At 60.5% G+C, this 55,820-nt stretch carries 57 protein-coding genes and 1 tRNA gene (2 of these 58 cut by a window edge); 35 read left to right on the forward strand and 23 right to left on the reverse strand.

What is annotated here, in order from left to right; translation table 11 throughout:
- The 3 genes in view from gatA to J2046_RS13255 are tightly spaced (at most 25 nt apart) and all read left to right on the forward strand, a layout consistent with a single transcriptional unit that may run on beyond the window.
- Positions 1–332 carry the 3' end of an Asp-tRNA(Asn)/Glu-tRNA(Gln) amidotransferase subunit GatA gene (gene gatA, locus J2046_RS13245; protein WP_210052467.1) on the forward strand. 1,150 nt of this gene lie to the left of the window's left edge, so only the last 332 of its 1,482 coding nucleotides appear in the window; the start codon falls outside the window, past its left edge; it ends in the stop codon at positions 330–332.
- A gap of 20 nt (positions 333–352) precedes the next feature.
- On the forward strand, positions 353–823 hold the full coding sequence (locus J2046_RS13250) for a GNAT family N-acetyltransferase (protein ID WP_210052469.1): 471 nt from the start codon (positions 353–355) through the stop codon (positions 821–823).
- A gap of 25 nt (positions 824–848) precedes the next feature.
- Positions 849–1,124: a hypothetical protein gene (locus tag J2046_RS13255; protein ID WP_210052471.1), complete on the forward strand. Its 276-nt coding sequence runs from the start codon at positions 849–851 to the stop codon at positions 1,122–1,124.
- Between the two features lie 48 nt (positions 1,125–1,172).
- Here J2046_RS13255 and J2046_RS13260 read toward each other — a convergent pair whose 3' ends face one another.
- Positions 1,173–1,430 (reverse strand): YjhX family toxin, encoded by a 258-nt coding sequence (locus J2046_RS13260; protein ID WP_210052473.1) that lies wholly within the window; start codon positions 1,428–1,430, stop codon positions 1,173–1,175.
- Here J2046_RS13260 and J2046_RS13265 point away from each other — a divergent pair.
- The 7 genes from J2046_RS13265 (at position 1,429) to J2046_RS13295 (ending at position 5,878) form a co-directional block, all read left to right on the forward strand.
- A complete protein-coding gene (locus J2046_RS13265; protein ID WP_210052475.1) occupies positions 1,429–1,587 on the forward strand; it encodes a hypothetical protein in 159 nt (52 codons plus the stop codon). The two genes, J2046_RS13260 and J2046_RS13265, sit on opposite strands and share 2 nt — an antisense overlap.
- Before the next feature lie 152 nt (positions 1,588–1,739).
- A complete protein-coding gene (locus tag J2046_RS13270) occupies positions 1,740–2,249 on the forward strand; it encodes a GNAT family N-acetyltransferase (RefSeq protein ID WP_210052477.1) in 510 nt (169 codons plus the stop codon).
- 77 nt (positions 2,250–2,326) lie between these two features.
- On the forward strand, positions 2,327–3,829 hold the full coding sequence (gene gatB / locus J2046_RS13275; RefSeq protein ID WP_210052479.1) for an Asp-tRNA(Asn)/Glu-tRNA(Gln) amidotransferase subunit GatB: 1,503 nt from the start codon (positions 2,327–2,329) through the stop codon (positions 3,827–3,829).
- A 60-nt stretch (positions 3,830–3,889) separates the two neighbouring features.
- The gene (locus J2046_RS13280; RefSeq protein ID WP_210052481.1) at positions 3,890–4,396 is read left to right on the forward strand and encodes a GNAT family N-acetyltransferase; all 507 of its coding nucleotides are present in this window, start codon (positions 3,890–3,892) and stop codon (positions 4,394–4,396) included.
- A 25-nt stretch (positions 4,397–4,421) separates the two neighbouring features.
- The gene (locus tag J2046_RS13285) at positions 4,422–4,883 is read left to right on the forward strand and encodes a GNAT family N-acetyltransferase (RefSeq protein WP_210052482.1); all 462 of its coding nucleotides are present in this window, start codon (positions 4,422–4,424) and stop codon (positions 4,881–4,883) included.
- Between the two features lie 102 nt (positions 4,884–4,985).
- Positions 4,986–5,384, forward strand: a complete 399-nt coding sequence (locus tag J2046_RS13290) for an NADH:ubiquinone oxidoreductase subunit NDUFA12 (protein WP_210052484.1) — start codon at positions 4,986–4,988, stop codon at positions 5,382–5,384.
- Between the two features lie 74 nt (positions 5,385–5,458).
- Positions 5,459–5,878, forward strand: coding sequence for a DUF2155 domain-containing protein (locus J2046_RS13295; protein WP_210052486.1), 420 nt, complete (start codon positions 5,459–5,461; stop codon positions 5,876–5,878).
- Between the two features lie 4 nt (positions 5,879–5,882).
- Here J2046_RS13295 and aat read toward each other — a convergent pair whose 3' ends face one another.
- From aat to J2046_RS13325, 6 genes are all read right to left on the reverse strand, one after another.
- Positions 5,883–6,500, reverse strand: coding sequence for a leucyl/phenylalanyl-tRNA--protein transferase (gene aat, locus J2046_RS13300; protein WP_210052487.1), 618 nt, complete (start codon positions 6,498–6,500; stop codon positions 5,883–5,885).
- A 244-nt stretch (positions 6,501–6,744) separates the two neighbouring features.
- The gene (gene accC / locus J2046_RS13305) at positions 6,745–8,091 is read right to left on the reverse strand and encodes an acetyl-CoA carboxylase biotin carboxylase subunit (protein WP_210052489.1); all 1,347 of its coding nucleotides are present in this window, start codon (positions 8,089–8,091) and stop codon (positions 6,745–6,747) included.
- Positions 8,092–8,096: 5 nt separating this feature from the next.
- A complete protein-coding gene (accB, locus tag J2046_RS13310; RefSeq protein WP_210052491.1) occupies positions 8,097–8,564 on the reverse strand; it encodes an acetyl-CoA carboxylase biotin carboxyl carrier protein in 468 nt (155 codons plus the stop codon).
- A 28-nt stretch (positions 8,565–8,592) separates the two neighbouring features.
- On the reverse strand, positions 8,593–9,033 hold the full coding sequence (aroQ, locus tag J2046_RS13315; RefSeq protein WP_210052493.1) for a type II 3-dehydroquinate dehydratase: 441 nt from the start codon (positions 9,031–9,033) through the stop codon (positions 8,593–8,595).
- A 130-nt stretch (positions 9,034–9,163) separates the two neighbouring features.
- Positions 9,164–9,925: a DsbA family protein gene (locus J2046_RS13320; RefSeq protein ID WP_210052495.1), complete on the reverse strand. Its 762-nt coding sequence runs from the start codon at positions 9,923–9,925 to the stop codon at positions 9,164–9,166.
- Positions 9,926–10,246: 321 nt separating this feature from the next.
- Positions 10,247–13,132 (reverse strand): Rne/Rng family ribonuclease, encoded by a 2,886-nt coding sequence (locus J2046_RS13325; RefSeq protein WP_210052497.1) that lies wholly within the window; start codon positions 13,130–13,132, stop codon positions 10,247–10,249.
- 731 nt (positions 13,133–13,863) lie between these two features.
- On the opposite strand from J2046_RS13325, the gene J2046_RS13330 reads away from it, so the two are divergent.
- The 4 genes from J2046_RS13330 to J2046_RS13345 all read left to right on the forward strand — a co-directional run bounded on the left by J2046_RS13330 (position 13,864) and on the right by J2046_RS13345 (position 19,686).
- Entirely contained in the window at positions 13,864–15,009 is a 1,146-nt protein-coding gene (locus tag J2046_RS13330; RefSeq protein ID WP_210052814.1) for an N-acetylmuramoyl-L-alanine amidase, read from the forward strand.
- 252 nt (positions 15,010–15,261) lie between these two features.
- On the forward strand, positions 15,262–17,718 hold the full coding sequence (locus J2046_RS13335) for a penicillin-binding protein 1A (RefSeq protein WP_210052499.1): 2,457 nt from the start codon (positions 15,262–15,264) through the stop codon (positions 17,716–17,718).
- 109 nt (positions 17,719–17,827) lie between these two features.
- A protein-coding gene (gene prfB / locus J2046_RS13340) for a peptide chain release factor 2 (protein WP_161784755.1) occupies positions 17,828–18,959 on the forward strand; the annotation gives its coding sequence in 2 pieces (ribosomal slippage) (positions 17,828–17,896 and positions 17,898–18,959; 1,131 coding nt in all).
- 133 nt (positions 18,960–19,092) lie between these two features.
- Entirely contained in the window at positions 19,093–19,686 is a 594-nt protein-coding gene (locus J2046_RS13345) for a LysE family translocator (protein ID WP_210052501.1), read from the forward strand.
- A 180-nt stretch (positions 19,687–19,866) separates the two neighbouring features.
- On the opposite strand, the gene J2046_RS13350 is transcribed toward J2046_RS13345, so the two are convergent.
- A complete protein-coding gene (locus J2046_RS13350; protein ID WP_210052503.1) occupies positions 19,867–21,069 on the reverse strand; it encodes a multidrug effflux MFS transporter in 1,203 nt (400 codons plus the stop codon).
- 171 nt (positions 21,070–21,240) lie between these two features.
- On the opposite strand from J2046_RS13350, the gene J2046_RS13355 reads away from it, so the two are divergent.
- Entirely contained in the window at positions 21,241–21,897 is a 657-nt protein-coding gene (locus J2046_RS13355) for a TetR/AcrR family transcriptional regulator (protein ID WP_210052506.1), read from the forward strand.
- Positions 21,898–21,901: 4 nt separating this feature from the next.
- Here J2046_RS13355 and J2046_RS13360 read toward each other — a convergent pair whose 3' ends face one another.
- Entirely contained in the window at positions 21,902–22,675 is a 774-nt protein-coding gene (locus J2046_RS13360) for an NAD kinase (protein WP_210052507.1), read from the reverse strand.
- Positions 22,676–22,928: 253 nt separating this feature from the next.
- Between J2046_RS13360 and J2046_RS13365 the strand changes: the two genes are divergently transcribed.
- Positions 22,929–23,004: transfer RNA gene (locus J2046_RS13365), tRNA-Thr, on the forward strand.
- A gap of 108 nt (positions 23,005–23,112) precedes the next feature.
- Positions 23,113–23,904 (forward strand): hypothetical protein, encoded by a 792-nt coding sequence (locus tag J2046_RS13370; RefSeq protein WP_210052509.1) that lies wholly within the window; start codon positions 23,113–23,115, stop codon positions 23,902–23,904.
- Between the two features lie 95 nt (positions 23,905–23,999).
- Here the strand turns inward: J2046_RS13370 and J2046_RS13375 are convergent, their stop codons facing one another.
- From J2046_RS13375 to J2046_RS13425, 11 genes are all read right to left on the reverse strand, one after another.
- Complete coding sequence (locus J2046_RS13375) at positions 24,000–24,509, reverse strand: hypothetical protein (RefSeq protein ID WP_210052511.1); 510 nt, start codon at positions 24,507–24,509, stop codon at positions 24,000–24,002.
- Positions 24,510–24,519: 10 nt separating this feature from the next.
- On the reverse strand, positions 24,520–25,239 hold the full coding sequence (locus J2046_RS13380) for a hypothetical protein (RefSeq protein ID WP_210052513.1): 720 nt from the start codon (positions 25,237–25,239) through the stop codon (positions 24,520–24,522).
- Positions 25,240–25,250: 11 nt separating this feature from the next.
- On the reverse strand, positions 25,251–25,964 hold the full coding sequence (locus J2046_RS13385) for a hypothetical protein (RefSeq protein WP_210052515.1): 714 nt from the start codon (positions 25,962–25,964) through the stop codon (positions 25,251–25,253).
- Positions 25,955–26,701, reverse strand: coding sequence for a terminase large subunit domain-containing protein (locus tag J2046_RS13390; RefSeq protein ID WP_210052517.1), 747 nt, complete (start codon positions 26,699–26,701; stop codon positions 25,955–25,957). The genes J2046_RS13385 and J2046_RS13390 overlap by 10 nt, the downstream gene beginning before the upstream one ends.
- Positions 26,698–26,886 (reverse strand): hypothetical protein, encoded by a 189-nt coding sequence (locus J2046_RS13395; protein WP_210052519.1) that lies wholly within the window; start codon positions 26,884–26,886, stop codon positions 26,698–26,700. Before J2046_RS13395 ends, J2046_RS13390 begins: the two co-directional genes overlap by 4 nt.
- Positions 26,883–27,404 (reverse strand): hypothetical protein, encoded by a 522-nt coding sequence (locus tag J2046_RS13400; RefSeq protein ID WP_210052521.1) that lies wholly within the window; start codon positions 27,402–27,404, stop codon positions 26,883–26,885. The genes J2046_RS13395 and J2046_RS13400 overlap by 4 nt, the downstream gene beginning before the upstream one ends.
- 764 nt (positions 27,405–28,168) lie before the next feature.
- Entirely contained in the window at positions 28,169–29,740 is a 1,572-nt protein-coding gene (locus tag J2046_RS13405) for a TOTE conflict system archaeo-eukaryotic primase domain-containing protein (protein ID WP_210052523.1), read from the reverse strand.
- Positions 29,737–30,345 carry a hypothetical protein gene (locus J2046_RS13410; protein ID WP_210052524.1) on the reverse strand — a complete coding sequence of 203 codons (609 nt, stop codon included), beginning with the start codon at positions 30,343–30,345 and terminating at the stop codon, positions 29,737–29,739. Before J2046_RS13410 ends, J2046_RS13405 begins: the two co-directional genes overlap by 4 nt.
- Positions 30,335–30,559: a helix-turn-helix transcriptional regulator gene (locus J2046_RS13415; protein WP_210052526.1), complete on the reverse strand. Its 225-nt coding sequence runs from the start codon at positions 30,557–30,559 to the stop codon at positions 30,335–30,337. Before J2046_RS13415 ends, J2046_RS13410 begins: the two co-directional genes overlap by 11 nt.
- Before the next feature lie 97 nt (positions 30,560–30,656).
- Positions 30,657–31,343: a hypothetical protein gene (locus J2046_RS13420; protein WP_210052528.1), complete on the reverse strand. Its 687-nt coding sequence runs from the start codon at positions 31,341–31,343 to the stop codon at positions 30,657–30,659.
- Positions 31,340–32,662 (reverse strand): site-specific integrase, encoded by a 1,323-nt coding sequence (locus J2046_RS13425; RefSeq protein WP_210052530.1) that lies wholly within the window; start codon positions 32,660–32,662, stop codon positions 31,340–31,342. The genes J2046_RS13420 and J2046_RS13425 overlap by 4 nt, the downstream gene beginning before the upstream one ends.
- Before the next feature lie 587 nt (positions 32,663–33,249).
- Here J2046_RS13425 and J2046_RS13430 point away from each other — a divergent pair.
- The 7 genes from J2046_RS13430 to J2046_RS13460 all read left to right on the forward strand — a co-directional run bounded on the left by J2046_RS13430 (position 33,250) and on the right by J2046_RS13460 (position 40,184).
- Entirely contained in the window at positions 33,250–34,290 is a 1,041-nt protein-coding gene (locus J2046_RS13430; RefSeq protein WP_210052532.1) for a substrate-binding domain-containing protein, read from the forward strand.
- A gap of 67 nt (positions 34,291–34,357) precedes the next feature.
- A complete protein-coding gene (pstC, locus tag J2046_RS13435; protein WP_210052534.1) occupies positions 34,358–35,818 on the forward strand; it encodes a phosphate ABC transporter permease subunit PstC in 1,461 nt (486 codons plus the stop codon).
- Entirely contained in the window at positions 35,815–37,170 is a 1,356-nt protein-coding gene (pstA, locus tag J2046_RS13440; protein WP_210052536.1) for a phosphate ABC transporter permease PstA, read from the forward strand. Before pstC ends, pstA begins: the two co-directional genes overlap by 4 nt.
- A gap of 35 nt (positions 37,171–37,205) precedes the next feature.
- Complete coding sequence (gene pstB / locus J2046_RS13445) at positions 37,206–37,997, forward strand: phosphate ABC transporter ATP-binding protein PstB (protein WP_233469771.1); 792 nt, start codon at positions 37,206–37,208, stop codon at positions 37,995–37,997.
- A gap of 41 nt (positions 37,998–38,038) precedes the next feature.
- Positions 38,039–38,752, forward strand: a complete 714-nt coding sequence (phoU, locus tag J2046_RS13450) for a phosphate signaling complex protein PhoU (RefSeq protein ID WP_037150036.1) — start codon at positions 38,039–38,041, stop codon at positions 38,750–38,752.
- A 42-nt stretch (positions 38,753–38,794) separates the two neighbouring features.
- Positions 38,795–39,481, forward strand: coding sequence for a phosphate regulon transcriptional regulator PhoB (phoB, locus tag J2046_RS13455; protein WP_037150033.1), 687 nt, complete (start codon positions 38,795–38,797; stop codon positions 39,479–39,481).
- A gap of 13 nt (positions 39,482–39,494) precedes the next feature.
- A complete protein-coding gene (locus J2046_RS13460; RefSeq protein ID WP_210052540.1) occupies positions 39,495–40,184 on the forward strand; it encodes a winged helix-turn-helix domain-containing protein in 690 nt (229 codons plus the stop codon).
- 86 nt (positions 40,185–40,270) lie between these two features.
- On the opposite strand, the gene arsK is transcribed toward J2046_RS13460, so the two are convergent.
- From arsK to J2046_RS13475, 3 genes are read right to left on the reverse strand one after another with little or no spacing between them, the layout of a single operon-like run.
- Positions 40,271–41,506 (reverse strand): arsenite efflux MFS transporter ArsK, encoded by a 1,236-nt coding sequence (arsK, locus tag J2046_RS13465; RefSeq protein WP_210052542.1) that lies wholly within the window; start codon positions 41,504–41,506, stop codon positions 40,271–40,273.
- Positions 41,503–42,921: an FAD-dependent oxidoreductase gene (locus tag J2046_RS13470; protein ID WP_210052544.1), complete on the reverse strand. Its 1,419-nt coding sequence runs from the start codon at positions 42,919–42,921 to the stop codon at positions 41,503–41,505. Before J2046_RS13470 ends, arsK begins: the two co-directional genes overlap by 4 nt.
- 53 nt (positions 42,922–42,974) lie before the next feature.
- On the reverse strand, positions 42,975–43,295 hold the full coding sequence (locus J2046_RS13475; protein ID WP_210052546.1) for an ArsR/SmtB family transcription factor: 321 nt from the start codon (positions 43,293–43,295) through the stop codon (positions 42,975–42,977).
- Between the two features lie 249 nt (positions 43,296–43,544).
- On the opposite strand from J2046_RS13475, the gene J2046_RS13480 reads away from it, so the two are divergent.
- The 11 genes from J2046_RS13480 to J2046_RS13530 all read left to right on the forward strand — a co-directional run.
- Complete coding sequence (locus J2046_RS13480) at positions 43,545–45,011, forward strand: SidA/IucD/PvdA family monooxygenase (RefSeq protein ID WP_233469746.1); 1,467 nt, start codon at positions 43,545–43,547, stop codon at positions 45,009–45,011.
- Positions 45,004–45,639, forward strand: a complete 636-nt coding sequence (locus J2046_RS13485) for a 2-hydroxychromene-2-carboxylate isomerase (protein ID WP_210052549.1) — start codon at positions 45,004–45,006, stop codon at positions 45,637–45,639. Before J2046_RS13480 ends, J2046_RS13485 begins: the two co-directional genes overlap by 8 nt.
- Entirely contained in the window at positions 45,639–46,640 is a 1,002-nt protein-coding gene (locus J2046_RS13490; protein WP_210052552.1) for a dipeptidase, read from the forward strand. The genes J2046_RS13485 and J2046_RS13490 overlap by 1 nt, the downstream gene beginning before the upstream one ends.
- A gap of 131 nt (positions 46,641–46,771) precedes the next feature.
- Positions 46,772–47,854: an ABC transporter substrate-binding protein gene (locus J2046_RS13495; RefSeq protein ID WP_152601106.1), complete on the forward strand. Its 1,083-nt coding sequence runs from the start codon at positions 46,772–46,774 to the stop codon at positions 47,852–47,854.
- A gap of 24 nt (positions 47,855–47,878) precedes the next feature.
- Entirely contained in the window at positions 47,879–48,946 is a 1,068-nt protein-coding gene (locus J2046_RS13500; RefSeq protein ID WP_210052554.1) for an ABC transporter ATP-binding protein, read from the forward strand.
- Positions 48,943–49,824, forward strand: coding sequence for an ABC transporter permease (locus J2046_RS13505; RefSeq protein WP_052182820.1), 882 nt, complete (start codon positions 48,943–48,945; stop codon positions 49,822–49,824). Before J2046_RS13500 ends, J2046_RS13505 begins: the two co-directional genes overlap by 4 nt.
- Before the next feature lie 8 nt (positions 49,825–49,832).
- Positions 49,833–50,627: an ABC transporter permease gene (locus tag J2046_RS13510; RefSeq protein WP_210052556.1), complete on the forward strand. Its 795-nt coding sequence runs from the start codon at positions 49,833–49,835 to the stop codon at positions 50,625–50,627.
- A gap of 7 nt (positions 50,628–50,634) precedes the next feature.
- Positions 50,635–52,128, forward strand: coding sequence for a carboxylesterase/lipase family protein (locus J2046_RS13515; protein WP_210052558.1), 1,494 nt, complete (start codon positions 50,635–50,637; stop codon positions 52,126–52,128).
- Between the two features lie 185 nt (positions 52,129–52,313).
- A complete protein-coding gene (locus tag J2046_RS13520; protein ID WP_233469772.1) occupies positions 52,314–53,198 on the forward strand; it encodes a LysR substrate-binding domain-containing protein in 885 nt (294 codons plus the stop codon).
- 262 nt (positions 53,199–53,460) lie between these two features.
- A complete protein-coding gene (locus J2046_RS13525) occupies positions 53,461–54,432 on the forward strand; it encodes a LysR family transcriptional regulator (protein ID WP_210052561.1) in 972 nt (323 codons plus the stop codon).
- A protein-coding gene (locus tag J2046_RS13530) for an NAD(P)-binding domain-containing protein (protein WP_411828501.1) crosses the window boundary here: on the forward strand, positions 54,432–55,820 show its 5' portion. Its footprint extends 99 nt past the window's final position; only the first 1,389 of its 1,488 coding nucleotides appear in the window; it begins with the start codon at positions 54,432–54,434; the stop codon falls past the right edge of the window. Before J2046_RS13525 ends, J2046_RS13530 begins: the two co-directional genes overlap by 1 nt.

A 55,820-nucleotide genomic window follows, 5' to 3' on the forward strand; every position in this document is an offset into this window, starting at 1 on the left:
AGGTCCGCACGCTGATCAAGCGCGATTTCGAGCAGGTCTTCGAAGCTGGTGTCGATGCGATCCTGACGCCTGCCACCCCGTCTTCGGCCTTCGGTGTCGCCGACGAGAACCTCGCCTCAGATCCGGTGAAGATGTACCTGAACGACATCTTCACGGTGACGGTCAACATGGCCGGCCTGCCGGGCATCGCCGTCCCCGCCGGTCTCGACCACAAGGGCCTGCCGCTCGGTCTGCAGTTGATCGGCAGGCCGTTCGAGGAAGAGACGCTCTTCCGTACCGCCCATGTCATCGAGCAGGCCGCCGGAAAATACACGCCGGCCAAGTGGTGGTGACGGGTTTCACGATCCGAAAGATGGCCGCCGCCGACCATAAAATGGTTGGCGAAGTCGGCTTTGCAGCCTGGTCCGCGAGCGATGCATTCGAGGATAGCTATCTCGATCCCGCGGTGACCGCCCGCGTACAGCATGAATTTGCGATCTTTCCCTCTCAGGTCGAGGGGAGCATCTTTGTCGCGGAAACGCGCGGCGAGATTGTCGGTTGGACGGCGCGTGAAAATGCACCGGATTATGTCTCCGATCTTTGGGTACATCCGGACCATCAGGGCAGGGGCATCGGCAGGGCATTGCTCCTCCACCTGTGCGATTTGATGGTGACCGAAAGCGTGGTGACGGCGCGGCTCGATACACATGCCCGGAATACCGGAGCTATCCGGCTTTACGAGCGTTGCGGCTTCGTCATTATCTGGCGTGGTCGCGAATATTCCAAGAGCATGGGCGTCGAGCTCGAAAAGGTGCATCTGGAAAAGACGCTGATCAGCGGATAGGCAGGAGCCGAGGAGGAGGCGTTTCATGGCAAATGACGATCTCGCACGATTGGTCCAGGCGTTCGGCAGCCTCGCCGCCAATGGTTTCGTTATGGGTGCGGAATGGCAGGCCGTCCACGAAATCTGCCAAGCCCACGAAGGTGAACCGTTGTTTGATTGGGGCCATGCCCTTTGTCACCGCATCGAAGGCGACGACCGGAATGCCGACTATTGGTACCGCCGTGCCGGCAAAAGGCACGCCGCAGGCACAGTGGCCGAAGAATGGTCGGCGATGAAGGCAGAGCTTTCGGCTCTCATCTGATGAATATCGGGCCGCGCGCCGATCACGACGCGCGGCCGGCCTCCTCTATCATCGATTGTCCTGCTCGGCTCTCACCAGCACCAACCCCCGTTCGGTGATGCGATAGGGCTTGCCGCCAACCGATCTGATTGCCTTCTTCTGCTTGAGCTTGCGGAAGGTGGTGAGGTTGATACCGGAGAACACCCAGCCTTCGCGGGTGAAGAGCTGAAGCTTCTCGATCTTGCGGTTCTCGTCGCGGCTGATTTCGATCCTGCCGCCCTGGGCGAGCAGGTGGAGAATGCGCTGTTCGGCGCGGGAAATATCCATGAGTTCTGATGTCCGGATAAGTGCCCGTAAAGGCACACAAAAACATGCCGGCGCCGGAAAGGCGTCGGAACTCTTGTTTTTGTCTGGGCCGGTGCGCCTGTTCGGGCGGCCGGCCCCTTACCGGGGCTCTCTTGAAGAGAACATCAAAACTCCATGAAGCATATCGTCCAAATGCGGAGGCGGCTTCGTTACGGAATCGCAGCTAAGCCCGTTTTCCCCAGGCGTCAAGCGCCCCAAGGCGATGGATGGCAGGTTGTGCTGGTAAAAGCGCAGACTCAGTGCTCTACTTGCAGTGCAACAGGGGAAAACATGGCCACTATTCGCAATGCGCGTGAAGACGAGGTGGATATCCTGGCGGAAATCGGCTTCCGCGCTTGGGAAAAGGCGATGAATTCCATCGGCGAGATGACCGACATGCGTTTGAACGCACGGGCCGCCTTCCAGAATTTCACGCGCTCCTCATGGCTCACCATTACCGTCATCGAACAGGGCAGCACCGTGGCCGGCTGGGCGGCGCGGGAGAACCTCGATGAACTGATCTCCGATTTCTGGATCGACCCGGTCTTCCAGGGCCACGGGCTGGGCAAGGCTCTGCTGGAGGAGGTCGAGGGCGAGATCGTCCATCAGGGATTCGAGATCGCCCGCGTCGAAACCCATGCCCAGAACGCGGAGGCCGTCGGCTTTTTCGAGAAGCAGGGCTATTCGATCAACTGGCTCTCGGTCGTCTATTCCCCGAAGATCGATCGCGACGTCCAGTCGGTCGGACTGTCGAAGCGGCTCGTGGCGGAAGCGCCGGATACCTACGGCCCGGGCTTCTGACCCCCCTTTAAGCTTGCACCGCACCGCCATTTGCTCTACCTCCAGAAAACTCAATCAAGACCATTCACGAGCATCCGATGACCATTGTCGACGTCCGCACGCCTGATCCGAAACGCTTGATTCCCGGCGCCACCGGCGATTGGGAAGTCATCATCGGCATGGAAGTGCACGCCCAGGTTCTCTCCAATTCCAAGCTCTTTTCCGGCGCGTCGACCGAATTCGGCAAACCGGCGAACTCCAATGTCTCGCTCGTCGATGCGGCGATGCCGGGCATGCTGCCGGTCATCAACGAGGAATGTATCAAGCAGGCGGTCCGCACCGGCCTCGGCCTGAAGGCTGATATCAACAAGCGCTCGGTTTTCGACCGCAAGAACTATTTCTATCCGGACCTGCCGCAAGGCTACCAGATTTCCCAGTACAAGGATCCGATCATCGGCGAGGGCAAGATCGTCATCTCGCTCGGTCCGGATCGTCAGGGCCAGTTCGAGGATATCGAGATCGGTATCGAGCGCCTGCACCTGGAACAGGATGCCGGCAAGTCGATGCACGACCAGCATCCGACCATGTCCTATGTGGACCTGAACCGTTCGGGTGTGGCGCTGATGGAGATCGTCTCCAAGCCCGATATGCGCTCGTCCGACGAGGCCAAAGCCTACATGACCAAGTTGCGCTCGATCGTGCGCTATCTCGGTACCTGCGACGGCAATATGGACGAGGGCTCCATGCGGGCCGACGTGAACGTCTCCGTGCGCCGTCCGGGCGGCCCCTTCGGAACGCGCTGCGAGATCAAGAACGTCAACTCTATCCGCTTCATCGGCCAGGCGATCGAATACGAGGCACGCCGCCAGATCGGCATTCTGGAGGAGGGCGGTACGATCGATCAGGAAACTCGCCTGTTCGATCCGGGCAAGGGCGAAACCCGCTCCATGCGTTCCAAGGAGGAAGCGCACGACTATCGTTATTTCCCCGATCCGGATCTCCTGCCGCTCGAATTCGACGATGCCTTTGTCGAAGAGCTGAAGAAGGACCTGCCGGAGCTGCCTGACGACAAGAAGGCTCGTTTTGTGCGCGAACTCGGCCTTTCCGTTTACGACGCGTCGGTTCTGGTATCGGAAAAAGCGATTGCCGATTATTTCGAGGCCGTCGCCGAAGGCCGCGACGGCAAAACGGCCGCCAACTGGGTTATCAACGACCTGCTGGGTGCCTTGAACAGAACCGGCAAAGATATTGAAGAGACTCCGGTTTCTCCCGTTCAGCTCGGCGGCATCATCGACCTGATCAAGGCCGAGACGATTTCCGGCAAGATTGCCAAGGACCTTTTCGAGATCGTCTGGAACGAGGGCGGAGATCCGGCTGAAATCGTCGAGAAGCGTGGCATGAAGCAGGTGACAGACACCGGCGCGATCGAAAAGGCCGTCGACGAGATCATTGCCGCCAATCCGGATCAGGTCGCCAAGGTGAAGGCGAAGCCGACGCTTGCCGGCTGGTTCGTCGGCCAGGTGATGAAGGCGACCGGCGGCAAGGCCAATCCGCAGGCTGTCCAGGCACTCGTCAAGGCGAAGCTGGGGATCGAGGAGTAAAATTTCTCGATCAAGCTGCAGAGAACGGTTCCGATGAGTCGGGACTGCAGGGAAAATGCCATGGTCTATTTCGTCCGCACTGCGAGCGAGAGGGATGTCGAGCAGGTCCACGCTTTGCTCGGAGAGACGTTTCACGCCACCTACGATCCATTTTATGGAGCGGTTCAGGTGCAGCGAATGGTCGATGCTTGGAATTCTCCAGCAGCGGTCCGCTCGCGTATCCTGAAGAGGGGCGGCGAATTCCTGGTGGCTGACAACGGCAAGGATATCGGCGGCATGGGTTATGCCGCCATGTATCCGAAGATGGCGAAGACCGCGATGCTGCACCAACTCTACGTCAGGCCGTCCTGCCAGAACGAAGGCATCGGGCGAGACATCTTCGCCGAACTTGAGACCTGCTTTCCGGACGCAGAAATCATGCGGGTCGAAGTGGCGTTAAAAAATACTCGCGCGCTTTCCTTTTACGAAAGGCTCGGCTTTTCCGAAGTCGACCGCATGGAGGAATGGGGCGCGCCTAATTCCGGTCTGCCGGCAATCATCATGGAGAAGAGATTGCTGCCGCATTGAAGGCGGCATCAGGAAGAGGGGGTACATGGCTGACGTTACGATCCGCAGGGCAAGGGACTCGGATCTTCATCAACTCATCGCGATCTTTGCGGCAGACGATGTCGGCGGCCATGGCGATACGACGGAGGAGGTTGCCTTCGAGGACTATCTTCGAGCCTTCTACGCGATCGACGCCTCTCAGAACGAGCAGCTTTTCGTGGCGGAGTTCGGCGGCGAGGTGGTCGGCACCTTCCAGATTATCTTCAACCGCACGCTGACGGCGCGCGGCTCGTTGTCAATGATCATCGAAGCGGTCCAGACACGCGCCGACATGCGCGGCAGAGGTATTGGCGCCCGGATGGTCGCCTATGCGGTCGAGGAGGCGAAGCGTCGCGACTGCCGGCTTGTCCAGCTCACCTCCAACATGGCCCGCACGGATGCGCACCGCTTCTACGAGCGACTCGGGTTTGCCAAAAGCCATTTTGGCTTCAAGATGAAGCTCAAATGACGGGTGCGGCATCGGGAATCACTGGACATCAGGCACGGCAGATTGCATAAGCGGTCATATAGCGAATTCCGCTATCCTGTTTGCCAAGTCGACGGAAAGCTCATGAAAAACCTCCTGTTGCAGATCTTCACCTGGTGGAATGGACAGACCATGGGCACGCGGTTCTTCACCTGGCGCCATGGCAAGAAAGTCGGTGAAGACGAATTGGGTAACGTTTATTACGAAGGCCCGATGACCTCTTGGGGCAAGCCGAAGCGCTGGGTGATCTACAACGGTTATGCCGAAGCCTCAGCTATACCGGTAAGTTGGCACGGCTGGATGCACTACCGCACCGACGTTCCACCGACGAAGGAAGACTACAAGCCGCGCGAATGGCAGAAGCCGCACAAGCTGAACCTGACCGGTACACCCTTCGCCTATCGTCCGAAGGGCTCTCTGGCTGCAACCGGCGAGCGCCCTCGCGTGACCGGCGACTACGACGCCTGGACGCCCGGCAACTGACACCTGTTTTGGCCATAATCGCACTCTAGGTCTCGATTCTCACGGGTTGTCGAGGCGGAAGCATGATGGGATTGATGACGGTTTTTCCACGCAAGCAGATTGTCGGCGGCCTGATCGTGCTGGCGGCTGTGCTTGTGGCGGATGGCGTGTCGGCCGCGCGGATTTCCAATCCCGTCGCCGTCTTCAAGGGTATCGACAAGATCACCGGCCGGATTACGACATTCGACGTCTATGTCGATGAAACCGTGCAATATGGCGCTCTGCAGGTGACGCCGAAGGTCTGCTACTCGCGCGACGAGACGGAAGCCCAGAAAGTCGATGGCTTTGTCGAGGTGGACGAGATCACGCTCGACCGCAAGATCCGTCGCATATTCACCGGCTGGATGTTTGCCGACAGCCCCGGCCTCAATGCCGTGGAGCATCCGATCTATGACGTCTGGCTGACGGGATGCAAAGAGAACTCCGACGTTCCGCCGCCGAAAGCGACGAACTGAGTTTTCAGAATTCCTTGTGCGGCAGATCCACCGCGGTCCTGAGCAGCTTGAGATAATCATCCTTGGGAATGTCGATGGCTCCGAATGTCTTCAGGTGCTCGGTGGTGAACTGCGTATCGAGAAGGATGAAGCCTTTGGCCTTCAGACGCTCGACGAGATGAACGAGGCAGATCTTCGAGGCGTTCGTGCGTCTTGAAAACATGCTCTCGCCGAAGAAGGCCGCGCCGAGCGACACGCCATAGAGCCCGCCGACGAGATGATCGCCTTCCCATGCCTCGACGCTGTGGGCGTGGCCCATGCGGTGAAGGTCGCTGTACAGTTTGCGGATGGTATCGTTGATCCAGGTACTCGGCCGGTCCTCGGCCGGTTCCGCACAAAGTGCAATCACCTGCTCGAAGGCCGTGTCGAAGCGGATGTCGAAAGGTTGTCTGCGGATAGTCTTGGCGAGGCTTTTCGAGACATGGAAACCGTCGAGTGGCAGAATGCCGCGCATCTCCGGCTCAACCCAGAAGATTTCTGGATCCTCAGCGGATTCAGCCATCGGGAAAAGGCCGATGGAATAGGCACGCAACAGGGTTTGGGGAGTAATCGCCGGATAATATCTGCCGCGCCGCCCTGCCATTCAGACCCTTCTCTAGCATTCCTCGGCAAAATTGGTGGCCGATCTTGCGCCTGAAAATGCGATTAAACAACAACCATCTGTTCCGCCGTAAAAACAGATGGTCAGGTCTTGTGGACAATCAGGATTTGGGCCGCGCGGTATGGATATTCAGTCAGTTCCCGTGCGCAGCCCCGAAAATGCTTCGGCATTTTCGGGGAGTATTGCGCGTCCGGACGGCCTGAAACCCGGGACTGTCCAGACGGCCCTAGTGCGTGGGGTCACCGGCCAGATAATGTTCCAGCCAATGAATATCGTAGTCGCCGTTGGCGATATCCGGATTTGACACGAGGTCCTGGAAGAGAGGCAACGTCGTCTTGATGCCGTCCACGACAAATTCGTCGAGCACGCGGCGAAGCCGCATCATGCACTCGACGCGGGTGCGGCCGTGCACGATCAACTTGCCGATCAGGCTGTCGTAATAGGGAGGGATGCGATAACCTGCATAGGCGCCGGAATCGACGCGCACACCAAGACCGCCGGGCGCATGGAAGAGCGTGATCGTGCCGGGAGAGGGCACGAAGGTGCGCGGGTCTTCCGCGTTGATTCGGCATTCGATGGCGTGACCCTGGAAGGTCACGTCTTCCTGCTTGACAGAAAGTCCGCCGCCGGATGCGACGCGAATCTGCTCATGCACGAGGTCGATGCCGGTAATCGCTTCGGTGACCGGATGTTCCACCTGCAGGCGGGTATTCATTTCGATGAAATAGAACTCGCCATTCTCGTAGAGGAATTCGATCGTGCCGGCGCCGCGATATTTCAGCTTCTTCATGGCATCGGCGCAAGTCTGGCCGATCTTCATGCGTTGCTCGACATTGAGGGCGGGGGAGGTTGCCTCTTCCCAGACTTTCTGGTGGCGGCGCTGCAGCGAGCAATCGCGCTCGCCGAGATGGATGGCGTTGCCTTCGCCATCGCCGACCACCTGGATTTCGATATGGCGCGGCTTTTCGAGATATTTCTCCATGTAGACGGCCGGGTTGCCGAAGGCCGCCGCCGCTTCCGAACGGGCGGTACTCACCGCTTCATCGAGGTCGTCCTCGGTCTTCGCGACCTTCATGCCGCGCCCCCCACCGCCGGCCGTCGCCTTGATGAGAACGGGAAAGCCGATCAGCCTGGCGGTCTCCAGGGCGTCTTCAGGCTTGACTTCGCCGTCCGAGCCGGGAACCACGGGAATACCAAGCTCCATTGCCGTCTGCTTGGCCGTGATCTTGTCGCCCATCAGCCGGATATGCTCGGCGGTCGGCCCGATGAAGGTAATGCCATGCGCTTCAAGGATTTCGGCGAACTTGGCATTTTCCGACAGGAAGCCGTAACCCGGATGAACCGCGTCGGCGCCGGTGATCTCGCAGGCTGCGACGATCTGATGGATATTCAGATAGCTTTCGCGCGACGGCGGCGGGCCGATGCAGACGCTCTCGTCGGCAAGCCGCACATGCATGGCATCGGCATCTGCGGTGGAATGGACCGCGACGGTCGCAATCCCGAGTTCCTTGCAGGCACGCAGCACGCGAAGTGCGATTTCACCGCGGTTGGCTATGAGGATCTTGGAAATCATGGGGCTTACTCGATGACGACGAGTGACTGGCCATACTCGACCGGCTGAGCGTCGTTGACCAGGATCTCCGTGACCTTGCCGGATCGCGGCGACGGAATCTGGTTCATCGTCTTCATTGCCTCGATAATGAGGAGAGTTTGGCCTTCCTTCACCGTTGCGCCCACCTCTACAAACGGCCGGGCACCGGGCGCCGGGGCAAGGTAGATCGTGCCGACCATCGGCGCCGTGACGGCGTTCTTGTTGTCCTGAGGAGCGGCGACAGCCGGCGCAGCAACCGCGGCCGGAGCGGGGGCAGGAGCAAAGGCTTGCCCCGCTGCAACCGGCGCCTGAACGTATTGCATCGCACCGGCGCGGGACACCCGGATGCGCAGATCGTCCTGTTCGACTTCGATCTCGGTGAGGTCGGTATCGTTGAGGATGTTCGCGAGGTCGCGGATCAGTCCCTTGTCGATCCCGTTCTTCTTCTCAGACATGGCAAACCCTATTGTTCTGTTTATCTTGTCACGCGGTTATGGATTTCAAGGCGTGCAGCGCGAGTACGTAGCTCGCGGTGCCAAAACCGCAGATCACGCCCTTCACGGCCGGTGCGATCATCGAATGGTGGCGGAACTCCTCCCGCGCATGGACATTCGAGATATGGAGTTCGACCACCGGCACGGAAATCGCGCGGATGGCATCATGCAGTGCGATGGAGGTGTGGGTATAGGCGCCGGCATTGATGGCGATGCCGACGACAGCCTTGTCGCCGGCTTCATGGATCCAATCGACCAGGACACCCTCGTGATTGCTCTGGCGGAAATCGATCTCGAAGCCCAGTTCCCTCCCGGCTGCGATGCAATCGTTCTCTATGTCCTTCAGCGTGCCTCCGCCATAGATGCCGGGTTCGCGCTTTCCCAGCATGTTGAGGTTGGGGCCGTTGAGGACGAAGATCGTTTTGCTCATCAGTAATCTATTGTTCCATCCAGAAATTCAGCGGCCACCTATAGACCGGTGAGACGGCAAGGAAAAGCCCCCGACTTGCCGAAAGCCGGTGCGTCCACTGCAACGAAAGACCGGAGGGAGGAAACCCGCCTCAGCAGGTCGCCTTGCCGCAGGCGCGGACATTGGCGACCTTCGCCTCTATCGCATCGAGACCGACGGCGCCGAAGATCGCCTCATTGCCGACGATATAGGTAGGCGTTCCGGTGATGCCGATGCTGTTCGCAAGCTGGTAGGCCTGCCGCACCAGGTCATCATTCGGGTTTTCCACCATCGACTTTCGGATCGCCGCCTCATCGATGCCGAGGGAGGTTGCTACAGCGATAGCTGTCTCTTCAGAGGCGTGGGCCTGCTCGCCGAGGAGCGCTCGATGGAATTCGGCATATTTCTGCGGTGCAAGCAGGCGAATGGCGTTTGCAACCCGGTGTGCGGCCAGAGAGTCCGGCCCGAGAATTGGGAATTCTTTCAGAATGAAACGGATGTTCTTGTCCTTGCCCAGGATCTCGTCCATGTCGGAGAGCGCCCGCTTGCAATAGCCGCAATTGTAGTCGAAGAACTCGACGATCGTGACGTCGCCCTTCGGATTGCCGAGGGTAATATCGGCCGGCGAGGAGAATATTTCCTTCTTGTTTCCCTCGATGGCCTGGGTGGACTGTGCGACGCGCTGGGCCTGCTGCTTGGCCTCCAGTGCGTTCTGTGCTTCGATCAGGACCTCGGGATTCTGGGTCAGATATTCCCGGATGAATTCACCCATCTCTTTCTTTTGCTGGTCATCCAGCGCGAGGGCCGGCACGGCGGCGGAAAATGCCAGGGCCGCCATCGAACCGGCAGCAAGCGTCTTGAACAGGCGGGTCATCCATATCCTCATCAGTCGGGGCACACGAATCCGGCGCACCATTGTTTCGGTTTGTGCTGAAAGTAAGCCAGTCAGGCCTTTCAAGAAACTGCAAAATCGTTGCCAAGCGGTTTCAGGCGCTTCACAACTGCGTATGCAGGTTCGATCTGCAGCCGCTGGATGCCCCTGAATTGGATTCATATTCAAGCAGTTGGGGGCGTTTCCGGAATCTCTCTGACAGGTCGTTGAATCGATTTCTCACCTCGAGGAGAGGTGGAAGGCCAAATGAAAAACGGCCGCTCACGAGCGACCGTTTTGTTCTATCCGGCCCGATGGCGCGGCTTAGAAGAAGCCGCGGCGCTGCCACCAGCCGGCTTTCTTCGGCTTTGTCGGCTCGCCGCTCGAGGTTGCCACCTCGGAACTCTTCACGACGGCCTCGGCCGATGAAGAGATGTTCGAGGCGCGGTTGGCGCGGCTCGGCTTCGCATCGCCAGCATCGGCCTGTTCTACTTCCGGCAGAGGGGATTCCTCGGCCGTCACTTCAGCGGCAGCTTCAGGCTCCACGCCCAATGCAGCCTCGACCTGCTCGATGACAACCTCCACCGGAGCAGTTGCCTCCTCCATGGGGGATGCCTCCGTCTCTGCCGTGGCTGCGGCCTTGCCGCGACGGGAGCGACGTGGCTTGGCGGCAGCTTTGCTGGCCGGAGCTTCTTCCGTCTCGGGGGATGTCTGCACGGCTTCCACAGCGACTTCCCCGGAGGCTTCCGTTGCCTCCACGGTTTCACCTTCCCCGGATCCATCGGCTTCCGCACCTTCTTCGGAACCGTTCAGTTCAGGGATTTCATCGCCGTTACGATTGCGGCGGCCGCCGCGCTTGCCGCGGCGGCGGCGCTTGCGCTGGGAGCCTTCGTCCCCCTGGTCGTCGGAAGTTGCGGTGGTTTCGGGCGAATCGTCCTCGCCGTCGTCGCCTTCGTCTTCTTCGGTCATGGCGTCGTCTTCGGAGCCGGTCGGCGCGGCCTGGGCCTCGCCTCCACGGTCACCGTTACGGCCGCGGCGCCGGCGCCGGCGCTTGCGCTTGCGTCCACCCTGTTCCTCACCCGGCTGGGCACGGTCCTGAGGAGAAGCTGCCTGTGCTTCAACGACCTCTTCATCCTCTTCCTCGTCCGACTCGATGACGTAGTCATCCTCTTCGTCGACGGGAAGTGCAGCGAGTTGCATCAGGCTTTCGATCTTGACCGGGTTTTCCACCGGTTCGCCGCGGTCGATGGCGAAATGGCTCGAGCCGATGCTGATGTCCGATTCGATGAAGATCGAGACGCCGAAACGCTTTTCGTAATCGGTGACTGTCGCGCGCTTCTGGTTCAGCAGATAGAGCGCGATATCCGGCGTGGTGCGGACGTTGATGTCATGCGTGGTATTTTTGAGCAGATATTCCTCGACACCGCGAAGCACATGCAGCGCGACGGACGACTGTGAGCGCACATGGCCGGTGCCGCCGCAATGCGTGCAAATCTGGGTCGTCGATTCGAGCACGGAAGCGCGAATGCGCTGGCGGGACATTTCAAGCAGGCCGAAATGCGAGATACGGCCGACCTGGATGCGGGCGCGATCGTTCTTCAGGCAGTCCTTGAGCTTCTTTTCGACGGCGCGATTGTTGCGCTTCTCCTCCATATCGATGAAGTCGATGACAATGAGGCCGGCAAGATCGCGCAGGCGAAGCTGGCGTGCCACTTCTTCCGCCGCTTCCAGGTTTGTCTGGAGCGCGGTCTCCTCGATCGAATGTTCGCGGGTCGAACGGCCGGAGTTGACGTCGATGGCGACGAGCGCTTCGGTCTGGTTCATGATGAGATAGCCGCCGGACTTCAGCGTCACCTGCGGCTGCAGCATTCGGTCGAGTTGCGCCTCGATGCCGGAGCGCGAGAAGATCGGATGCAGATCGCGATAGGGCTGGACCACCTTGGCATGGCTCGGCATCAGCATCTTCATGAAGTCTTTCGCTTCACGATAGCCTTCCTCGCCGGAAACGATGATCTCGGAAATATCCTTGTTGTAGAGATCTCGGATTGACCGCTTGATCAGCGAACCTTCCTCGTAGACGAGGCATGGAGCGGTCGAATTGAGCGTCAGCGTACGGACGTTTTCCCAAAGACGCATCAGGTATTCGAAGTCGCGCTTGATTTCGACGCGGGTGCGGTTGGCGCCGGCGGTACGCAGGATGACGCCCATGCCCTGCGGTACGTCGAGCTCGCGGGCGATTTCCTTCAGGCGCTTGCGATCCTGCGGGTTGGTGATCTTGCGGGAAATGCCGCCGCCGCGTGCCGTGTTCGGCATCAGTACGGAATATCGGCCGGCAAGCGAGAGGTAGGTGGTGAGCGCAGCGCCCTTGTTGCCGCGTTCCTCCTTGGCAACCTGGACGAGCAGGATCTGACGGCGCTTGATGACTTCTTGAATGCGGTATTGCTTGCGTGGCTTGCGGACAACGCGGTCCGGAACCTCTTCCATCGCATCTTCGGCGCCGACCGATTCGATCACTTCCTTCTCATGGCCGTCGTCATCGTCGTCATCGTCGTCATCACGACGATGACGGGTATCGACATCTTCCGAGATCGTATCGGTATCGACCATGGCGGCCATTTCACCGGGCGTGGAGTCTTCGTCGTCGCTATTGGAAACGGTGGCCGTTTCGCCCTTGGACGCTGTGTCTTCGGCGACAGCCTCCACCACCTTCTTTCGGGAGCGGCTGCGCTTCGGCTTGGCCTTCGGCCTTTCCGCCTCTTCGCCGGTAGCGGCCTCTGCCTGAACCGGCTCGGCTGCTTCCGCGACCGTCTCGGTCGGCTGTTCACTCTCGCCCGGCCCGGCGGCGATGCCGATGTCTGGCTGTTCCTCGTTGGCGAGATCGATCGCCGGATCGGCAGATTCGGCCTCGGCGATCTTGCGCTGGTCCTCCGCCTCCTGCTGCATCAGGGCCTGACGGTCGGCCAGCGGTATCTGATAGTAGTCGGGATGGATCTCGGCGAAAGCCAGAAAACCGTGGCGATTGCCGCCGTAGTCAACGAAAGCGGCCTGCAGGGAGGGTTCGACCCTCGTCACCTTCGCCAGATAGATATTGCCGCGTATCTGCTTCTTATGTTGTGATTCGAAATCGAATTCTTCGATGCGGTTGCCGCGAACGACGACTACGCGCGTCTCCTCTTCGTGAGACGCGTCGATAAGCATTTTGTCTGCCATTGAAATTCTGCTCCTCGGCGCTGCCGAGGGCGTGCAGGAAAGTCCATGGTGAGGACTGACCCGTCATGCAAAACGGTCGTTGCGCCGGATAAAGATGTTCCCGTCGGGCGCGGTTGTGGCGGCAACCGGAAAGATGACGGGGCTCCTTGCTCCCTTGATCTTCCCAGGTACTGAAAATTGTGCCGCGACATCAAAAACCAAACGAGAATGACGATACCAAAGGCCCTCGGGCCCGATGAATGTGCTCGGTTATGAGCGATGGGTGGCACGCCACCCCGGATTGTTCCGGCCACCGCCGGATAGATCGAGTATCAGGAATAAAGTGTAGCGACGGCGGATGACTGTCGGTCTTCGGCGCCGGGTCCTCGTTGCGGCTGGCAGCCAATCGGCAGACTATCCCGTCAACACTTTAACCTTCATGCGCGTTGTATGGTTTATCTGTCACAATAGCAAGGGAAAAGCCAAGTTCGCCATATTCTGGATGGAATTAGGTTTCCTATGGATGGCAAGGAGCAGGCGGTTGATTCGCATCTTTCGACGTGCAAATGCCTTCCGGATCGGACAGTTTGATGCGGGTTAACCGAGGGGCGCCGGGGGCTTTGGATGCAGGTTTCTGTTTGAGGGCGGGAGTGAAGGCAAGTGCACAGGAAGCCTGCGGCGCGGACCCGAAAGACATCTGGGCGCGAATCGCGGTCGTGTTGCCGATTCTGATCGGCTTTGTCGCGGCATTCATGCCCGCCTTTGCGCACGCAGCGGCGACGCAACCGCTTCTTGCTTTCAGTGCGCGGGTCGCCGGCGACGATGCGCGCACACGCATTGTCATTGACTTTGAAAAGAAGCCGGAGTTTTCGGTCCATTACCTCGCTGCGCCGGAGAGGGTGATCGTCGATCTGCCGGCGACCGCCTTCGGGTTTCCCGCCGAAGAACTCGCGGCCCGTGGCCTCTTCAAGGACATTCGCTACGGCACGATGGACGAATCGAGCGCCCGTATTGTGCTGACGGCCAAGAAGCCAGTGAAGCTTGTGCTTGCCGAAGCGCAGCCGAACGACAACGGTAGCTATCGCCTGGTACTCGACGCCGAAATGACATCGAAAGATACCTTCGCCAATCTCGTCAAGACACAAAGCTGGGAAATGCCGACCGAAGCGGCCCCGGATGCGCTCGGGCTTGCCGAGCATGACAATGTCTTCACCGTGGCCGTCGATGCCGGCCATGGGGGGATCGATGCCGGTGCTGCAGGGGCGGGGACCAATACACCGGAAAAGACGATCACGCTTGCCTTTGCCAAGATGCTGGCCGAGCGGTTGAACGAGATCAACGGTATCAAGGCCTTCCTGACGCGCGATGACGATACCTTTCTGTCGCTTTCTGAACGCGTCACGCTCGCTCGCCAAGGGCGTGCGGATCTCTTCGTCTCCCTGCATGCCGACACGCTGGCGCAGAAGGATATCCGTGGTGCGACCGTCTACACGCTTTCCGACAAGGCTTCCGACCGGATGGCGGAAAATCTCGCCGCCCGCGAAAACCTGTCCGACGAGCTTGCCGGCTACAGTATCAAGAGCGGCCCTCCGGAGGTTGCCGACATTCTGCTCGACCTGACGCGCCGAGAAACGCAGGCGTTCTCGATTGCACTCGCCAACAATGTCGTCGAGTCCTTCGAAGGCCAAGTCGGACTTATCAACAACCCGCATCGTTACGCCGGTTTTCAGGTGCTGCGCGCGCCTGATATTCCGTCCGTACTTTTGGAGCTCGGGTTCCTGTCCAACCTTGAGGATGAGAAGCTGCTGCTGGACGAAGGCTGGCGGGAAAAGGTGACCGGTCGACTTGCAGATGCCGTCCGACGCTATCGGGATCGTGCCCTGGCAAACGGAGGCTGATGCGCCGCTCGCGTGGCCGCCCTGCCACAAGCGGCGGCAATGTCGGGCCGTTGGTTGCAGAGGGATGGGATTTGGTGGCTCAAGCCCTATTTTACTCACATTCGGGCGGTTACTCGGTGAATATCAAATGCAATGGATGACGGACGATTGATCCGCTTTTGCCTTGCGCTCATGTAATCACCGTGCAAAACGCCTCAATCCGTGCGATGGTGTGTTTCACGCGCCGAAGGAAAGCCGAACGGTAGCTGCGATATGGTCAGATTGATTGGTTATCTCTTTGGATTGGCTTGCGTCCTGTTTTTGGTCGTGGCTGCCGGCGTGGGTATTTATCTCAGCGGGATGACCAAGGATCTGCCGAATTACGAGGTGTTGGCTTCCTACGAGCCGCCGGTCGCCACCCGCGTTCATGCCGGCAACGGCGCACTCATGGCCGAATACGCCCGGGAGCGGCGGCTCTTTTTGCCGATCCAGGCGGTTCCGGACCGTGTCAAGGCTGCCTTCCTGTCTGCGGAAGACAAGAATTTCTACAATCACCCCGGCATCGACATCACCGGCCTTGGTCGCGCAATCATCACCAACCTGCAGAACCTCGGCTCCGGTCGCCGTCCGGAGGGAGCATCGACCATCACCCAGCAGGTCGCGAAGAACTTTCTGCTCACCTCCGACCAGACGATCGACCGCAAGGTCAAGGAGGCTATCCTCTCCTTCCGCATCGAACAGACCTATTCGAAGGACAAGATCCTCGAACTCTACCTGAACGAGATCTTCTTCGGCCTGAATTCCTACGGCATTGCGGGTGCTGCGCTCACCTATTTCGACAAGTCGGTGACGGAGTTGACGACGGCGGAGGCCGCCTATCTGGCAGCCCTTCCGAAGGGGCCGGCGAATTACCATCCCTTCCGCCGGGAAAAGCAGGCGATCGAGCGCCGCAACTGGGTTATCGATCGCATGGCGGAGAACGGTTACATCACTCAGGCCGATGCGGACGATGCCAAGAAGCAGCCGCTCGGCGTCAAGCCGCGCCGCAGCGGCACTCATCTTTTCGCCTCTGACTTTTTTTCAGAAGAGGTCCGCCGCCAGATCATCGAGCGTTATGGCGACAAGGCACTCTACGAAGGCGGGCTTTCGGTCCGCACCTCGCTCGATCCCGATCTGCAGATCATCGCGCGCCATGCCCTTCAGAATGGTCTTCTCGATTATGACGAGCGTCGCGGCTTCCACGGCCCGATTTCCCAGATCGGCATGATGGGCGATTGGGGACCGGAACTTGCCAAGCTGCCGTCGCTCCGCGACGTGCCGGAATGGAAGCTTGCGGTCGTTACCGACGTTTCGGCGCAATCCGTTTCGGTCGGCCTGCAGCCGTCTATCGATTCGAACGGTAAGGTTGATCCCGCTCGTGAAACGGGGACGATTGCCGCTGACGACATGAAATGGGCCTTCCGTGACGCGACAGGCGCACGCAAGACGGCGAAGTCGCCGGAGGGCGTGTTGAAGCCAGGTGATGTCGTCTATGTCGAGCCGATTGATGAAGCGGCAAAGACCTACCGGCTGCGCCAGCCGCCGAAAGTGCAGGGCGGTTTCGTGGCGATGGATCCCAATACGGGGCGTGTGCTCGCGATGGTCGGCGGCTTTTCTTATGCGCAGTCGGAATTCAACCGCGCCACGCAGGCGATGCGCCAGCCCGGTTCGTCGTTCAAACCTTTCGTTTATGCGGCAGCGCTTGACAACGGCTACACGCCGGCCTCTGTTATTCTCGACGCACCGATCGAGGTCGTTTCGGGCGGCCAGGTATGGAGGCCGGAAAACTATGGCGGCCAGTCGGCCGGCCCATCCACGCTCAGAACAGGCATCGAAAAGTCCCGAAATCAGATGACCGTGCGCCTGGCCCAGGACATGGGGATGGAATTGGTCGCCGAATATGCCGAGCGTTTCGGCATTTACGACAAGATGCTGCCCGTGCTTGCCATGTCGCTCGGCTCCGGCGAGACCACGGTCATGCGCCTGGTCTCAGCCTATGCCGTGATCGCCAATGGCGGCAAGCAGATCAAGCCGACGGTCATCGACCGCATTCAGGATCGCTACGGCAAGACGGTCTTCCGTCATGAGGAGCGCACCTGTGAGGGCTGCAACGCCAACGACTGGGCGAACCAGGAAGAGCCTACCGTGATCGATAATCGCGAGCAGGTTCTCGACCCGATGACCGCTTACCAGATCACGTCGATGATGGAAGGTGTTGTTGCTCGCGGTACGGCCGCAGGCAAGATTCCGGTGAAGGACCGTCCCGTCGCCGGCAAGACCGGGACCACCAACGACGAAAAGGACGCATGGTTCGTTGGCTTCACGCCGAACCTGGTCGCAGGCCTCTATCTCGGCTTCGATACGCCGGCGCCCCTCGGTCGCGGCGGTACGGGTGGTTCGCTCTCCGCGCCGATCTTCGGTCAATTCCTGGCGGAGGCCGCGAAGCTGATGCCGGCGGAAAAGTTCCATGTGCCGGAAGGCATGCAGTTCATCGCCGTGAACCGCAAGACCGGCATGGCGGCCATGGAAGGCGAGCCGGATACGATCGTCGAGGCCTTCAAGCCCGGCACGGGACCGGCCGATGTCTTCCAGGTCATCGGTGAGGGCGAATATATGACCCAGGACCAGATTTTCAACAATTCGCCCCAGGCCCAGCAGGCCGTGACTTCGGGCATGCCGGGTCTCTTCTGACCGTATTACCGGTAGGTCGTATATCGGACGCGGGCTTTACATCCGGGTCCGGTGCAACTATGTCCACGGCACCTTTAAATTCCAAACATAGCGAGTAAGAGCAAGCGCAATGCGTGCGGAAATCATCAATGTAGTCGACGAAATCAAGCAGGCCATAAGCCTGCTGAGGAGGCATCTTTGACTGGGACCAGGCGGTAAGACGACTGGACTGGTTGAACAACAAGGCAGAGGACCCAAACCTCTGGAACGATGCGGCTGAAGCGCAGAAGCTTATGCGCGAACGCCAGCAGCTCGAGGACGGCATCAGCGGTGTGAAAGTCCTCGAACAGCAGCTCAAGGACAATATCGAGCTCATCGAACTCGGCGAGGAAGAGGGCGATGAATCGGTTGTCCGCGAAGCCGAGGATGCCTTGAAGGCATTGAAGGCCGAGGCGGGCCGGCTCCAGGTTGAGGCGATGCTTTCAGGCGAGGCCGATGGCAACGACACCTACCTGGAAGTCCATTCCGGAGCAGGCGGTACCGAGAGTCAGGACTGGGCCAACATGCTGCTTCGCATGTACATCCGTTGGGCCGAGCAGAACGGCTTCAAGGTCGAGGTGCTGGAAGTCCACGAGGGCGAAGAGGCAGGCATCAAGTCCGCGACGATCCTTGTGAAGGGACACAACGCCTATGGCTGGCTGAAGACCGAATCGGGCGTTCACCGCCTGGTGCGCATCTCGCCTTATGACAGCAACGCGCGCCGGCATACGTCCTTTTCGTCCACCTGGGTCTATCCGGTCGTCGACGACTCGATCAACATCGAGATCAACGAGAGCGATTGCCGCATCGATACCTACCGTTCGTCGGGCGCCGGTGGCCAGCATGTCAATACGACCGACTCGGCGGTGCGCATCACGCACATACCGACCGGTATCGTGGTCGCCTGCCAGCAGGAGCGCTCGCAGCACAAGAACCGCGCCAAGGCGTGGGAAATGTTGCGCGCCCGCATGTACGAAGCGGAACTGAAAAAGCGTGAGGACGCAGCGAATGCGGAAGCGGCGTCCAAGACCGATATCGGCTGGGGTCACCAGATCCGCTCATACGTGCTGCAGCCTTACCAGCTCGTGAAGGACCTGCGCACCGGGGTGGAAAGCACGGCACCGGGCGATGTGTTGGATGGCGACCTGAACGAATTCATGGAAGCCGCACTTGCGCACCGCATCAGCGGCAAGCCGGACGTCGCCGTTGCGGATGTAGACTGACGAAATGATGTCAAATTGATCCGGAGAAAGCCCTGTCCGCAGGGCTTTTTTGTCCACAGCATCTGTCGCTGCACGTTCGTTCAAGACATGGCATTTGCCGTCATGCTACCGGTTTCCCGATGGGAGACCGGTCATGGACAACATAGTCACCTTCCTCGGTGCCGCCTTCGCTCTGACCGGTAGTCCCGGGCCGAATACGCTGAGTATCGCAGCGGCAGGGGCCGCTTTCGGGGCACGCCGCAGTCTCGGCTATATGGTCGGATTGCTTGCGGGCATGATTGTCGTGATGAGCGCTGTCGCCGCAGGCTTGACCAGTCTGGTATTGGCCATTCCTAGTATGCTTCAGGTTCTGGCGCTGCTGGCGGCCGTCTATTTCCTCTACCTCGCCTGGAAAATAGCGACTGCGCCGCCGATTGACGAGGAAGCCGCAACGGGAAGAGCCCCCTCTTTTCCGGGCGGTGTCTTCCTGTCGCTCGTCAATCCGAAGGCCTATGCCGCGATGGGCGCTTTGTTTTCCGGTTTCACATTGGCCGTCGCCGATCCTGCAACGGACGCATTCTTCAAGATAGCTGTGCTGACGCTCGTGATCGCGGCAGTCAATCTGGCCTGGTTGTTTGTCGGGGCCACGCTGACACGTCTGTTTCGGGATCCTTTGGCCAACCGGATCGTCAACATAATTTTCGCGGCGCTTCTTCTCCTGTCTTTGCTGCCGGCTCTGATCCGGTAGGGAAGCTTCTGCCAGGCAGCAGCGGCTTGTCGCGGAGGGCACCTCTTGATGAAGGCGTTTATCGGCTGCATCGGCGGCAAGCCGAACATCTTGCGGCGGTATCAATTGAACCTGCCCTGAAGGAAACAAAACGGCCGGGCTTCATTAGGCCCGGCCGTACTGCTTTGAAAGAGTCGCCTGCTATTCAGCCGCAGCCATGGCGCCGGCCCGGCTGCGCAGGACGACCAGTGACAGCAGGAAGACGATCGTTGAGCAGATCGCGATGATCGTGATCATCGGCAGCGAGGTGCCATCGACGAACAGGCCGCCAACGCCGACGATGATGGCGGATGTCACGAACTGGATCGTACCCATCATGGCCGAGGCCGTGCCGGCGATCCGCCCATGATGTTCCAATGCCAGCACGGCGGCCGTCGGAATGATCATGCCGAGAAAACCGTAACCGCCAAACAGGAACGCCGCCATCACGTCGAGCCGGTCGATACCGAGCGATGTAACGAATGCCAGCGTGACCATCATCGCCGCATAGCCGAGCACAGCGCTGCGGATCACTTTCCTGAGCCCGATCTTGCGGGAAAGCCAGCCGTTCAGCTGCGACATGCCGATGAAGGCGACTGCGTTGCAGGAGAAGACGACGCTGTAGAAGGAGGGCGAAAGCCCGTAGTGCTCGATCAGCACGAAAGAGGAATTGGCCACATAGATCATGTAGCTCGACATGCCGAAGGAGGCGATGAAGACGAGCCCGAGATAATAAGGATCCTTAAGCAGGGTCACATAAGATCGGAGTGCGCTGCCGATACTGCTTTCGCTGCGTGCCGCGGGCAGGCGCGTCTCCTCCAGGAAAAACGTAGCAACGACGAGACCGAGAGCCCCCGCGCCGACCATGACCCAGAAGATCAGTCGCCAGTCGCCGAAGACGGTGACGATGCTGCCAGCAAGCGGTGCCAGGATCGGCGAAACGCTGAAAACCAGCATCAGCCGCGACATGAGTTGGGCGGCGGCGGGGCCGGTATGCAGGTCACGGACGATGGCGCGTGAGATGACGACGCCGGCGCAGGCGCCCGTGCCCTGCAGGAAACGGAAGGCGATCAGCCATTCGATCGAAGGCGACAGCGCGCAGCCGATGGCGCCGGTGGCATAAAGCATCAGGCCCACATAGAGCGGCCGCTTGCGGCCGAACATGTCGGAAAGGGGACCATAGACGATCTGCGATACCGCCATTGCAGCGAAAAAGGAAATGAGGCTCGCCTGCACCGCGTGGCTGTCGGCGTTGAGGCTGGCGCTGATGGTGGGAAGAGCGGGAAGATACATGTCGAGGGCGAAAAGCCCGATAGCGGAGAGCAGCCCGAGCGATAGGGCATGCGACGGTACTCTGCTTTGCATTGGAAAAAACCTTTCCCGTCACCACATCTGCCGTGATACGGGGCAGGGCGGAAGACGATTATGGGAGATGAATATGAAAGCCGGCCGCGGGCGGGGAGATAGGCTCAGTCAGTCATGTAAAACATTTTGGACACAATTGTCCAATTGGTCAAGTGCCTGTATGGTCATGTCATGAAAAATTCGTCTGCCGAACTCACGCACGAAGCCGGGACATGGCCGGCGCCACAGAACAAGCGCCAGGCGATCCTGAATGCCGCGGCGGATGTTTTCGCTGAGCAGGGCTTTGCCGGCGCAAGCATCGACGCGATTGCGGCAAGGGCAGGGGTCTCGCGCCAGACGATTTATAACCAACTGGGCGACAAGGATAATTTGTTCAAGGTCGTGGTATCGGAAATTACCGATCGCTCCAGCGCCGGTTTCTTCCGCGTCCTCGATACATTTCCCGTCGCACCACAGGATCTCGAAACGGAGCTGGCGCTATTTTCGGCGCAGCTTCTGCGCAAGGCCTTGTGCGATCCGAACGGTCGTTGGCTGCGCAAGCTCGTGGAGACGGAAGGCGCGCGCTTCCCAGAGCTTTTCGAGACCTGGAAGGAATACGGGCCTGGCAAGAAATATCCCGCGATTGCCGCCCGTCTCGCCCAACTCGCCCATGCAGGATATCTCGATATCGACGATCCGGGACTGGCGGCCCGTCAGTATATGGCGCTTCTGGCAACCGACCTGCGCTACGATCAGCAGATCGGCCGACAGACGCCGGAATCGGAAATCGATCGCATGGCGTCGGATGCAACGCGTACCTTTTTGCGCGCATTCGCCCGCAAGCGCTGAAATTTCAGTTGTTGAACTGCTCGGCAAGGATCCGGTCGGACCAGGAATGGTTTGGATCGGAGAGGATGCGCGCGGTGATGTCCGTCGATTGCGCCACGCGCACATGCAGGACCGACTTGACTTCCGCATTGTCGGCCACCGCATTGACGGGGCGTTTTTCCGGTTCGAGAATGTCGATGTCGACGCAGACATGGTTCGGCAGCAGTGCGCCTCGCCAGCGCCGCGGCCTGAATGCCGAGACCGGAGTCATGGCGAGCAGCGGCGCCTCGAGCGGCAGGATTGGGCCATGGGCCGAGAGATTGTAGGCGGTGGAGCCGGCCGGCGTCGCAATCATCAGGCCGTCGCAGATGAGTTCTTCCAGCCTCACGTGCCCGTCTATCACGACCTTCAGTTTGGCCGCCTGATATGACTGCCGGAAGAGATAGACCTCGTTGATGGCAAGTGCGACGGATGTCGAGCCGTCCTCGTTGGTGGTCGTCATCTTGAGCGGATGGAATTCGTTCTCGATCGCGTCGCCGATTCGCTCGCGGAGCTTTTCGGCGCGGTAATCGTTCATCAGGAAGCCGACCGAGCCGCAGTTCATTCCGTAGACGCTCTTTCCGGTGTTGATCGTCTCGTGCAATGTCTGCAGCATGAAGCCGTCGCCGCCGAGCGCCACGATCACATCGGCCTCCGCAGTCGGGACGTTGCCATAGAGACGCACGAGCTCTTCGAGGCCGGATTGCGCCTCCGGTGTTGCTGAGGCGATGAAGGCGAGCTTTTTCGGCTGGAACGACATGAAATGACCTTTGACGGTGTCGCCGACCGACGCGGCGCGCAACGGATGCTGTAACCAGTTGAGCTAACACGGCCCGGTGGGGAGGGTCATGCCGGCGGGACGGCCTTAGGTACAGGAAAAACCGGGTTCCGGACAAGCGCCTTGCGTCGTTGGAACGTGCCGTGGCGGCGCGAGCGAAATGGAAGGTTGATCTGATTGCGGCGTTTTTCCCTTTACAGGAAGGAAAAATCTGCTAACTCCCCGTTTCGAAAGTGCCCTTGTAGCTCAGTTGGTAGAGCACCTGATTTGTAATCAGGGGGTCGCGGGTTCGAACCCTGCCGGGGGCACCAAAAATCCTTCTAAATCAATGCGTTGTCAAGCCAACTAATTGAGCGTTAGCTGGAGAGGTTGCGGGGCTAATGCGGCGCTAACGATTCGGGTTGGAAGTGGAGGAAATCGTGGGTCTGCCAAAGCCATTTCGTCGCAACTATCGGGGCATGAAGGAGGGGCCAAACTCTGGCTACAGCAGTTGGGCATATATTCATGACCGCGAGTATGCAAAAAACGCAGAGCATTATGTGCGCGCGCTTCTCCTGATCCAAAACGATCTACAATCTATTTTTGAGTACGTGGAACCGGGTGATGAGTGCCGGACCGCATATTCATACAGGATCCATGCTCTCCTGATGCGGACGTGCATAGAAGTGGAGGCTAACTTCAAAGCGATCCTCGAAGAGAACACGTTCACAGCGCCAAGGAAACGGTCGCTTAATATGACCGATTATCGAAAGGTCGACGCTTCACATCATTTATCGTCGTATGAGGTGATGCTGCCTATTTGGAATGGGATACCACCAATCTTTAAGCCTTTCGAGCCCTGGAAGGCTGGACGCGGATTGCAGAGTAACGGTGGCGTTAGCCTGCCTTGGTATCAAGCCTATAACGCGAGCAAGCATGACCGTCATGACGAGTTTAAGAAGGCGAATCTAGAAACCCTCGTAATGGCTGTTGCCGGTCTTTTGGTTCTTGTATCCGCTCAATTCAACGATCAGGATTTCAGCGCAGGCCCGACTTCGCTCAGTGTTGGCGGTTATGATTTTCATCCGATGGAAGCATCCATCGGGGCCTTATTCCGAATTAAGTACCCTGATGATTGGGCCGATGCCGATCTTTATGACTTCGATTGGAACGCGCTGAAAAAACAGCATGACCGTTTCGAGAAAATCGACTTTGATGCCATCCCATATTAGCTTAGCGGCTTCTTTTCAAACTTTAGGACAAGCTGCCGTTTATGGGATCAGCCAGCCCACGCCGTATAAGGCATGGCGAAGCTATATCGCACTTTCTAGTGCACGTTCTTCAGCTTGGCTATTTCAGCGCTGAAGCCCCCCGGTGCCGCCGAGTCGGCCCATTTGCCGGGGGAGAATACCTCACCCTCGTCCTCGATCCAGTTCACCGCCGCCATTGCGGCCTCGCTGATTCCCAGCTTGCCAAGCACGATCACCTTCTCGTCGCGAATGCCGAACTTGTGCTGCGACATGAACACCGTGACGGCGGCGCTCAACAGTTCAGGTTTTACGAATCGGGCGAGTTGGGTGCGGATGGTGTCGGCCACCAGCCGACGATTCTGCTGGTCGCGCAACTTGGCGTTCTCCGCCATCACGTTGCCGCGCTCCACAACGTCGCTCAGGTGGGCGATAAGCTCCTTACGGCGGTCGGCATTGATGCGGATTTTGCCGTCGGCCTCCGCATAGTATTCGCGGAGTGCAGGATCGATTTCATCGAGGGTGGTAATTTCATCCGGCAGTTCCTGCGCCTGACGGAGAATTTCGGTCATGTCGATCTTGATGTTCATATCGGTCTCCTTACTCGGTGATGGCGGCAGCTACCGCCTGTTCAGCGCTGCGGGCATTGGACTGAGCCTCTGCCACGGTAACGGCTTGGTTGGTGGCCACTTGCGTGACGAAGCGCACAAAGGACTGTCCGCTGCGCTCTGTGGCATCCAGGGCGCTCTTCAGCCGGTCGCGCCGGGCCAACTCCTCGGCGTGGAACGTTGCGCCATAGCGATGCCGCGCCATGGCGTGCTTGGCCGGGGATATGCCGGATAAGAAGGCAGGTCCCCGGAGGACGGCTGAAATGATGGTGAGGTTCTTCTCGGCGAATGCGCTTTCGACCGCCTTATCGCGTTCGGCTTCCGGCATGGCGGCAAGGCGCGAGCGGATTTCTGCCTCCATGTTGAGAGCAAGCTGATCCTGCGGCGGTGGCGGAGAACCGACGCGCTGCTCCAGCGTGGCAATTTCCGCCTCCACTCTGGCTTTCGCCTCATCCAACTTCTTGGCTGATGCCTCGGCCAGCCGCAGAGCATTTTCCCGCAGCTTGAGAGCATTGGCATCGGGCGTCACCGTGCGATCAAGGCTCAAGGCGTCAGCAAGGGAAACCAAGGTTTCCGTGTTTTCCCGTGTCTTCCGCACGGCAGCCGCCAAGGTGCCGATCAGTGCATCTGCCACGATCTCGCCAGCGCTGTTGCGTGGCTGGAAGTGTTCCACTGTCGCTTCATGAATATCGATTGGTGCTTTCAACTTCATCTTTCCTGCTCCTAGTCGTACAGACCCACCATTGCGGACGCTGCAAAGCGCACCGGGGGGCGACGTGCCCACCAAAGGGCGATTGCGATGCTGAGAATGAGATCGTCATGCTTGCCGGTGCGGGCATTGTAGGTGGCGCGTCCGGCCTCAGACACTTTGCGGCGGAAGTCCTTCAGTTCCTCGGCCAAGGCTCCGGCATCGGTTAGATTTGCCGCGAAGCGCAATTCACCCACGTGCAGCATCGCATCAACGGTGCTGATCAGCAGTCCCTTGGGGACGTGCCAGCGACGGTTATCTGGATTGGTGATTTCGCTGCCTGCCGTAATGGCGACGCGCTGCGGGCGCATCCCGGCAGTTTCGAAGATATCGGAAACCGCCCGACCTACTCCGGTCTCGTCCACGACCAAGTCGCAACCGTCCCGCAGCGGCGGGCGACCAAGCAAGTCAGCAACCCGTTGGACGATCTGCGGATAAGGTGTGCCAAGTGGCACCCGCTCCAGATGGCGAACATCGAAGTGTTCCTTAACCTTCTGTCGGGTTTCACGGATGCTGCGGTTCAGTTCCCAATCGTCAAGGGGCGTCACCGAATGGTGAATTACCGAAATGGCGGTGGGATCGTTTGACTGGCCAAGGTCAACTCCCATGACAAAGCGATCACTGGCTTGCGCTGGGATGCGCCGCCACTGTTCGCCATGATATCGATAAGTCTCGCTCATCACATCCATAGCGGCTGGACCTCTTGTGAGAATGCCGCCTCGATGACAGTCAGGGGAAAGACCGCCTCCTCGGGATCGTGGAATTCCAACTCGTATTCCTCGCTGAATTTGATAGCGCCGAGCGCCCGCAGTTCTTCGGCAAGGTATTCAGGCGTGATCCGGGGGCATGCGCTTGCGGGAACCTTGACGCGCTCCCAGCCTTCATCACTTACCCATGCCTCATAGAACCAGCCGCGCTTGCCTGCTGGCGTGGTCAGCGCAATCAGACGGCTCTCGGGTTTGGTGGCCATCATCGGTCGAACAGCGGTCAGCAATTCGTCTTCCACACGTGCGGCCTCGTCCATCACCACGAGGTCCACCCCGGCAATTCCGCGGATGGTTTTCTCGGTGCCGGGCAAAGCCAGAATGCGAGCGCCGTTGGAAAGCTCGGCTCGCTGAGTGCTTTCGGCAGTGAGGCGCGGTGCTTCATGCAGCCGACTGAGGAAATTGATGATGGTGCGGAACAACTCGTTGGACTGGCGCTGCGTGGGACTGACAACGACGATCTGTGCCGCCGGAATGAACAGCACCGCATACAGCACCAGCAGAGCGGCGACGGTGGACTTGCCCGACTGCCGGGAGCACAGCAGCAGTGCGCGCCGGGGGTTGGACCGCAATAGGTTCGCTTGCCATAGGTCCGGCTCAAGGCCGCAGTCACGGGCAAGCAGAACGGGGTCCAGCGCGCGGGCAAGGTCCAAGGCCATCATGCGTTGTCACCCTGCGGTGAAATAGCTTCCGCGCGCCAGCAGCAAAGGGACAGGTGACGTGCTGCACAGGCTATGCGGGCCAACCAGCCGAAGGCCGCATAAGCGAGCGCGACACGCCCAATGCCGCCGTCGCAGCGGTTGCCCGGCAGGTGCCCTGCCAGCCACGTGTTCTGTTGGGCCATCATGTTGGGACAGCCCCCGTTGCCAGTTGCCGATCGGCCTCAATGGTGACCGCCTCGGCAGCCTTGCTTTCCAGTTGATGCAGGACGGCGGCTACGGCACTGCGGGCCTCGGGGAATGGTGCCAGTGCACGGACCAGTTCCACCCGCATTTCGACATAGACCGGTGACACCAGAATGTTGGTGACGCTCGTGCTGCCGGTGTTGAGATCGCCAAGCAAGCGGCCTGCCAGCTCAAGATTCTTGTGCAACTGGCTGATGACCCTTGCCGCCATACCGCTATCGCCCGCCGCCTCTGCCACGTCTAGCGAGGCATACAGCCGGTGCCGCAAGGCGACGAGGTTGGCCAGGAGGCTCTGCGACTCCGTCTCTCTCAGCTTGTCGAGGTCGAGGGAAATATCGGGACCCGCGAGGAGCTTTGCTCGAAGCTGCGCTGGCAGATGGCTCTTCGCATGGCGGCGCAGGCTATCGGCCCCGAGGGCGTAGCGCCGGGCAAGGGCCTCATACGAAACGCCACGGGCCAAGCCGAGGTCTATTGCCGCCCGTTCCCGGTGTTGGCAGACAGAGCATTGCGGCCCTCTTTTTCCCATCAGCAATTTACCTACAAAAACAGGCGGCGGGTTATTGACGGTAGCCCTGCGTTAGCCCATTCAATTCAACTGTAGGTAGTATATGTAAAAAGCCCTATGATTTAAAGCTGTTTAGCTTATCAGGGCCTCCTAATAGAATATTAGCCGGTCGAATTGCTGAGGATGGATGCGCGGGAGTGATAGGCAGTTGGCGCGGGATTTGTGGCGGTAGACATTAACGGATTGCTTCGATCCGAGGACTGTGCGGCCCCCGGGGGGGATAACTGTACTCTTATCAACCCTATTGATTAAAGGTAATGAGGGTAGAGACAAGCGTTTGAAAATACAGTATATAACACGTACGTACCCTTATAACCTTATTGACCTTACTACCCGCGCGCGCGTATATATGCGGGCGTATACGTGTAAATGGGGGTAATAGCTGTTACACCCCCGGATAAGCCGACCCATTGCCGTCACCTACGCCGCGCCAAACCCCAAACACCCAACATCGGCCGCCTCCGACCCTGGGCTGCCACCAGCGCTCGCGGCATGGTTGCAGACTACCTATATAGCCGCCAACCCTAAACGCGCTCCAGCGGTCCGCTATGGCGGCTTTTTTGGTTGTTGACCGCGCATGTTCATAAACGAAGGCGGCGCGGCAATGAATCCTTGCCCACGCCGCGCCGCCGTTACCCTTATTACCCCGTTGCCCACCCTCAGATCGGCGGCTTCTCCAGTTTCGGCAGCGGAATTTCCGGCGGTGGTTTAAAGAGATCGTCCGGGACGTAATAGATCTTGTAGTAATCACTTTTGATCTTCTTCTTCGTCTCGATAAGGTTCTCCTTGCCGATGGCCCTCCTGACCCAGCGGCCCACGATGTTTGGCTTAAGCTTGCCGAAACTGGTGGTGTGACCGTTCAGGAAGACGCAGAACTTATCGAACAGAAAATAGCGACGTCTCTCTTTCTCGTCGTGGAACGGTCTACCAAGGAGAACCTCCTCTAAATTCTCCGCACTGTGCTTGTTGGTCAAGAAGACGCGTAGCAATTCCCGCATCTCGTGTTCCTGCGTTTCTGCTTCCGGAATTTCTTCGAAAGTAGCTGCCGCCCGCGCTGGACGCAGAAGCTCGTACCATCTGTCCTGCTTTATCTGATCGAAGATGGCGCCTAGCTGTTCCGCACATCGCACATTGAACGTGTAGTAATGCATCACGTCCTTAACCGGCAATGTGATGTCGCCCCAGCCCCTCAGCGTGAGCCTCCATTCATCAGCCTCCCCCCCGGTTATCACAACGATCTTATCAATTACCGGGTAAGTTCTGCCATTGGTCATCAGGCGCGGTGGACCACCCTTCTTTTGCCCGGCGGCTAAGTTGGAGTGATACTGAGCATGAAAATCTGCATCGCTCTTGCCGCGCTCGTGCCATGCTTCCAGTACCTTCTGCTGCACGCCCGGATAATCGATGTCGATAGTGCTCGCCCATCTGCCAATGTCACGGGCGACTTGCATCAACGTGTCGTCCGCCTTCCCGCTGGGCGCTTCCGCCAGCTTCCGCAGCCAGCCGCCCAGCAGCGCCTCGAACTCGTCGGGCGTCGGTGACGTTTCGGCCTTCACCCCGGTCTTTGCCGGGGATGATACCTTCAGCGCCATGAGCGCATCCGGCGAGATACGAGCCCTCTCGGCAGCTTCAAGGAACTCGGGGACGGTCATGGCGAGACCGCTCCCCTTCACCGCGTACCGATTGGTGTTCTCGGCATCGAAGTACGGCATGTTGATCCAGCCGCCAGCCTTGTCGATGTCGGTGTTGCTGGTCTGCTTCGGGAAAATCTCTGTGTCTGGCGGATAGCCGAGGGCGACAGCGATCTCGATTAGCCGCTGCCGCAGACCGGCAGCGGACATCGGCTCTGCGAGGAAGACGTAGAAATGTGCGCCGCCCGATTTCGAACGGCAGACGACCAGCGGCAAGCCCGCCGCCTTTATCCGCTCGACCAGCGCACGATGATCCAAATCGTCGTAGGCATCGATATCGATGGCACCCCACTGGCAGGTATCGTAGGGCAGCAGCGGGCAGATGCCAAGCGGCTGTTCCCCGGCAAGATGTTGACGCCAAAGCTCCGGGGTCGGCCCGCCACGCAGCGTCTTCGCTGTTCTCTTGATTTCGACCTTGACGCCCGGCAGCGGCGTCGGCTCCGGCCTATAAGTGCCGTGCCAAGGACCACCGGCAAAAAGTTCGTGCAATTTTTCGGCAGGAGATGGGCGTCGCTCATCGTTAAGGAACGGTGCGGTCACAGCGGAGCCCTCCACCAATGACGCCATTCGGAAAGGATCAGCCTGGAATCGCGGAAATTCTCGGAGCACTCAGCATCTCTGAGCGTAAGACCAGCGTGGGTTATAGCCTCATGGTCGTCGGATTCGATCAGGCTAAGGTAAGCCCAGAAGTTTCCGAACTCTTCCTCGCTCCGGAAGCCGAAATCTGCGTAGGTTCCATAGCAGCTAGCTTTCGCGATCCGACGCCATTCCGTTCGCGCCAATGCATTGTCTATGCAGGTGTGACGATATTTGGCGTCGTCATGGCACCTCGGCGCGAGGTAGAGAACGAGGTCCTCGATGGGGCATAGCTCGTAAAAGCGACCGCCGCCAAGATGCACGCGATAGACCCGATATGCGGGAGCCGGCGAATGGCCACGCCCATCCTCATATGTGAAGAGAATACGCGCGCCTCCGTCAATGACCTTACCGCTGACTTGAACGTGTCGAGTTATACCCTCCGTACCTTTACGCCCGAGGGTAAAGACTGTATTTTGGTCGTTATCGAATTTCCTGCGAGGAACATCGAATTTACTGACCCGGCTGCGGCTGCCACCGCCTGCCGGGTTAAGTTTTTCAAGAGGCATTGGCGACCTCCTGCACTTCAACGAGACCACGCTGTACGTAGGCTTCGAGATCTGCCTTGCGATACATGACGCGCCTTGCGCCAACTCGGCAGAAGGCAGGTCCCCGTCGCTTATATCTCCACCACCGCAATGTTTCGACAGAGATCGGTGAATCTTCTCCGCCGAGGTATTTTGCTGCCGCTTCCGGCGTCAATAGTTCAAGTCCGTTTCCCATTGCTATCTCCTTGTTTGGGATATGCTTGAGCTTGCACGGACTAATTTACAGCAGCTAAGCGCGGGAGGCTGAACTAACCTTTTAAACGGGTAGAAAATTAGCCTTGGGTGGCGGCTCGTTTGATGTATCCGACCAACTCACGGAGCAAAAACGCGGGGCGATTCATGTCCTTCTTCAGTGCGGCAATCGCATAGCTGTTGCTCCTGTGACGCTTCTCGTCGCCTTCCTCTGTGCCGCGCAGGATTTCGGCGATCCGCGAGGTGTAGCGGCCCATGGTTGCCTCAGAGAGGAACGAAACCTCCACCGAATATTCTCTGCGAAGTATTCTATCGATCAGGACGAGATCGATGGAACTGGCTAGGTGGACGAACTTCTGCTCGGCGGAGGCCTTTTGCTTGGGTTTCCCTGTTCTTGGGGCGGATATGGCATTGTACTCTATGAGGAGGCCGATAAGCTTCACGAACTTGGGGGTCGCTGACCCGCCCTGAAGGTGTCTGGCGATCGACAGCCAGCGCCTCCCAGCTTTCGCCTTGTGGTTAATCTCGTTCAGGAGCATGGTCTTTTCCGCTTCCGTGACGTGATCACCGTCGTCCACAGCCCTGAGCAAACGGGCGTAGTCGTCGTCGCTGGTTTCCAGCCAGTCCTCGTGCTCGGCGTGGAGCCTGATTGGATAAGGTGGGCCATCAGCACTTTCGACTTCGTCCTCTAGCCAGTCGACCAGCTTACCAAAGGCGGCGAAGTCCTTGGAACTGGTCGGCCACTCCGGCTTCTGGTCGTCGCTCACTGCTGACCTCCACGGATAGGCACCACCTTGCCGTTGCTGGCGGCAGCCTTGATTTTCGCCAGCCGTCGCTCGGCCGTGTCCTCTGCCGTTGATGCCCAATCTTCATCATTCAAATGGGCATACCGCATGGCAGCGGAAGTGCTCTTGTGCCCCGCGATGCGCTTCTGCTGGGCAAGAGTGAGGGAACTGTCGTTATAAACCTGCGTCGAAAACCAATGACGGATCAAGTGCAATGAAGCATTCTCCCCGGCGACCACGCCCGCCTTCTTCATGACGCGCCGGAAGCCAGACCGCAGTACATCTACACGCAGCGGCAACTCGGGATCGGTCGCTGGGCATACCCATGGAGACCCCACGATCCGGGGGGCAGACTCCAAAAGGTCACGCGTCTCGCTGGTGATGGCTTTGCGCAGATAGCCGGTCTTGGTGTCGGGCCAGCGGATAAAGCGCCAGTCAGCATCAATGTCGGTCCATTTAAGGCCGCATATTTCGCCCGCACGACAGCCGGTAGAGAATAAGAGTTTAATAGCAAGGGCGACGTGCGACAGGATTTTCTCCTCGTGCAGCAAATCGTCTGTTGCGGTCAGCAGCCGGGCAACTTCGTTGTCGGTCAGCAGCCGGTCGCGCTGGCGGGTAGTGGTAAGCCTTATTTGCGCCGGGTTTGGCCCCGAGCGCAGCTTGGCGTCCTCAATGGCCCACCGCAGGGCGGTGGAGAGCACGCGAATGGCTCCGGTGGCTTGCGTTAGGGCAGGGGGCGCGGGCTTCTGCTCACCACCTTTGCGCTTCCTGCTGATGGAACGTGTGCGAGGGCGCTTTTTCAGTTTTTCATACAGCGTGGCAACGTCGTGAGTGTCCAGCGCATCGATTTTGATCTTGCCGATTTCGGGCTTGAGGATCTTCTCAACTATGCGCTCGTATTCGGTCCAGGTTTTCTCTTTAAGCTTCTTCTTGGCGTGCTCCGTAATGAAGGAGTCCAACACGTCACCAGTGCTGAAGGCTTGGCTCTTGCGGTCGGCCTCCCGTTGCGCATCCTCTCGCTCGGCGACCGGGTCCTTCCCCCGGTAATATTGGTTGGCCATCTCAGTTGCCTGATCAAAGGCATCGTCTGCACTGGTAGCTTTGATGGTTGCCCATTTGGGCTTGCCGCCGCTGCGGTACACGTAGACGAATGTCTTCGCGCCTGTTGGGCGTATACGGAGGCCGAAGCCCGTCAGGCGGCTATCCCAAATGATGCGGGTAGACTTGCCGTCAGGGTGCGGCAGGGCATTCTCCCAAATAGCCCGTGTCAGTTTCTTTTTCGGTTCGGCCTGTTTGCTCATCTCGGGTCCCTCGGGCTATCTTCCAGCTAACGCAGGCGTTAGCGTTAGCCAGCGCGCGCCAGCTCTTAACTAACCCATAAATTTGAGAAAAGCTAGCATCCTCAATTAAATATACGCCATTAGCAGCGCTTGGCTAACGCTGACAAGCTCATATGCAGGCTAATTTGTAATCAGGGGGTCGCGGGTTCGAACCCTGCCGGGGGCACCATTCTACACCATGAAATGGTACGCGGAATTTAGGCTGCCTCTCCGTTCACGGAGTAAATCAAAGACAGGATCGATTTAAAGCCGATACCTTGGTGCGGAGCCAGCGTTCGCGCCGATTTTGAGCGGCTGTCGGGTGTGCTGCGGGGATCGCTTTCCCGAACATGAACTTTCGGAACCAATTCCGGTTGGCCGCGCGATTCGGGCTTTCCTCGGCAACTCCTTGTAGAAATTGTGTATTTTCCCGGTCGGAGAGGGCCATCTTGGGACCGTTCACGGCCACGCAAAAGAACTGATATAAAACTGTCACAAAACTGTTATGCAGCCCCTATAGAGGGGAGGCGACGCCAGAGCGTCAATCCGAATTCTACGGGAGAAAATCCATGAAGAAGTATCTAGGAAGCTGCGCAGTCGCCGCAATCCTGCTGGCGACCGCAGGCGTCGCAACGGCTCGCGATCAGATCCAGATCGCCGGCTCCTCCACCGTCCTTCCCTACGCGTCGATCGTTGCTGAAGCCTTTGGTGAAAACACCGACTTCCCCACTCCGGTCGTTGAATCCGGTGGCTCGGGCGCCGGCCGCAAAAAGCTCTGCGAAGGCGTGGGCGAGAACACCATCGATATCGCGAATTCTTCTTCGCGCATCAGCAAGGCTGACATCGAACTCTGCGCCAAGAACGGCGTTGCCGAAATCCAGGAAGTCCGGATCGGCTACGACGGCATCGTCTTCGCCTCGGACATCAATGGTCCGGAATATGCCTTTACCCAGGCTGACTGGCACGCCGCGCTTGCCGCCAAGGTTGTGAAGGATGGCAAGCTGGTCGACAACCCCAACAAGGCTTGGAATGAAATCCGCGCCGACCTTCCGGCGCAGCCGATCCTCGCCTTCATTCCGGGCACCAAGCACGGTACCCGTGAAGTATTCGATGAAAAGGTCATCATCGACGGTTGCAAGGAGGACGGCACCTACGACGCTCATCTGGCTGCCAACAACGGTGACAAGGCCGCAGCAACCAAAGCTTGCATGGCGCTGCGCACCGATGGTGTCTCGATCGATATCGACGGTGATTACACCGAGACGCTCGCCCGGGTTGCCGCCAACAAGAACGGCATCGGCGTGTTTGGTCTGTCCTTCTACCAGAACAACACCGACAAGCTGCGCGTAGGCACCATGGCCGGCATCATGCCTTCGGTCGAGACGATCGCCAAGGGCGAGTACCCGGTTTCCCGCCCGCTCTACTTCTACGTCAAGAACGCGCATCTGGACGTGGTCCCGGGCCTGCAGGACTATATCGAGTTCTTCGTTTCCGACGATATGGCTGGCCCGAACGGTCCGCTGGCGGCCTACGGTCTGGTTTCCGATCCGGAACTGGCCAAGACCCAGGCTGCTGTGAAGGCACGCACTCCGATGGGGCCGCTGAACTAATTCAGACGCCGTTCCGGCGGCGTGCACGCGCCGCCGGTCTCTTTTCGCTTGATGGATGGCGGGCAAGATGGACGTGGGCTTCATTATCCTAATACTGGCGGTGCTTGCGGCACTGGGTCATGTGGTCGGCAGGCGGAGGGCGCTGGCTCTTGCCGCGAAGAGTGGGGTCAAGCTCCATTCCCTTCCCGGTTATTATGGCCAGACCGTCGCATTGTTCACGGCCGTTCCGGCCTTTGTCGTTCTGGTCGCCTGGCTGTTTGTTCAGCCGGGGATTGTCGAGAGCCGCGTGAGTGGCATGATCCCCGACAGCGTGATCCCCGAGGGCGGTGCGCGCAGCTTGGTCATGTCTGATGTCCGCCGCATCGCGGGCGGTCTCGATGCCGTTCTGGCGCGGGACGGGCAGAGGGGAGCGGATGTTCCCATCGAAGCGCTGGACTTCAATAATATTCGCGGCCGCCTGGCGGAAGTTGGGGTGGCCTTGGGCGGCGACGTGCCGTCTGAGGTCTTCGAGGCGGCGAAGGCCTTCAGGGAGAACTCCAGGACCGGCAATCTAATGATGACGGTTGTGGTCCTCGCAGTGGCCGTTGTTCTCGGCATGCTGGCATACCGGCGGATAGAGCCTGAGCTGCGTGCGCGCAACATCAGCGAGAGTTTTGTCAAGTCGCTGCTTCTCGGGGCCTCCCTGGTCGCCATCTTGACGACGATCGGCATTGTCGGGTCGTTGATTGTCGAGACCTTTGAGTTCTTCCAGCGTTATCCGGCGCAGGATTTCTTCTTCTCCACCGTATGGAATCCCCAGTTCCGCGGAGGCTCCGATCTCGGCATTCTGCCGCTGCTATGGGGCACTTTCTATGTGTCGATCATCTCCTTGATCGTCGCCGTTCCGCTTGGCCTGCTGATCGCGGTCTATCTTTCCGAATATGCCGGACCGGCGACGCGCGGTATCGTCAAGCCTGCGATCGAGGTTCTGGCCGGCATCCCGACGATCGTCTACGGCCTCTTCGCCCTGGTCACCGTAGGTCCTTTCCTGCGCGATTGGCTGGCACAGCCGCTCGGTCTCGGCACCTCTTCGTCTTCGGTGTTGACCGCCGGCCTGGTGATGGGAATCATGATCATTCCCTTCGTCAGCTCGCTCTCCGACGACATCATCAATGCTGTGCCCCAGGCCCTTCGCGACGGTTCCTACGGACTGGGGGCCACACAGTCGGAGACTATCAGGCAGGTCGTTTTGCCGGCCGCCTTGCCCGGTATCGTGGGTGCAATCCTGCTGGCGGCAAGTCGCGCGATCGGAGAAACCATGATCGTGGTCCTTGGTGCAGGCGCTGCGGCGAAGCTTGACCTCAATCCTTTCGAGGCGATGACAACGGTCACCGTCAAGATCGTCAGTCAGCTGACGGGCGATACGGAGTTCGGAAGCCCCGAAACGCTGGTTGCATTCGCGCTTGGCTTGACCCTCTTCGTCATAACGCTTGGGCTGAACGTGCTGGCCCTTTACATCGTGCGCAAATACCGGGAGCAGTACGAATGACCGACGTGACCGTATTCGGCAACCCAGCCGTTCCCACAAAGGGAAAGTCCCTCCTTGCCCTCGATGAACGAACCCGTCGTCGCAACAATGCGGAGGCCCGGTTTCGCCTGATGGGCAAGATCGCCGTGGCGATCGGTATCGTCGCACTGATCGGCCTCCTGCTGTCCATCCTGTCGAACGGCCTCTCGTCGTTCCAGCAGACCTACATCACCCTCAACGTCAATCTCGATGCGGCCGTCCTCGACAAGGCCGGCGATCGCAAGCCGGAGAACATCGCGAAGGTCTCGACCTTCGGATATGCGCCCCTCATCGAGAAGGCGCTCCGCGACGCGATGGCGCAGAAGGGCATCGCTGTCGACGGGATGAACGCAAAGGCCGCCGCCGAACTGATCTCCAAGGAGGCCCCCGCCGATCTCCGCAGGTTCGTGCTGGCCGATCCGTCGGTGATCGGTCAGACCCATTCCTTCGATCTTCTGGCCGCCGGCCGTATCGACGGATACTACAAGGGGCGCGTGACGATGGAGAGCGCGAAGCTCGATCGCAATACGTCCCCCGAGCAGTTGATGCTGGCGGACAAGCTCAAGGAAGCGGGCATTCTGACGACCCGTTTCAACTGGAGCTTCTTCACGGCGCCGGACGCCTCCGATACCCGGCCCGAAGCGGCGGGCTTGGGGATTGCGGTCATCGGCTCCGCCTATATGATGCTGATCGTGTTCGTCCTGTCGCTGCCGATCGGCGTGGCTGCATCGATCTATCTTGAGGAATTTGCGCCGCAGAACCGCTTCACCGACCTGATCGAGGTGAACATTTCGAACCTTGCAGCGGTTCCCTCGATCGTCTTCGGCATTCTGGGCCTTGCCGTACTGATCAATTTCTTCGGTTTGCCGCAATCGGCGCCGGTCGTGGGGGGGCTTGTCCTGACCCTGATGACGTTGCCGACGATCATCATCGCCACGCGCGCCGCCCTCAAGGCCGTTCCACCGTCTATCCGCGACGCAGCGCTCGGTGTTGGCGCATCGAAGATGCAGTCCATCTTCCATCACGTTCTGCCTCTGGCGATGCCCGGCATCCTGACGGGGACGATCATCGGGCTGGCCCGAGCCCTCGGGGAGACTGCGCCTCTGTTGCTGATCGGCATGGTCGCCTTCGTGCGCGAATATCCCGCCGGTCCGCCGGATGGCTTCTTCGATCCGGCGTCGGCGCTTCCGGTTCAGGTCTATAACTGGACGCAGCGCGGCGACCCGGCATTTGTCGAACGTGCGTCCGGTGCCATCATCGTGCTTCTGGTATTCCTGATCCTGATGAACCTGGTCGCAATCATTCTTCGCCGCCGCTTCGAGCGCCGTTGGTAAAGGGGTGTGTAATGATGAATAATATCTCAACGACGATGACGACGACGCCGACGAAAGCTCCAGCCATGAATGAACCGAAGATTTCCGCCCGTAACGTGCAGGTTTATTACGGCGAAAAGCACGCCATCAAGGATGTCAATATCGATATCCGCCCTCGTTCCGTGACGGCCTTCATCGGTCCGTCGGGTTGCGGTAAATCGACGTTCCTGCGTTGCATCAACCGGATGAACGACACGATTGCCAACTGCCGTGTCGAGGGCAACATCTCGATCGACTCGGAGAACATTTACGATCCCAAGGTGGACCCGGTTCAACTGCGCGCCAAGGTCGGCATGGTGTTCCAGAAGCCGAACCCTTTCCCGAAGTCGATCTACGAGAACGTCGCCTATGGCCCGCGCATTCACGGTCTGGCGCGAAAGAAGTCGGAGCTGGATGATATCGTGTCTTCGGCCCTGCAGAAGGCAGGACTGTGGGGCGAAGTGAAGGATCGTCTCGACAGCCCGGGTACGGGCCTTTCCGGTGGCCAGCAGCAGCGCCTGTGCATTGCGCGTGCGGTTGCCGTCAGCCCGGAAGTGATCCTGATGGACGAACCCTGTTCGGCGCTCGATCCGATCGCCACCGCCAAGGTCGAAGAGTTGATCCACGAACTGCGCGAAAACTTCACGATCGTCATCGTGACGCACTCGATGCAGCAGGCGGCCCGCGTATCGCAACGCACTGCCATGTTCCATCTCGGAAATCTGGTTGAGGAGAACGATACCGACAAGATGTTCACCAATCCGGATGACCAGCGTACCCAGGACTACATCATGGGCCGTTTCGGCTGATCGCCGGTTGCGGGCCTTCCTGACAATCTGAGGATAAGACCATGTCTTCGACACATATCCTGTCTGCCTATGACGACGAACTGAAATATCTGAGCCGCCGGATTTCGGAGATGGGCGGGCTTGCGGAGCAGATGTGCGCGGATGCAGTGCGGGCACTGGTCAATTCCGATGCCGCCCTTGCCCAGAAGGTGATCTCCGACGACGTGATCCTCGACCATGCCGAGCGCGATATCGGCGACAAGGCGATCGTGACGATCGCCCGCCGCCAGCCGGTTGCGGGCGACCTGCGCGACATCGTCGGATCGCTGCGCATCGCCTCCGATCTGGAGCGGGTCGGCGACCTCGGCAAGAATACCGCCAAGCGGGTGATCGCGGTGCAGGGCACCGGCGTGCCACGCAAGCTCGCCCGCGGCATCGAGCATTTGTCGGATCTGGCGCTGACGCAGCTGAAGGAAGTGCTGGATGTCTATTCTAGCCGTTCGGCCGAGAAGGCGGAGGCGATCCGCATCCGCGACGAGGAAATCGACGCGATGTACACGTCGCTGTTCCGCGAGCTTTTGACCTACATGATGGAAGATCCGCGCAACATCACCACCTGCACGCATCTTCTGTTCTGCGCCAAGAACATTGAGCGTATCGGCGACCACGCCACCAACATCGCCGAGACGATCTACTACATGACGACCGGCGCCCAGCCGGAAGGTGAGCGTCCGAAGGACGATACGTCGAACACGCTCGGCGCGATCACGGAATAACGACGCCGAATGACGATGGAATGGTGACGGAGCTAAGACGGAATGCAGCCGAAGATCGCGGTCGTGGAGGACGAGGAGGCGCTGAGCGTGCTTCTTCGCTACAACCTTGAAGCGGAAGGTTATGAGGTGGAGACGATCCTGCGCGGGGATGAAGCCGAGATCAGGCTTCAGGAACGCACGCCGGACCTTCTGATCCTCGACTGGATGCTGCCCGGTGTTTCCGGCATCGAACTGTGCCGGCGGCTCAGGATGCGGCCGGAGACGGAGCGGCTGCCGATCATCATGCTGACGGCGCGCGGCGAGGAGAGCGAACGGGTCCGCGGGCTTGCGACCGGCGCCGACGACTATGTCGTAAAGCCGTTCTCGACGCCGGAACTGATGGCGCGGGTGAAGGCGATGCTGCGGCGCGCGCGTCCGGAAGTGCTGTCGAGCGTCCTGCGCTGCGGCGACATCGAGCTGGACCGGGAGACGCACCGGGTGCATCGCAAGAGCCGCGAAGTGCGGCTCGGCCCGACGGAGTTCCGGCTTCTGGAATTCCTGATGGCCGCGCCCGGCCGGGTCTTCTCGCGCTCGCAGCTTCTCGACGGGGTGTGGGGCCACGACATCTATGTGGATGAGCGCACCGTCGACGTGCATGTCGGACGCCTCAGGAAGGCGCTCAACTTCTCCAATATGCAGGATGTCATCCGCACCGTGCGCGGCGCCGGATACTCGATGGAAGGACACTAGGGAGAGCACCGCAATGGGAGCGCGAGTTGTCGTAGTGGTCGATGACGATGAAACGCTGCGCGAAGTGCTGCGGTTCTCCCTTGCCGACGAAGGTTTCGACGTAACCCTGCTTTCGGCGGGCTCCGAGCTGATGGAGCGGTTGGTTTCGAGCCTTCCTGATGTACTTGTGCTGGGTTCGTCCCTTCCGGAGCTGAACGGCATCGAGATATGCCGAAGACTTCGTACCGAACCAGCGACGATGCGGGTGCCCGTCGTCCTGCTTGTTCCGGCGGAAAGCGAGAGCGACAGGCTGACGGGTCTCGCTGCCGGCGCGGACGACTGCCTCGTAGAGCCATTCTCCTCCGTCGAGCTTGCCATAAGGGTGAAGAACCTTCTTCGACGCATGCATCCGAATCTTCTGAGCCATATGATCAGGGTCGGAGACCTGACCCTCGACCGCGAAGCGCACAGGGTCCACAGGCTGAAGAAGGAAGTCAGGCTCGGCCCCACCGAGTTCCGGCTTCTCGAGTTCCTGATGCGGTATCCGGGAAGGGTCTATTCGCGGACGGAGCTGAAAAGGTCGCTCTGGGGTGATGGTGCAACCGTGGACGAGCGCGCCGTGGATGTGCACATCGGCCGCCTGCGGAAGGGCATCGGCCTGGGCAAGGCTGACCAGGTGATCCGGACCGTCCGCGGAGCGGGCTACGCGCTCGGCGACGTCTGAATTTTCTCGCGATCGTTGGAAGGCCTATGCTGCTTTTTCTTTAGGGCTTCGCCGAGGGCCTCGCATCTCCTGCTTGTCGTGTCTTGTCAGGCCTGCGAACCACCGAAAGGTCCCGCTACCGGTCTTGTTGCTCTGTAGCGGGCGACGGCGATCGCTCCGAACAGGCCGACGGCTGCCGCGCCTCCCAGGATACTGATCGCGACTGCCTGGCCGACCCCCCAAGTCCCAAGCATGACGGCGAACGCAAAGGGTGCGAGCGCCGAGGAAAACTGGCGTGCGGCGGTCACCCAGCCGAGCCGGGCGCCATAACCCTGCCTTCCGAAAAGCTCCAGTGGAAGCGTTCCTCCGACGATGCTTGCAAGCCCGGATCCCAGGCCGAACAGGATGGCGAATGCGATGAGACCGGGGAGCCACGGGCTTGTCGCCATCAGGACGATTAGGGCGACGGCGAGCAGTCCCGCGGAAATCACGGCGAGCACCGTCTGTGACAAGCGTCCTCCGAAGATCATGTTCAGGAGGCGGCTGGCGACTTGCGAGGGACCGAAGAGGGTGGAGACCATGAGCCCCGCCGTGCCAAGCCCAAGCGCCGTCAGCAGCGGAACCATGTGGACGAGTACGGAGGCTAGCACGAATCCTTCCAGAGCAAAGCCCGCAAGCATCAGAATAAAGACGCCACTGAACGCGGGGCCGGTTTCAGGCCGGACGGCCGTCGTTCCGGATTGATTTGCTGATGCCCGGGGTTCGGGCGCGTCGCGGGGAAGTCTCCCGACCCACCAATGGACCGGAAGGCATACGGCGATATTCAGGATCGCGAAGACGAGATAGATCTCACGCCAGCCGAGATAGTCATGCAGTGTTGCCGTGAGCGGCCAGAAGAGCGTTGATGCGAATCCCGCGATCAGCGTCAGATGGGTTATGCTGCGCTGTGGCTTGCTGCCTCCAACCTGCACGATTGCTGCAAATGCCGTGCTGTAGAGAACGAAGCTGGAGGCGATCTCCATTGCGACGAGTGAAATACCGAACGTCGTCGCATTCGGTGATGCGGCCGCGCAGCCAAGCGAGATGGCGGCAGCAAGCGAACCAGGGACCATGAGCCGGCCGGCTCCAAATCGGTCCGCCCACTTTCCCGCTCTCGGTGCGAACAGTCCGCCAACCAGCAGCGCCACCGATAGCAGCCCGAAAAGCCTGTCTTGTTGGATGGACAAGTCTCGCGCCATGTCCGGCGCGAGAATGCTGAAGGAATAATAAAGGGTGCCGTAGCCGATGATCTGTGTTGCGCCGAGCGCCCAGATCAGGCGCGCGGGAGCTTTCCGCTCGGTCATTCTGCAGGTTCCACATTATTCCATTCCACCGTAGTGGATGTACCACAGCCACAACCAGCTTTGCCATCAGTCTTGGCCTTCATGTCGGCGATGCAGCACGCGTCGACTTCAGAAGGAGCAGGACCATCGCAGCAGCCGCCGGACGCTGCCTCTGCGAGCACTGGATTGGTTGCGCTGCAGACACCCGTTTCCGGGAGAACGAGATGCACCTCGCGGGCGGCCTTGCTGTCGCCTGCGAGCTCCGCCACGACTGAGCGGACCTGCTCGTACCCCGTCGCCATGAGGAATGTCGGGGCGCGTCCATAGGATTTCGAACCGACGATGAAGAAGCCGGGTTCCGGCTGTATCAACTCGACCACGCCATGCGGCGGCACCGTTCCGCAGGAATGCAGGTTCGGATCGATCATGGGTGCGAGAAGGCGAGGGGCCTCCACGGCCGGATCGAGATCGAGCCGGAGTTCCTTCAGGATGTCGAGATCGGGACGGAAGCCCGTGGCCACGACGATGCGGTCGACGGCAAGCCGCTCATACCGGCCGTCATGCAAAGCCTCCACGTCGAGGCGGCCGCCGTTCTCGCGGACGCGCTGGACGGCGAAGGGAGCCAGCAGCTTCACGCGGCCGCTTTCGATCGCCTCCTTCGCCGCCAGCCCGAGATCGCCGCGAGCCGGAAGCTGATCGTTCAATCCGCCGCCGAGAAGACGGTCGATTCCATTGCGGCGCAGCGCCCATGATATCGTTGTCGTCGGCGCGGTCTTCTGGACTTCGAGCAACGCCAGCACCACGTTGATGGCGGAATGGCCACTGCCGACGACGAGGATCGATGCCGCGGCATAGCCCGGCTTGCCGACGCCGGATACGTCCGGAATCCCATAGGCGATCCTGTCGCCCGCTTTGCTTTCTCCGATAACCGGAAGGCCGTCCACGCCCATCGGACTTGGGCCTCTCCATGTCCCGGACGCATCGAGGACGGCGCTGGCGAGGACAGCCTTCTCTTCACCAGAGGCATCCACATAGCGGATTACGAAAGGTGAAGCATCGCGTCCCCGGCTGGTGACTTTGTCGAGGTTCTCACGCGTCACGGCGGTCACGGTCGTACCGTAGGCGACATGTGGGCCGATTTCCGCAAGCCGGGCGAGGGGATCGAGATACCGTTCGACGATCTCCGCTCCGGTCGGCAGCTCTTCGGGATCCGGGGCAATCCAGCCAGATCGATGAAGCAGTTCGGCGGCCGAGTTCTCGATGACATAGCGCCAGGGCGAGAAGACACGCACGTGTCCCCAGGCCCGCAGCGACGTTCCCGCCGACGACCCGCTTTCCAGAACCAGTGGACGAAGGCCGCGCTTTACAAGCTGCGCTGCCGCGGCGAGACCCACGGGGCCCGCACCTATGATTGCTATGGGTAGCTTCGAAGGCATTCACCTCTCTCCTTCCATATTTCTAGTTTATTCGAAATAAATGGGCAAAAAAATCAGGCCACCGCGGCCGTCTCCACATCCTCGCATCGGCCGTCCGCACAGCACTCATCGGCCAGATAGCCGATCAGCGCCGACATTGCCTTGTAGTTTGCCCGGCAGATCAGCGTCGTTCCGTTTCGCTCCTGCGTCACCAGTCCCGCATCGATCAGCTTCCTGCAATGATGCGACAGCGTCGAAGCCGGAATCTCCAGCCGCTGCTGGAGACCGCCGACCGGGAGCCCGTCGAAGCCTGCCCGAACCAGCGTGCGGTAAATCCGCAGCCGCGTCGGGTTGCCTAGGGATTCCATTTGTGAAGATGCTATTTCGATATTCATGGAAATACTGATATCGCGCCGAGCGTCGCCCGTCAAGCACTTCTGCCGGGCGTGCTTCTTTGCAAGCTCAAGGCAGGCAAGGCCGGCGCTTCCAGGTCCATGAAGCGATCCTGATTGTTCACAATTAAGGCGGCGGTCGAATGTGCCCCGTTTTTCATCAAGCGCTTTACATTTCTGTTTTTGTATCGTAATGAATGTTTCATTCGTTTTCCGAATTATAGGTCGCTCGTGACGCTCTCTGGTTCATCCTTGCACCGACCAGCTTCGCTCGAAGATCTCGAGCGCAGGCTTCAGCTCGATCTCCTCTGGCTCAACCAGCCGCCGAAGGCCTGGCTTCCCCGGGTTGAAGTCGATGGTGCAGAGGTTCTGGACGTCGCCGTGATCGGGGCCGGTCTCTGCGGGCTGGTGACGCTGGCGGCCTTGAGGAAGGTCGGCATCGGCAATGCCCGCGCCTTCGACCGAGCACCGAAAGGGCGGGAGGGCCCCTGGATCACCTATGCACGGATGGAGACGCTGCGCACCCGCAAGGACGCCGCTGGGCCGGCGCTCGGCATCCCGTCGTTGACTTTCCGTGCGTGGTTCGAGGCGCAATATGGCGCTCAGGCCTATCTCGACATGGGCCTCATTCCGCGTCCCATGTGGATGGATTATCTCGTCTGGTATCGGCGGGTTCTCGATCTCGACGTGGTCAACGACGTCGCCCTGTCGGCGATCGGCTTTCGCGACGATGGCCTGATCGCTCTGGACTTCGACAAGGCCGGAGCGAAGGAGCAGGTGCTTGCCCGCCGCGTGGTTCTGGCGACCGGTCTTGACGGGCTCGGCGCTCCGACGCTTCCGGATGTCGCCGCGCGCGTGCCGTCGCGTTTCGTGAAGCACGGCGCCGATCTTATCGACATGGCTTCCTTGAAGGGCAAGCGCGTTTCTGTCGTCGGCGCCGGCGCATCGGCGATGGACAATGCCGCAGCTGCCCTGGAGGTGGGTGCGGCGCGCGTCGACATCTTCGTGCGCCGTGCCGATATCCCGCGCGTCGACAAGTTCACCGGGGTCGGCAGCCAGGGCATGACGCACGGTTATGCCGGCCTGCCGGATGCGGACAAGTGGACTTACATGGTTGCCGGCGAGCGGGCCCAGGTCCCGCCGCCGCGCCACAGCGTGCTGCGCGTCTCGCGCCATCCGAACGCCTTCTTCCATCTCGCAAGCCCGATAAGCGATCTCGTCGAGGCCGGCGATGGGGTGGACGTAGTGACCCCGAAGGGGCGTTACCGGACCGATCTGGTGATCTTCGCGACGGGTTTCTCGGTCGATTTCGGCAAGCGGCCGGAATTTTCCGCCCTCGCCGGCAAGATCCTGCTCTGGCGCGACGCTTATACTCCGCCCGCCGGGTGGGAGCATGAAGGTGTGGGTTCGACGCCCTATCTCGGCCCCTCTTTCGAATTTCTGCCGAAGCCCGGGCTTGATCCCAGTCTTGCCGCCTCGGTCTCGCGGATCGCCTGCTTCGCCTATCCGGCGGTTCCCTCGCACGGAAAGATCACCAGCGGGATACCTTCGATCAGCGATGGCGCGGCGCGCCTGGCGACGGGTCTCGCACGGTCACTCTTCGTGGAGGACCGGACCTACCATCTCGACCGCTTTCTCGCATTCGATACGCCGGAACTTCTGGGCGACGAATGGACGGATGCCGATATTGACGAGGATATGAGCATTGCCAATGGATGAACGACGTCCGGAGCTTCAGATTTTCTACGGCATCTCGTCGCCATGGGCCTATTTCGGCGCCCAAAGGGCAGTTGCGATTGCCCGTGAGAATGAGGCAGGCGTGCGGCTCAGGCCGATCCGCATCATCGAGGCGAATGGCGGCATCCCACTTCGCAAGCGTCCCGATGCACGCCAGCTCTATCACGAGGTCGAACTGCGCCGCTGGCGGGACTATCTCGGCATGCCGCTTAACCTGAAGCCGAAATTCTACCCCTGCCGTACGATCGAGCCCGCCGCGCAGGCGGTGATCGCGATCCAGAAGGCGGGCCTCGACGCGATTTCCTTCTCGTTCGCCGTGCAGCGGGCGCTTTGGGCCGAGGACCGCGACATCGCCGACCTCTCCACCCTCCGCGATATCGCGCGGGCAACGGCCGGCGGGACCGCGGCAGGGCTCGTCGCCGATCCGCAGCCGGATGATATCGTCGCGGAGTGGCACGGCAATCTCGCGGAGGCCGAGCGGCTTGGTGTCTTCGGGACGCCGACCTACGTCCTCGGCAAGGAACTCTTCTGGGGGCAGGATCGCCTGGAATTCGTCGACCGCGCCCTGAAGGCCGGCAAGACCACTGAAATGCGCAAGGAAACGGCGTGATGACCGACGCAAGAAAACTGCATGATGACGCAATCATCGTGGATGGCCTCCAGACCTGCCAGTGGAGCCGGTCAATCTTTGAGGAAATGCGCGCCGGAGGCCTGACGGCCGTCAACGTCTCCTCCCTTCTCTGGGAGAATTTCCGCGAAGGGATCGGTTACGTTTCCGAATGGAAGCGCTTCCTGCGCGAGAACGGCGACATCATCCGACCGGTCCGCACCGTTGCCGATATCCATACCGCCAAGGCGGAAGGCAAGACCGGCATCATCATCGGCTGGCAAAACACCTCGCCTTTGGAAGACAGGCTCGACTACGTGGAGATCTTCAAGGATCTCGGCGTCGGCATCATGCAGCTCACCTACAATACCCAGAACTATTCCGGCGCGGGTTACCTGGAGGAGGTCGACAGCGGGCTCACCGGCTTCGGCAGGGAGGTGGTGGCGGAAATGAACCGCGTCGGCGTGCTCTGCGACCTGAGCCATGTGGGCGACAAGACCAGCGCCGACGTCATCGCCTATTCGAAGCAGCCGGTCTGCATCTCGCATATCCTGCCGCGGGCGCTACGGGACGTCAAACGCAACAAGCCGGACGAACTGTTCGTCGCCTGCGCCGAAAAGGGCGGCCTGATCGGCGTCAGCCTGTTCGCGCCGGGCCTTGCGGCTGGCAACGACGCGACGGTGGAGGACTACCTGGATGCCATGTCTTACGTGATCGACCTCGTCGGCGAGGACCATGTCGGGATCGGCACGGATTTTTCGCTCGACCGGCCGCGCCCAGGTCCCTGGCTGCTTTGGGCCAACAAGGACAAGGGCACCGCGCGCACGCTGACCGAATTCGGCTCGGTCAAGATATCGAAGCCGAAGGGAATCCAGCGGATGACCGAGATGCCGAACCTGACGGCCCGGATGCTGGCGCGCGGCTGGAGCGAGGAACTGGTGCTCAAGCTTCTCGGCAGGAACTGGCTGCGCGTGCTCGACGCGGCCTGGACGCCGATGGCCTGATCTTCTCCGGCATAGCCTGTCGGTAGCAAGAAATTGCCTCGGCTTATCGAGCGGGAGACCGCGGTTGCGGGCTCAGGGAACTGCATGGGGATATAAGAACACACGCCATGCCTAAAACTGGAGAGACGGACATGACGATACGCATGCAAAACGGAATTTCGCGGATGTTCCTCCGCGCCGGCATTCTTGCCGCCGGCCTTGCCGCATTTGCCGGCGCGGCCCAGGCTCAGGATGCCTCGATTAAGGGAACGGTGAACGTCGTCGGTTTTTCCGGCGTTTTCGCCGACAACTACCAGAAGTTCATCATCGCTGCCTTCAAGGAGAAATATCCCGGCATCGAAGTGACGTATCAGCAGAGCAAGAATTCCGCAGAGACGCTCGCCCTTTTGACGCTTCAGCAGGCCGATCCGAAGATCGATGTAGCCCTGATCGACGTTTCGGTCGCCATCAAGGCGAACAAGAGCGGCATTTTCGCCAAGCTCGATCCGGCCAAGGTCCCGAGCCTTGCCGAAATGCCGGACTGGGCCCGCCTAGACGGCGACAAGGCGGTCGCCTTCTCTCAGGACAATCTGGCGATCCTCTACAATACCGACAGCGTGAAGCAGCCGCCGACGAGCTGGAACGACCTGACCGATCCGAAATACAAGGGCAGGATCGCCGCAAAGCTCGGCGATACGCGCGGCGTCATCCTGCTGCCGATCCTCGACAAGCTGAAGGGCGCCGACTACAAGGACACCGTCGATCCGGCGATCGACATGCTCAAGGAAATCGCGCCTAACGTCTCGACCTGGGAGCCGGCGCCGGATTGCTACGCCGTCGTCCAGAGCGGCGAGGTGGACCTTTCCATCTGCTGGAACGGCCGCGCGCAATACCTGCACGACACGCAGGGCGGCAAGATTGCTGTTGCCGCGCCGAAGGAAGGCTCGATCGGCCAGACCAATACGATCGGTCTCGTCGAAAACTCCAAGAATGCCGAGGCGGCACAGCTCTTCATCAACTATGCGCTGGGCACCGAGGCACAGGCGACCTTCGCCGAGAAGAGCTTCTATGGACCGGTCAATACCAAGGTGACCCTGCCGGACGCGGTTGCCGCACGCATCTACGGCTCCAAGGAGGCCCAGGCCGCCCAGATGTCGCTCGACTGGAACTTTGTCGCGGAGAAATATTCCGCCTGGATCCAGCGCATCAACCGCGAAGTCATCGCGCTCAACTGATCTGTCTTGAGGGAACTGGCCGTCATGGCTGATCATCACGTCATCATCGAAAATCTCGTGAAGACCTATCCAGGCGCCCAGAAGCCTTCCGTGGATCACGTCAGCTTCTCGCTGCCGCGCGGCGAGATGCTGGCCCTGCTCGGGCCTTCCGGCTGCGGCAAGACGACGATCCTGCGCATGATCGCCGGCCTGATCGTCCCGAGTTCGGGCGCGATCAGGCTCGACGGCAGGGACGTTTCCTCCATTCCCGTCTACAAGCGGAACATGGGCATGGTCTTCCAGGCCTATGCCCTGTTTCCCCACATGACGGTCGCGGAGAACATCTCTTTCGGCCTGGAAATGCGCAAGGTCGGCAGGGCCGAACGCGAGGAGCGCGTCAGGAAGGCGCTCGATCTCGTCAAGCTCGCCGGTTTTGGCGAGCGCAAGGTCAGCCAGCTTTCCGGTGGCCAGCAGCAGCGCGCGGCGATCGCCCGTTCGCTGGTGATCGAGCCGGAACTCCTGTTGCTCGACGAGCCGCTATCGAACCTCGATGCGAAACTGCGCGATGAGATGCGCGATGAAATCCGCGACATCCAGGCACGCACCGGCGTGACCGCCATCTTCGTCACCCACGACCAGGACGAGGCGCTTTCGATGGCCGACCGCCTGGCCGTGATGTCGGCAGGCAGGCTGGAGCAGATCGGAACCCCGCGCGAAATCTTCGACCGGCCGCAGACCGATTTCGTCGCCTCCTTCATCGGTGCCGGAACCTTTTTCGAAGGCAAGGTCGCCGGGCCGGGCGTGGCGGCCGTCGACGGCCTCCCGCCGCTTCGTTTCGTCGGTGAAGCCGCTGTCGGATCGCCGGTCAGGCTGATGGTCCGGCCCCATCGCTTGCTCCTCGCAGGAGAGGACGGCCAGCCGAACAGCTTTACCGGCACCGTCGAGCACATCGTCTATCGCGGTCAGATCCTGACGCTGAGCGTGCGCTGCGGCAGCCGCCTGCTGCAGGCCGACCTGCCGACGCATGCGGGTGTCCTTCCGCAGAAGGGCGATCAGGTCACCCTGACCGTTGCGCCCGAAGACGTGACCCTCATCGGTCGGGAGGCTGCATGAGCGCCGCCGTGACAGCGCCTGCAGGCGGCGCGCCGGCCGCCTCGCGGGGCATCCTCCTGATGCTGCTTCTGCCCGGCCTCGTCGCGCTGGTCATCACCTTCCTCCTGCCGCTCCTCTGGCTGTTCCGCGCCTCCTTCGCCTCTTCGGCAGTGGGGGCGCTGAGCGGCGGCGACTGGACATCGGAAGCTTATACAACCGTTCTGTTCGATCCGTTCTACTGGCGGGTGGCCTGGAATACGCTGGTTCTCGGCTTCAATGTCGCGATCTTCGCCGTGATCCTGTCCTATCCGATCGCGCTTTTCCTGGCCCGGACGCAAAGCCGCTTCCGGGGCGTGCTGACGGCGCTCGCGGTGGCACCTCTGCTGACGTCGTCGGTCGTGCGGACCTACGGCTGGATGGTGATCCTCGGAGACCGGGGCGTCATCAACAGCACGCTGCAGGCGCTGTCGCTGACCGATGGCGTCATCCGTCTCACCAACAACAGCTTCGGCGCCACCGTCGCGCTGATCGAAATCCTGATGCCCTATGCGATCCTCGCCATGCTCAGCGGCTTCGGCCGGTTGAACGTCCAACTGGAGGAGGCGGCCGCGATGCTTGGCGCCAACCGGCTCAAGGTGTTCACGCGCATCGTCCTGCCGCTCAGCCTGCCCGGCGTGCTGACGGCGGCGCTCCTCGTCTTCGTGCTGGCGATCTCCTCCTTCGTGACGCCTCGGCTGATGGGGGGAGGGCGCGTCTTCGTCCTCGGCACGGAAGTCTTCAACGAGGCGACGGTGACGCTCAACTGGCCGCTGGCAGCGGCACTCTCGGTCATGCTGCTCGTGCTGTTCAGCAGCATCATCCTTCTCTACCAGCGTGCGCTGCGCGCGCTCGAAGTGTGAGGCCGGCCATGCAGAACACCTCAATCCTCGGTCGTGTCGCCTGGAACACGCTGATCACGCTGCTTTATTTTTTCCTGCTGGCGCCGATCATCATCGTCTTCATCATCTCTTTCGACACGCGCCAGTATCTCGCTTTTCCACCGGAAAGCTTGTCGTTCGGCTCCTATGTGAAAGTGTTCGAGAACGTGAAGTTCATCTCGGCGTTCTGGCGGAGCCTGGCGATCGGCGCGATTGTCGGCATCGTATCGGTTTCGGCCGGCATGCTCCTGTCGCTGTCGCTGGTGCGCTACACGTTCCGCGGCAAGGCGGTGGTGAATTTCCTCATCCTCGCGCCCTTCCTCGTGCCGCATATCGTGCTGGCGGTCGGCATCATGCTGGTGATCGCGCCGATCGGCCTGCTCGACAGCTATCCCGGCATCGTGCTTGCCCATCTCGGCATCACGATCCCTTACACGGTACGGACGATTACCATGAGCCTGATGGCCGTCGACACGCGTGTGGAAGAGGCCGCACTGGTGCACGGGGCGTCTCCGGCCATGGTCTTCTGGCGCATCACCCTGCCGCTGGTGCGTCCCGGCCTGATCGCCGGCGCCGTGATCGCCTTCCTGATCTCCTTCGACGAGGCGACGATTTCGCTGTTCATCGTCTCGGTCAAGGCGTCCACGCTGCCGACCGAAATTTATCACTATCTCGAATATTCCACCGATCCGCAGATCGCCGCCCTTTCCGTCATTTTGATCCTGATCTCCATCGGCGTCGTGGTCGCGGTCGAAAGATTGGTCGGCCTGCGCAGGGCAATATGAGGTCGGCATGACAATCGTCGAAACAACGGGCGGTCCCGTCGAGGGGTTTCGGGAAAACGGATATCACGTCTTTCTCGGGGTTCCCTATGCCGCGCCGATCACGCCGGAGCGGCGCTTTGCGGCGCCGCAGCCGGTGCCCCGGTGGTCGGGCATGCGCTCCGCCAAGACACTCAGCGCAGTCTGTCCGCAGATCCCGACCTACGGTCCCGTAGGCAAGGCGGCCGCATCGAAACTGGAGTTCGGCACGGACTTCCTGACGGTCAATATCCGGACGCCGTCGGTAACCGGTTCCGCTCCGGTACTCGTCTGGATCCATGGCGGCGGCTATGCCGTCGGTTCGGCGAACGAGGCCGTTCTGCAAAGCGGCGCCTTTGCGGCCAGTGGCATCGTCGAGGTCACCGTCAACTACCGGCTGGGCGCGCTCGGCTTCCTGCATCTGAACGACGGTTCGCCGGACAACCGCGGCCTGCTCGACCAGATCGCCGCGCTTCAGTGGGTTCGCGACAATATCAAAGCCTTCGGCGGTGACCCGAGGCGTGTCACCTTCGCTGGCCGTTCCGCCGGTGGCTTCGCGATTGCTGCGGTCATGGCCATGCCGGCTGCGCATGGTCTCTTCGCCAGGGCGATGCCGCAAAGCGGAGCGAGCACCGGCATTTCCACGATGGACGATGCGCAGAAGCTCAATCGTCGCATGCTCGACTATCTGCAGGTGACGGAAGCCGAGCTGCACGACATGCCCTTCGAGACCCTGCTCGTTGCGCAGCGCGACCTCTGCAACGAATCCTACGAGCGGCATGACTTCGAGCGGGACGGCTCGGCGTCGATGCTGGGTGTCCCTTTCGTCCCGGTCATCGACGGCATCTCGCTTCCGCGACACCCGGAAGCCGCCGCAGCGGATGGCGAAATCATCGCCGTGCCGATGATGATCGGCTGCACGACCGGCGAATACGTGACCCATGCGACGGCACAGCCGGACATGGATTTCGAGATCGCCGCAAGCCTGCTGCACGAACGCGTGCGGCCGATGGGCCTGACCGGAGCCGGGATCGTCGAGCGCTATCGGCGTGCGTTGCCGGATCATTCTCCGCGCGGTATCTGGCGCGCCGTCGGGGGCGATCTGGTCTTCCAGAACCCGGCGACGCGCTTCGCCCGGCTGCATGCGGTCCACCAGCCCGTCTACAAATACCTCTACGGGCCGATCGGGACAGACGAACTTGGAGCGCCGCACGGCGCCGAAGTCGGCGAGGTTTGGTACCGGCGCGGCATGGATGCCAGCCACCTGCCGGCGCGCCAAGCCGTCACGCGGCCGGATTTCGCGGCGGCTGTTCACGAGGTCTGGGTTTCCTTCATGCGCGACGAGATGCCGAAGTCGCCGGCCGGCGACTGGCCTCGCTATTCTGCCTCGCAGCCAGAGGTGCTGCATATGGATAGCGGGGATTTTCGCGTCATCGCCGACCCCTTCGATGGGCGCACCGCGCTCTGGAGCAAGGCGAGCGCGTGAAAAGGATCGCGCGACCGTTCACACCGATAAGCGCCCGCTCTGAACCGGGCTGGTCTGCCAAGGGTAAGATGGCTATACCAACCACGTCGAAGAATGCTGGAATGTCGCTCGTAAGGGTGAAGACGGGAAACCCTATGCCTCCGGAATATCTTGATACGCGGCAATTGGAGGCCTTCGTGGCCGTGATGTCCATCGGCAGTATGACGGGTGCTGCCAAGGCGCTTGGAAAATCCCAGCCGGTGGTGACGAGGCTCATTCAGGAACTGGAACAGGAGCTGGGTTTTCCGGTGCTGCATCGCAACGGGCCGCGGATCGCCCCGACCGAGCAGGGGGTCGCCTTTTTCTCCCAGGCAGAACTGTTCCTCAGCGGGCTGCGCACCATCAGCGAAAGGGCCCGGCAGATCGAGACTGCTCAGGCGAAGGCGGTGGAACTTGCATCGATCCCGGCGATCGCCGCGAGTGTGATCCCGCTGGCGTTACAGGAGTTGCCAAAGGAACTCTTTCCCGAACATGTCCATGTGCAGAGCATCGCTTCGGAAAATGTCGTCCAGGCGGTTCTGGCGCGGACGGCCGATGTGGGCGTCGCCAGCCTGCCGCTCGACAATCCGGGTATCGACGTCCACTGGATCGGGGAGGTGCCATGCGTGGCCATCGTGGCCGCTGGCGACGACCTGGCGGGGAAGGACATGCTGCAACCGGCCGATCTGCACGGCCGCCGCTTGATCGCCTCGGCAAATCCGTACCGGCTGCGGATGCGTATCGACCGCGCATTTGCCGAGCATGGCATCGAGCCTGGCGGCGTCATCGACAGCAACGCCACCTATGTCTCGCTTTCACTGGCCCGCGCGGGGCTTGGAGTGGCGATCGTCGAGTCGGTCACTCTGAGCGGCTTGCCGATCAAGGACGTCTCCGTCATCCCCCTGAGCTTCCATGTCCCGTTCCATTGGGGCGTGATCACGGCGACGGGACTTCCGCTGTCGGCGACCGTCCGGCGATTGATCGATGCGATCGAGCACCAGGCATCGAAGCTGACCAGCTTTATCAAGCACGACAGCCTGCCAAGCATATAGGCGTGATGATAACTGTCGCCAGACGGTGACATTTGGCCTTGAGACGAACGCTGGATGCTTGGGCGTAACCGGTATCGCTGCGCCCGGCACGTCCGTTTGAACGCGTCGAGCGATCGTGGAGGCCTTCGAAAGCGGCGCCTGCTCGAACATCGAATCCCGAAAGCACATTTTTTAGGCGGGATTTTCTATTGCCTCAAACCTCATTATGCATTAAATGAATTGACATAGATCAATGTTGCAATTTGCGCATTATGGGTTGGCGATGGAAATCAAGCAGCTCGAAGTCTTTCTGGCGGTCATGTCGGCGGGCAGCATCACCGCCGCGGCGCGCCTTTTGGACCGTTCGCAATCCCAGGTGACTCGGCTTGTCCAGGAGCTGGAGGCTTCGGTCGGGTTTCCGCTCTTCGAACGGAATGGCCCGCGCATCACGCCCACGTCCAAGGCGATCGCCTTCCATGCCGATGCTGAACGTTTCCTGACCGGGATCGGCCAGCTCCAGGAGCGGGCGAAGACGATTGCGTCCGCAGAACTTGCTCCAATCGAGATCGCCGCGATCCCGGCTTTCGCCAGCGGTCTCCTTCCCCTGGCGCTGGCCGAGATGCCGGAAAGCCTGCTTCCCCGGAACATTCATCTGCGCAGCATTTCGGCCGAGGCTGCGGTCCAGTCCGTGCTTGCCCGCACGGCGGATCTCTGTGTTGCATCCCTGCCGGTCGAGCATCCCGGTCTTGAAGTGCATGGCCTCTTCCAGTCGCCTTGCGTGGCGGCGGTCGCGGTGGATGATCCTCTGGCCGCCAAGCAGACGATTTCCATGGATGATTTCGCCGATCGCTGCCTGATCACCATGGCGAACCCCTTCCGTCTGCGCCGCCGCGTCAACCAGGCGCTTGAGGTTGCCGGTGTCCGGCCGTCGCGCATCGTTGACACCAATGCGGCGCTCAATGCGTTGCAGCTCGCATCGACCGGTTTCGGCATCGCGATCGTTGAGCCCGCCACCGCCTATGGCGTTGAGTTGAAGAATGTCGAAATCCGCCCCCTGGACATGAACGTCCCGTTTCTCTGGGGGATTTTCTCGGCGGCTTCCAGGCCGCTTCCGGATGGCGTCCTTGAGCTCATCCAGTTGATCATCAGGATTTCAGCCGCCCGCATGCCCGGTTTCATCGCGCATGATCCGGGCCATATCGAACGCGTTGCCGATGCCACGTTCGGCGCCGGCCAACATGCACAGGAGCATTGATCTTGAACGTCCAAGCCAAGCAGCCGGCGACGGGTCTGGCAGGCCTCGAAAGCAGACTGGCCGACGACCTTTCGCTCCTCGAGCTTCCTCCCAAGGAGTGGGTGCCGGCGACCGAATACGACGGCAAGCGTATCTATGACGCCGTCGTCATCGGCGCCGGCATGTGCGGGCTCGTGGCGACCGCGTCGCTGAAGATGCTCGGTATCCACAACGTCGTCTGCCTTGACCGGGCTCCGCGGGGGCTCGAAGGGCCATGGGTCACGTTCGCCCGCATGGAGACGCTCCGCTCGCCTAAGCAACTGACGGGGCCGGCCCTCGGCCTGCCGTCGCTGACCTTCCGCGCCTGGTATGTGGCACAGTTCGGCCAGGACGCCTGGGAGGCGCTTGGCAAGATACCGAAAAAACAATGGATGGACTACCTGGTCTGGTATCGCAAGGTGCTTGACCTGCCGGTTCGAAATCGCATCGCCGTCACCGGCATGGCGCCGGTCAATGACGACCTGATCGCACTTGAAGCGACCGATTTGGCAAGCGGAAGGGATGAGCGGCTATACGCACGACATGTCGTGCTTGCGACCGGCCGCGACGGCCTCGGCGGCGGCTACGTGCCGGACTTCGTGCACCACGTGGACCGCAGGTTCTGGGCGCATTCGGCCGATGACATCGATTTTGCGGCCCTGAAGGGAAAGCGCGTCGCCGTGATCGGTGCCGGTGCCTCGGCCATGGACAATGCTGCCACCGCCCTCGAAGCAGGGGCCGCCGGCGTCGACATGATCATCCGCCGCAAGGAGATGCCGCGCATCAACAAGTTCACCGGCATTTCCAGCCAGGGCGTCGTGCAGGGCTTTGCGGGCTTGAGTGACGATTGGAAGTGGAAGTTCATGGACTATGTGCTGGGCGCCCAGACGCCGCCGCCGCGGGACTCCACGCTCCGGGTCTCCCGTCATCCGAACGGCCGTTTCTTTCTGGCGACCGGGGTGCGCGGCCTGCGTGAAAAGGGAGACGGGGTGATTGTCGAGACCAGTCGCGGCGACTTGGAGTACGACTTCGTCATCTTCGCGACAGGCTTCCGGGTGGATCTCGATGCGCGGCCGGAACTTCATCACTTCGCGCCCTTCATCCGGTTCTGGCAGGATAGCTACGCGCCCGCCGAGGGCATGGAGAACGGTGAACTCGCGACTTCGCCCTATCTCGGTCCCGACTTCGAATTCCTCGAAAAGGTGCCGGGAAGCTGCCCCTCGCTGCGCCTCGTCCATTGCTTCAATTACCCGGCATCGCTCAGCCACGGAAAGCTGTCGGGCGACATCCCGGCCGTCAGTGATGGCGGACGCCGGCTGGCGCGAGGCATCGCCCGCAACCTCTTCGTCGCTGATCGCGAAACCCATTTC

It is taken from the genome of Neorhizobium petrolearium, assembly GCF_017873175.1.
Classification (GTDB): domain Bacteria; phylum Pseudomonadota; class Alphaproteobacteria; order Rhizobiales; family Rhizobiaceae; genus Neorhizobium; species Neorhizobium petrolearium.

What these genes read in the sequence shown, in the direction of transcription:
- J2046_RS13285 (WP_210052482.1), top strand. Translation starts at nt 4,422, where the DNA reads ATGGCTGACGTTACGATCCGCAGGGCAAGGGACTCGGATCTTCATCAA.
- J2046_RS13295 (WP_210052486.1), top strand. Translation starts at nt 5,459, where the DNA reads ATGACGGTTTTTCCACGCAAGCAGATTGTCGGCGGCCTGATCGTGCTG.
- J2046_RS13335 (WP_210052499.1), top strand. Translation starts at nt 15,262, where the DNA reads ATGGTCAGATTGATTGGTTATCTCTTTGGATTGGCTTGCGTCCTGTTT.
- J2046_RS13525 (WP_210052561.1), top strand. Translation starts at nt 53,461, where the DNA reads ATGGAAATCAAGCAGCTCGAAGTCTTTCTGGCGGTCATGTCGGCGGGC.
- J2046_RS13380 (WP_210052513.1), bottom strand. Translation starts at nt 25,239, where the DNA reads ATGAAGTTGAAAGCACCAATCGATATTCATGAAGCGACAGTGGAACAC.
- J2046_RS13395 (WP_210052519.1), bottom strand. Translation starts at nt 26,886, where the DNA reads ATGATGGCCCAACAGAACACGTGGCTGGCAGGGCACCTGCCGGGCAAC.
- J2046_RS13325 (WP_210052497.1), bottom strand. Translation starts at nt 13,132, where the DNA reads ATGGCAGACAAAATGCTTATCGACGCGTCTCACGAAGAGGAGACGCGC.
- arsK (WP_210052542.1), bottom strand. Translation starts at nt 41,506, where the DNA reads ATGACCGAGCGGAAAGCTCCCGCGCGCCTGATCTGGGCGCTCGGCGCA.
- J2046_RS13485 (WP_210052549.1), top strand. Translation starts at nt 45,004, where the DNA reads ATGGATGAACGACGTCCGGAGCTTCAGATTTTCTACGGCATCTCGTCG.
- J2046_RS13260 (WP_210052473.1), bottom strand. Translation starts at nt 1,430, where the DNA reads ATGGATATTTCCCGCGCCGAACAGCGCATTCTCCACCTGCTCGCCCAG.
- J2046_RS13415 (WP_210052526.1), bottom strand. Translation starts at nt 30,559, where the DNA reads ATGGGAAACGGACTTGAACTATTGACGCCGGAAGCGGCAGCAAAATAC.
- J2046_RS13520 (WP_233469772.1), top strand. Translation starts at nt 52,314, where the DNA reads ATGTCCATCGGCAGTATGACGGGTGCTGCCAAGGCGCTTGGAAAATCC.
- J2046_RS13290 (WP_210052484.1), top strand. Translation starts at nt 4,986, where the DNA reads ATGAAAAACCTCCTGTTGCAGATCTTCACCTGGTGGAATGGACAGACC.
- J2046_RS13505 (WP_052182820.1), top strand. Translation starts at nt 48,943, where the DNA reads ATGAGCGCCGCCGTGACAGCGCCTGCAGGCGGCGCGCCGGCCGCCTCG.
- J2046_RS13255 (WP_210052471.1), top strand. Translation starts at nt 849, where the DNA reads ATGGCAAATGACGATCTCGCACGATTGGTCCAGGCGTTCGGCAGCCTC.
- J2046_RS13495 (WP_152601106.1), top strand. Translation starts at nt 46,772, where the DNA reads ATGACGATACGCATGCAAAACGGAATTTCGCGGATGTTCCTCCGCGCC.
- aat (WP_210052487.1), bottom strand. Translation starts at nt 6,500, where the DNA reads ATGGCAGGGCGGCGCGGCAGATATTATCCGGCGATTACTCCCCAAACC.
- J2046_RS13320 (WP_210052495.1), bottom strand. Translation starts at nt 9,925, where the DNA reads ATGACCCGCCTGTTCAAGACGCTTGCTGCCGGTTCGATGGCGGCCCTG.
- phoU (WP_037150036.1), top strand. Translation starts at nt 38,039, where the DNA reads ATGTCTTCGACACATATCCTGTCTGCCTATGACGACGAACTGAAATAT.
- J2046_RS13270 (WP_210052477.1), top strand. Translation starts at nt 1,740, where the DNA reads ATGGCCACTATTCGCAATGCGCGTGAAGACGAGGTGGATATCCTGGCG.
- J2046_RS13280 (WP_210052481.1), top strand. Translation starts at nt 3,890, where the DNA reads ATGGTCTATTTCGTCCGCACTGCGAGCGAGAGGGATGTCGAGCAGGTC.
- J2046_RS13510 (WP_210052556.1), top strand. Translation starts at nt 49,833, where the DNA reads ATGCAGAACACCTCAATCCTCGGTCGTGTCGCCTGGAACACGCTGATC.
- J2046_RS13410 (WP_210052524.1), bottom strand. Translation starts at nt 30,345, where the DNA reads ATGCCTCTTGAAAAACTTAACCCGGCAGGCGGTGGCAGCCGCAGCCGG.
- aroQ (WP_210052493.1), bottom strand. Translation starts at nt 9,033, where the DNA reads ATGAGCAAAACGATCTTCGTCCTCAACGGCCCCAACCTCAACATGCTG.
- J2046_RS13385 (WP_210052515.1), bottom strand. Translation starts at nt 25,964, where the DNA reads ATGGATGTGATGAGCGAGACTTATCGATATCATGGCGAACAGTGGCGG.
- J2046_RS13350 (WP_210052503.1), bottom strand. Translation starts at nt 21,069, where the DNA reads ATGCAAAGCAGAGTACCGTCGCATGCCCTATCGCTCGGGCTGCTCTCC.
- J2046_RS13430 (WP_210052532.1), top strand. Translation starts at nt 33,250, where the DNA reads ATGAAGAAGTATCTAGGAAGCTGCGCAGTCGCCGCAATCCTGCTGGCG.
- accB (WP_210052491.1), bottom strand. Translation starts at nt 8,564, where the DNA reads ATGTCTGAGAAGAAGAACGGGATCGACAAGGGACTGATCCGCGACCTC.
- J2046_RS13375 (WP_210052511.1), bottom strand. Translation starts at nt 24,509, where the DNA reads ATGAACATCAAGATCGACATGACCGAAATTCTCCGTCAGGCGCAGGAA.
- J2046_RS13475 (WP_210052546.1), bottom strand. Translation starts at nt 43,295, where the DNA reads ATGAATATCGAAATAGCATCTTCACAAATGGAATCCCTAGGCAACCCG.
- J2046_RS13500 (WP_210052554.1), top strand. Translation starts at nt 47,879, where the DNA reads ATGGCTGATCATCACGTCATCATCGAAAATCTCGTGAAGACCTATCCA.
- J2046_RS13490 (WP_210052552.1), top strand. Translation starts at nt 45,639, where the DNA reads ATGACCGACGCAAGAAAACTGCATGATGACGCAATCATCGTGGATGGC.
- pstC (WP_210052534.1), top strand. Translation starts at nt 34,358, where the DNA reads ATGGACGTGGGCTTCATTATCCTAATACTGGCGGTGCTTGCGGCACTG.
- J2046_RS13390 (WP_210052517.1), bottom strand. Translation starts at nt 26,701, where the DNA reads ATGATGGCCTTGGACCTTGCCCGCGCGCTGGACCCCGTTCTGCTTGCC.
- phoB (WP_037150033.1), top strand. Translation starts at nt 38,795, where the DNA reads ATGCAGCCGAAGATCGCGGTCGTGGAGGACGAGGAGGCGCTGAGCGTG.
- J2046_RS13470 (WP_210052544.1), bottom strand. Translation starts at nt 42,921, where the DNA reads ATGCCTTCGAAGCTACCCATAGCAATCATAGGTGCGGGCCCCGTGGGT.
- gatB (WP_210052479.1), top strand. Translation starts at nt 2,327, where the DNA reads ATGACCATTGTCGACGTCCGCACGCCTGATCCGAAACGCTTGATTCCC.
- pstA (WP_210052536.1), top strand. Translation starts at nt 35,815, where the DNA reads ATGACCGACGTGACCGTATTCGGCAACCCAGCCGTTCCCACAAAGGGA.
- J2046_RS13355 (WP_210052506.1), top strand. Translation starts at nt 21,241, where the DNA reads ATGAAAAATTCGTCTGCCGAACTCACGCACGAAGCCGGGACATGGCCG.
- J2046_RS13460 (WP_210052540.1), top strand. Translation starts at nt 39,495, where the DNA reads ATGGGAGCGCGAGTTGTCGTAGTGGTCGATGACGATGAAACGCTGCGC.
- J2046_RS13345 (WP_210052501.1), top strand. Translation starts at nt 19,093, where the DNA reads ATGGACAACATAGTCACCTTCCTCGGTGCCGCCTTCGCTCTGACCGGT.
- J2046_RS13425 (WP_210052530.1), bottom strand. Translation starts at nt 32,662, where the DNA reads ATGAGCAAACAGGCCGAACCGAAAAAGAAACTGACACGGGCTATTTGG.
- J2046_RS13265 (WP_210052475.1), top strand. Translation starts at nt 1,429, where the DNA reads ATGAGTTCTGATGTCCGGATAAGTGCCCGTAAAGGCACACAAAAACAT.
- pstB (WP_233469771.1), top strand. Translation starts at nt 37,206, where the DNA reads ATGACGACGACGCCGACGAAAGCTCCAGCCATGAATGAACCGAAGATT.
- J2046_RS13360 (WP_210052507.1), bottom strand. Translation starts at nt 22,675, where the DNA reads ATGTCGTTCCAGCCGAAAAAGCTCGCCTTCATCGCCTCAGCAACACCG.
- J2046_RS13330 (WP_210052814.1), top strand. Translation starts at nt 13,864, where the DNA reads ATGCCCGCCTTTGCGCACGCAGCGGCGACGCAACCGCTTCTTGCTTTC.
- J2046_RS13250 (WP_210052469.1), top strand. Translation starts at nt 353, where the DNA reads ATGGCCGCCGCCGACCATAAAATGGTTGGCGAAGTCGGCTTTGCAGCC.
- J2046_RS13515 (WP_210052558.1), top strand. Translation starts at nt 50,635, where the DNA reads ATGACAATCGTCGAAACAACGGGCGGTCCCGTCGAGGGGTTTCGGGAA.
- accC (WP_210052489.1), bottom strand. Translation starts at nt 8,091, where the DNA reads ATGATTTCCAAGATCCTCATAGCCAACCGCGGTGAAATCGCACTTCGC.